Annotated in this window: 50 protein-coding genes and 1 pseudogene; 27 read left to right on the top strand and 24 right to left on the bottom strand. The window is 75.7% G+C overall.

Translation table 11 applies throughout. The features are described from left to right. Positions 1-1,936, top strand: a 1,936-nt coding sequence (locus IE287_RS21605) for an ATP-binding protein (protein WP_444545981.1), incomplete at its 5' end; no start/stop codon positions are given. 129 nt (positions 1,937-2,065) lie between these two features. Then, the gene (locus IE287_RS21610) at positions 2,066-3,244 is read left to right on the top strand and encodes an acyl-CoA dehydrogenase family protein (protein ID WP_189850785.1); all 1,179 of its coding nucleotides are present in this window, start codon (positions 2,066-2,068) and stop codon (positions 3,242-3,244) included. Positions 3,245-3,282: 38 nt separating this feature from the next. On the opposite strand, the gene IE287_RS21615 is transcribed toward IE287_RS21610, so the two are convergent. Together IE287_RS21615 and ppnP are read right to left on the bottom strand one after the other, a co-directional pair. Further along, positions 3,283-7,497: a bifunctional nitrate reductase/sulfite reductase flavoprotein subunit alpha gene (locus IE287_RS21615; protein WP_189850786.1), complete on the bottom strand. Its 4,215-nt coding sequence runs from the start codon at positions 7,495-7,497 to the stop codon at positions 3,283-3,285. Between the two features lie 151 nt (positions 7,498-7,648). Continuing rightward, positions 7,649-7,930 carry a pyrimidine/purine nucleoside phosphorylase gene (gene ppnP / locus IE287_RS21620; protein WP_189850787.1) on the bottom strand — a complete coding sequence of 94 codons (282 nt, stop codon included), beginning with the start codon at positions 7,928-7,930 and terminating at the stop codon, positions 7,649-7,651. 384 nt (positions 7,931-8,314) lie between these two features. Between ppnP and IE287_RS21625 the strand changes: the two genes are divergently transcribed. The 3 genes from IE287_RS21625 to IE287_RS21635 all read left to right on the top strand — a co-directional run bounded on the left by IE287_RS21625 (position 8,315) and on the right by IE287_RS21635 (position 13,470). Then, a complete protein-coding gene (locus tag IE287_RS21625; RefSeq protein ID WP_189850788.1) occupies positions 8,315-8,902 on the top strand; it encodes a thioredoxin domain-containing protein in 588 nt (195 codons plus the stop codon). A gap of 110 nt (positions 8,903-9,012) precedes the next feature. Next, positions 9,013-11,535: an ATP-dependent Clp protease ATP-binding subunit gene (locus IE287_RS21630; protein WP_189850789.1), complete on the top strand. Its 2,523-nt coding sequence runs from the start codon at positions 9,013-9,015 to the stop codon at positions 11,533-11,535. A 462-nt stretch (positions 11,536-11,997) separates the two neighbouring features. Continuing rightward, positions 11,998-13,470, top strand: coding sequence for a phytoene desaturase family protein (locus IE287_RS21635; protein ID WP_189850790.1), 1,473 nt, complete (start codon positions 11,998-12,000; stop codon positions 13,468-13,470). A 49-nt stretch (positions 13,471-13,519) separates the two neighbouring features. Here the strand turns inward: IE287_RS21635 and IE287_RS21640 are convergent, their stop codons facing one another. Then, positions 13,520-14,401 (bottom strand): LysR family transcriptional regulator, encoded by an 882-nt coding sequence (locus tag IE287_RS21640; RefSeq protein ID WP_189850791.1) that lies wholly within the window; start codon positions 14,399-14,401, stop codon positions 13,520-13,522. Between the two features lie 105 nt (positions 14,402-14,506). Here IE287_RS21640 and IE287_RS21645 point away from each other — a divergent pair, with 105 nt between their 5' ends. Further along, positions 14,507-14,872: a YybH family protein gene (locus IE287_RS21645; protein ID WP_189850792.1), complete on the top strand. Its 366-nt coding sequence runs from the start codon at positions 14,507-14,509 to the stop codon at positions 14,870-14,872. A gap of 37 nt (positions 14,873-14,909) precedes the next feature. Here the strand turns inward: IE287_RS21645 and IE287_RS21650 are convergent. Beyond that, positions 14,910-15,736: pseudogene (locus IE287_RS21650) on the bottom strand (hypothetical protein); the annotation flags it as partial. Then, positions 15,733-16,209 carry a GreA/GreB family elongation factor gene (locus IE287_RS21655; protein WP_189850793.1) on the bottom strand — a complete coding sequence of 159 codons (477 nt, stop codon included), beginning with the start codon at positions 16,207-16,209 and terminating at the stop codon, positions 15,733-15,735. The pseudogene IE287_RS21650 and the gene IE287_RS21655, both read right to left, overlap by 4 nt. Before the next feature lie 214 nt (positions 16,210-16,423). Between IE287_RS21655 and IE287_RS21660 the strand changes: the two genes are divergently transcribed. The 10 genes from IE287_RS21660 (at position 16,424) to IE287_RS21705 (ending at position 28,816) form a co-directional block, all read left to right on the top strand. Further along, positions 16,424-17,932 (top strand): hypothetical protein, encoded by a 1,509-nt coding sequence (locus tag IE287_RS21660; RefSeq protein ID WP_189850794.1) that lies wholly within the window; start codon positions 16,424-16,426, stop codon positions 17,930-17,932. Between the two features lie 230 nt (positions 17,933-18,162). Beyond that, positions 18,163-19,380 (top strand): AAA family ATPase, encoded by a 1,218-nt coding sequence (locus IE287_RS21665; protein WP_189850795.1) that lies wholly within the window; start codon positions 18,163-18,165, stop codon positions 19,378-19,380. Continuing rightward, positions 19,377-20,630 carry a vWA domain-containing protein gene (locus IE287_RS21670; RefSeq protein WP_189850796.1) on the top strand — a complete coding sequence of 418 codons (1,254 nt, stop codon included), beginning with the start codon at positions 19,377-19,379 and terminating at the stop codon, positions 20,628-20,630. Before IE287_RS21665 ends, IE287_RS21670 begins: the two co-directional genes overlap by 4 nt. A 225-nt stretch (positions 20,631-20,855) precedes the next feature. Further along, positions 20,856-21,752: an oxygenase MpaB family protein gene (locus IE287_RS21675; RefSeq protein WP_189850797.1), complete on the top strand. Its 897-nt coding sequence runs from the start codon at positions 20,856-20,858 to the stop codon at positions 21,750-21,752. After that, complete coding sequence (locus IE287_RS21680) at positions 21,734-24,010, top strand: serine/threonine-protein kinase (RefSeq protein WP_189850798.1); 2,277 nt, start codon at positions 21,734-21,736, stop codon at positions 24,008-24,010. Before IE287_RS21675 ends, IE287_RS21680 begins: the two co-directional genes overlap by 19 nt. Positions 24,011-24,035: 25 nt before the next feature. Next, positions 24,036-24,818: a 4'-phosphopantetheinyl transferase family protein gene (locus tag IE287_RS21685; protein ID WP_189850799.1), complete on the top strand. Its 783-nt coding sequence runs from the start codon at positions 24,036-24,038 to the stop codon at positions 24,816-24,818. 162 nt (positions 24,819-24,980) lie between these two features. After that, a complete protein-coding gene (gene tdh / locus IE287_RS21690) occupies positions 24,981-26,015 on the top strand; it encodes an L-threonine 3-dehydrogenase (protein WP_189850800.1) in 1,035 nt (344 codons plus the stop codon). 3 nt (positions 26,016-26,018) lie between these two features. Then, positions 26,019-27,218, top strand: a complete 1,200-nt coding sequence (locus IE287_RS21695) for a glycine C-acetyltransferase (protein ID WP_189850801.1) — start codon at positions 26,019-26,021, stop codon at positions 27,216-27,218. 90 nt (positions 27,219-27,308) lie between these two features. Further along, positions 27,309-28,226 (top strand): LysR family transcriptional regulator, encoded by a 918-nt coding sequence (locus IE287_RS21700; RefSeq protein WP_189850802.1) that lies wholly within the window; start codon positions 27,309-27,311, stop codon positions 28,224-28,226. A 56-nt stretch (positions 28,227-28,282) separates the two neighbouring features. Then, positions 28,283-28,816, top strand: coding sequence for a DUF7822 domain-containing protein (locus tag IE287_RS21705; RefSeq protein WP_189850803.1), 534 nt, complete (start codon positions 28,283-28,285; stop codon positions 28,814-28,816). A 76-nt stretch (positions 28,817-28,892) separates the two neighbouring features. Here IE287_RS21705 and IE287_RS21710 read toward each other — a convergent pair whose 3' ends face one another. Continuing rightward, complete coding sequence (locus IE287_RS21710) at positions 28,893-30,131, bottom strand: MFS transporter (protein WP_189850804.1); 1,239 nt, start codon at positions 30,129-30,131, stop codon at positions 28,893-28,895. 183 nt (positions 30,132-30,314) lie between these two features. On the opposite strand from IE287_RS21710, the gene IE287_RS21715 reads away from it, so the two are divergent. Beyond that, positions 30,315-30,680 (top strand): hypothetical protein, encoded by a 366-nt coding sequence (locus IE287_RS21715; RefSeq protein ID WP_189850805.1) that lies wholly within the window; start codon positions 30,315-30,317, stop codon positions 30,678-30,680. Positions 30,681-30,706: 26 nt separating this feature from the next. Here the strand turns inward: IE287_RS21715 and IE287_RS21720 are convergent, their stop codons facing one another. After that, complete coding sequence (locus IE287_RS21720; RefSeq protein ID WP_189850806.1) at positions 30,707-31,477, bottom strand: hypothetical protein; 771 nt, start codon at positions 31,475-31,477, stop codon at positions 30,707-30,709. 135 nt (positions 31,478-31,612) lie between these two features. Further along, entirely contained in the window at positions 31,613-33,298 is a 1,686-nt protein-coding gene (locus IE287_RS21725; protein WP_229883632.1) for a serine hydrolase domain-containing protein, read from the bottom strand. Positions 33,299-33,479: 181 nt separating this feature from the next. Here IE287_RS21725 and IE287_RS21730 point away from each other — a divergent pair, with 181 nt between their 5' ends. Together IE287_RS21730 and IE287_RS21735 are read left to right on the top strand one after the other, a co-directional pair. After that, a complete protein-coding gene (locus tag IE287_RS21730; protein WP_189850807.1) occupies positions 33,480-34,586 on the top strand; it encodes an NAD(P)H-dependent flavin oxidoreductase in 1,107 nt (368 codons plus the stop codon). After that, complete coding sequence (locus IE287_RS21735; RefSeq protein ID WP_189850808.1) at positions 34,586-36,139, top strand: acyl-CoA synthetase; 1,554 nt, start codon at positions 34,586-34,588, stop codon at positions 36,137-36,139. Before IE287_RS21730 ends, IE287_RS21735 begins: the two co-directional genes overlap by 1 nt. 8 nt (positions 36,140-36,147) lie before the next feature. On the opposite strand, the gene IE287_RS21740 is transcribed toward IE287_RS21735, so the two are convergent. The 8 genes from IE287_RS21740 to IE287_RS21775 are packed head-to-tail and all read right to left on the bottom strand — an operon-like array spanning position 36,148 to position 40,091. Beyond that, a complete protein-coding gene (locus IE287_RS21740) occupies positions 36,148-36,567 on the bottom strand; it encodes a gas vesicle protein K (RefSeq protein WP_189850809.1) in 420 nt (139 codons plus the stop codon). Then, positions 36,564-36,833, bottom strand: coding sequence for a gas vesicle protein (locus IE287_RS21745; RefSeq protein WP_189850810.1), 270 nt, complete (start codon positions 36,831-36,833; stop codon positions 36,564-36,566). Before IE287_RS21745 ends, IE287_RS21740 begins: the two co-directional genes overlap by 4 nt. Further along, on the bottom strand, positions 36,830-37,810 hold the full coding sequence (locus tag IE287_RS21750) for a GvpL/GvpF family gas vesicle protein (protein WP_189850811.1): 981 nt from the start codon (positions 37,808-37,810) through the stop codon (positions 36,830-36,832). Before IE287_RS21750 ends, IE287_RS21745 begins: the two co-directional genes overlap by 4 nt. Further along, entirely contained in the window at positions 37,807-38,232 is a 426-nt protein-coding gene (locus IE287_RS21755) for a gas vesicle protein (protein ID WP_229883633.1), read from the bottom strand. The genes IE287_RS21750 and IE287_RS21755 overlap by 4 nt, the downstream gene beginning before the upstream one ends. Positions 38,233-38,252: 20 nt before the next feature. Continuing rightward, positions 38,253-38,501: a gas vesicle protein GvpG gene (locus IE287_RS21760; RefSeq protein ID WP_189850812.1), complete on the bottom strand. Its 249-nt coding sequence runs from the start codon at positions 38,499-38,501 to the stop codon at positions 38,253-38,255. 38 nt (positions 38,502-38,539) lie between these two features. After that, complete coding sequence (locus IE287_RS21765; protein ID WP_189850813.1) at positions 38,540-39,259, bottom strand: GvpL/GvpF family gas vesicle protein; 720 nt, start codon at positions 39,257-39,259, stop codon at positions 38,540-38,542. Between the two features lie 6 nt (positions 39,260-39,265). Next, on the bottom strand, positions 39,266-39,772 hold the full coding sequence (gvpJ, locus tag IE287_RS21770; protein ID WP_189850814.1) for a gas vesicle protein GvpJ: 507 nt from the start codon (positions 39,770-39,772) through the stop codon (positions 39,266-39,268). A gap of 28 nt (positions 39,773-39,800) precedes the next feature. Further along, positions 39,801-40,091: a gas vesicle protein GvpO gene (locus IE287_RS21775; RefSeq protein WP_189850815.1), complete on the bottom strand. Its 291-nt coding sequence runs from the start codon at positions 40,089-40,091 to the stop codon at positions 39,801-39,803. Positions 40,092-40,268: 177 nt separating this feature from the next. Here IE287_RS21775 and IE287_RS21780 point away from each other — a divergent pair, with 177 nt between their 5' ends. Beyond that, the gene (locus IE287_RS21780) at positions 40,269-41,345 is read left to right on the top strand and encodes a histone protein (RefSeq protein ID WP_189850816.1); all 1,077 of its coding nucleotides are present in this window, start codon (positions 40,269-40,271) and stop codon (positions 41,343-41,345) included. Between the two features lie 3 nt (positions 41,346-41,348). After that, positions 41,349-42,473 carry an SRPBCC family protein gene (locus tag IE287_RS21785; RefSeq protein ID WP_189850817.1) on the top strand — a complete coding sequence of 375 codons (1,125 nt, stop codon included), beginning with the start codon at positions 41,349-41,351 and terminating at the stop codon, positions 42,471-42,473. A gap of 383 nt (positions 42,474-42,856) precedes the next feature. Here the strand turns inward: IE287_RS21785 and IE287_RS21790 are convergent, their stop codons facing one another. Both IE287_RS21790 and IE287_RS21795 read right to left on the bottom strand, forming a co-directional pair. Beyond that, positions 42,857-43,030, bottom strand: coding sequence for a CsbD family protein (locus tag IE287_RS21790; protein WP_189850818.1), 174 nt, complete (start codon positions 43,028-43,030; stop codon positions 42,857-42,859). Between the two features lie 75 nt (positions 43,031-43,105). Beyond that, positions 43,106-43,306 (bottom strand): hypothetical protein, encoded by a 201-nt coding sequence (locus tag IE287_RS21795; RefSeq protein WP_189850819.1) that lies wholly within the window; start codon positions 43,304-43,306, stop codon positions 43,106-43,108. Between the two features lie 418 nt (positions 43,307-43,724). Between IE287_RS21795 and IE287_RS21800 the strand changes: the two genes are divergently transcribed. Together IE287_RS21800 and IE287_RS21805 are read left to right on the top strand one after the other, a co-directional pair. Next, a complete protein-coding gene (locus IE287_RS21800) occupies positions 43,725-44,129 on the top strand; it encodes a MarR family winged helix-turn-helix transcriptional regulator (protein ID WP_189850952.1) in 405 nt (134 codons plus the stop codon). Positions 44,130-44,190: 61 nt separating this feature from the next. Then, the gene (locus IE287_RS21805) at positions 44,191-45,291 is read left to right on the top strand and encodes a calcium:cation antiporter (RefSeq protein ID WP_189850820.1); all 1,101 of its coding nucleotides are present in this window, start codon (positions 44,191-44,193) and stop codon (positions 45,289-45,291) included. Here IE287_RS21805 and IE287_RS21810 read toward each other — a convergent pair. Then, complete coding sequence (locus IE287_RS21810; RefSeq protein ID WP_229883634.1) at positions 45,281-47,713, bottom strand: penicillin acylase family protein; 2,433 nt, start codon at positions 47,711-47,713, stop codon at positions 45,281-45,283. The genes IE287_RS21805 and IE287_RS21810 overlap by 11 nt on opposite strands. 136 nt (positions 47,714-47,849) lie before the next feature. Here IE287_RS21810 and IE287_RS21815 point away from each other — a divergent pair, with 136 nt between their 5' ends. Further along, on the top strand, positions 47,850-49,346 hold the full coding sequence (locus IE287_RS21815; RefSeq protein ID WP_189850822.1) for a fatty acyl-CoA synthetase: 1,497 nt from the start codon (positions 47,850-47,852) through the stop codon (positions 49,344-49,346). Positions 49,347-49,369: 23 nt separating this feature from the next. Here IE287_RS21815 and IE287_RS21820 read toward each other — a convergent pair whose 3' ends face one another. Beyond that, entirely contained in the window at positions 49,370-50,269 is a 900-nt protein-coding gene (locus tag IE287_RS21820; protein WP_189850823.1) for an NAD(P)-dependent oxidoreductase, read from the bottom strand. 120 nt (positions 50,270-50,389) lie between these two features. Here IE287_RS21820 and IE287_RS21825 point away from each other — a divergent pair, with 120 nt between their 5' ends. Next, a complete protein-coding gene (locus tag IE287_RS21825; protein ID WP_189850824.1) occupies positions 50,390-50,746 on the top strand; it encodes a winged helix-turn-helix transcriptional regulator in 357 nt (118 codons plus the stop codon). Between the two features lie 165 nt (positions 50,747-50,911). Here the strand turns inward: IE287_RS21825 and IE287_RS21830 are convergent, their stop codons facing one another. Beyond that, positions 50,912-51,475 (bottom strand): Rv1352/Rv1906c domain-containing protein, encoded by a 564-nt coding sequence (locus IE287_RS21830; protein WP_189850825.1) that lies wholly within the window; start codon positions 51,473-51,475, stop codon positions 50,912-50,914. A 93-nt stretch (positions 51,476-51,568) separates the two neighbouring features. Then, positions 51,569-52,858, bottom strand: coding sequence for a phenylacetate--CoA ligase PaaK (gene paaK / locus IE287_RS21835; RefSeq protein WP_189850826.1), 1,290 nt, complete (start codon positions 52,856-52,858; stop codon positions 51,569-51,571). Between the two features lie 311 nt (positions 52,859-53,169). Here paaK and IE287_RS21840 point away from each other — a divergent pair, with 311 nt between their 5' ends. Together IE287_RS21840 and IE287_RS21845 are read left to right on the top strand one after the other, a co-directional pair. Beyond that, entirely contained in the window at positions 53,170-53,946 is a 777-nt protein-coding gene (locus IE287_RS21840) for a GNAT family N-acetyltransferase (RefSeq protein ID WP_189850827.1), read from the top strand. A 63-nt stretch (positions 53,947-54,009) separates the two neighbouring features. After that, positions 54,010-54,351, top strand: a complete 342-nt coding sequence (locus IE287_RS21845; protein WP_189850828.1) for a DUF5713 family protein — start codon at positions 54,010-54,012, stop codon at positions 54,349-54,351. A gap of 111 nt (positions 54,352-54,462) precedes the next feature. On the opposite strand, the gene IE287_RS21850 is transcribed toward IE287_RS21845, so the two are convergent. Beyond that, entirely contained in the window at positions 54,463-55,026 is a 564-nt protein-coding gene (locus tag IE287_RS21850) for a hypothetical protein (protein ID WP_189850829.1), read from the bottom strand. Positions 55,027-55,305: 279 nt separating this feature from the next. Beyond that, the gene (locus tag IE287_RS21855) at positions 55,306-56,121 is read right to left on the bottom strand and encodes a pentapeptide repeat-containing protein (protein WP_189850830.1); all 816 of its coding nucleotides are present in this window, start codon (positions 56,119-56,121) and stop codon (positions 55,306-55,308) included. Between the last annotated feature and the right edge of the window lie 160 nt (positions 56,122-56,281).

Here is a 56,281-nt window from a genome sequence, read left to right on the forward strand (position 1 = left end):
CGCGGGGCCGGAGGGGGTGGAGGTGCTGGACGTGCTGGGTGCGCTGGTGGACAAGTCGCTGGTGGTGTCGGTGCCGGTGGAGTCGGGGATGCGGTTCCGGTTGCTGGAGACGGTGGCGGAGTACGCGGGGGAGCGGTTGGAGGAGGCGGGGGAGCGGGCGGTGGTGGAGCGGGCCCACCTCGCCCACTACCGCGAACTCGCCCGCACCCGGGACGCCGGCCTCCGGGGGCCGCTCCAGACCGCCACCCTCGCCCTCTTCGAGCGCGAGCACGACAACCTCCGCACCGCCCTGCGGACCGCCGTCGCGGCCGGGGAGGAGCAGGAGGTCCTGTGCCTCGTCCACTCCCTCGCCTGGTTCTGGCAGCTCCGCAACCACCACCACGACTCCCGCGCCTGGTCCGCCGCCGCCGGGCGCTTCGGTCCGGACCCGTTCGGCCCGGGGGCGCCGCCGGCCGCGCCCCTGCCCGGTCGCGTCCACGACGTCCCGCCGCCGTGGACGGGCGAGCGGCTGCGGGAGGCCCGGCGCGGCGTCCGGCTGTACGCGCTCGCCGCCCAGGGCGGGTCGGGCGCCACCGCCGTGGAGCAGGAGGCCGACGTCGTCGGCCGGCTCGCCCCGATCGTCGCCGCCTACCGGCCCGGGCTGCCGCAGCTCTGCCGGCAGCCCGGCACCGTCTGGTTCTTCGCCCGCCTGATGACCGGCGGGCTCACAGGGCTGGGCGAGGTCCTCGCCCTCCTGGTGGAGGCCTGCCGCGCCGACGGCGACCCCTGGGACCTGGCCTTCGCGCTGCTCATGCGGGCCCGGCTCGCCGGCGACGGACCGGAGGAGGCCGCCGAGGCCCTCGCCCTCTTCGAGGACGCCCGGGACGCCTGGGGCATCGCCGAGTCCCTCGCGGCGCGCGGCGAGGCGTACGAGCGCGCCGGGCGGCTCGCCGAGGCCGCCGGGGACTTCGCGCGGGCCGCCGCGGCCGCCGGGGAGGTCGGGGCCCGCTCCCAGGTGCACGTCTTCACCGCCCACCTGGCCGCCGTACGGCTCCGGCTCCGGCCCGCCGACGCGGAGGCGGAGCGGCTGCTCGCCCACGCCGCCGAGGAGGCCGTCCGCTGGGGCGCCGAGGCCACCGGGAACGTGCGGCTGCTGCTTGCCCAGCACTACGCCCACACCGGCCGCACCGGCCTCGCGCAGGAGCAGCTGGGCCGGTGCGAGACCGAGTTCGGCGATCACACCCCGGGCCTGTTCTGGGGGCTCGTCGGCGGCATGCGGGCCTGGGTGGACTGCCTGGACGGCGCCCACGAGCGGGCCCTGGACCGGCTCGACCGAGCCGTCGGCGACCTGGCGGCCCTGGCCCACCTGGTGGCGCCCCGGCTGGTCGTCGCCCAGTTCGCCACCGGCGCGTGGGCGCTCGCCGGACGCGGCCGGCCCGGCGACGCCCGCACCGGCGCCCGGCTCCTCGGTGCGTACGACGCCCACGCCGCCGAGGGCCGGGACGGCGGCTTCCACCCGTACACCCCGCAGACGGAGGAGCTCGTCCGCCGCCGGGCCGAGACCGCCCTGCGGGCCGCGCTGACCCCGGAGGCGTACGCCGGGGAGCACGCGGCGGGCGGGGCGCTCCCGGCGGCGGAGGCGGCCGCGCTGCTGCGGCGGCGGGCGGGGGCCCCGGGCGCCCGGATGCGGGGCGCGGGAGCGGACACGAGAATGGCCAGTGCCGGGACCCACCCGCAGAAGCATGGAGGAGACGGCATGAACGCTGAGCCCGACGAGATGTCCCGGGGGGACGTACCGACCCCCGACCGGTTGCTGCACTCCGGTTCGGAGGGCGAGTTCACGGCGGAGGACGTGGTGCTCGCCTCCGGCCGCGACGTGACGCCGGAGACCCTGGCGTGGGCCGAGCGCAGGATGGCGGAGAAGGGCCGCGCCTCCCTCGACGAACTGCTTCCGTGACCCCGTGAGCGCGGGAACCCGGGACGGCGCCGCAGGAGGCTCCGTCCCGGGCCTTCCACATTTATGGAACACGTTCTACCGTGACGGCCGTCGTGCCGAGGGACGACGACGCCGCCACGGGAGGCCGGGATGCATCTGCAGTACACGCCGGAACAGAACCGCCTGCGCGCCGAGCTGCGGGCCTACTTCGCGGAGCTCGTCCCCGAGGACGTGCACAGCCGGTACGGGGACCCGGCTGCCCAGAAGCGCTTCTACCGCGAGACGATCCGCCGCCTCGGCGCGGACGGCTGGCTCGGCGTCGGCTGGCCCGTCGCGTACGGCGGGCGCGGCCTCACGCCCATGGAGCAGTTCATCTTCTTCGACGAGGCCGCCCAGGCGGGCGTCCCGCTGCCCCTGATGGCGCTGAACACGGTCGGCCCGACGATCATGCAGTTCGGCACCGACGAGCAGAAGGCGTACTTCCTGCCCCGCGTCCTCTCCGGGGAGATCGACTTCGCCATCGGCTACAGCGAGCCCGACGCGGGCACCGACCTCGCGGCCCTGAAGACCCGCGCGGTGCGCGACGGGGACGCGTACGTCGTCAACGGACAGAAGATCTGGACGACCAACGGCGACACCGCCGACTGGGTCTGGCTCGCCGTCCGCACCGACCCGGACGCGGCCCCCCACAAGGGCATCACCATGCTCCTCGTCCCGACCACCGACCCCGGCTACTCGTGCACGCTGATCAACACCCTCGCCTCGCACGACACCACCGCCAGCTACTACGACGACGTCCGCGTCCCCGTCTCGCGCCGCGTCGGCGAGGAGAACAAGGGCTGGCGGCTCATCACCAACCAGCTCAACCACGAGCGCGTCACCCTCGCCGCCCACGGCACCATGGCGATCCGCGCCCTCCACGACGTCCGCCGCTGGGCCGCCGACACGCTCCTGAGCGACGGCCGCCGGGTCGTCGACCTGCCCTGGGTCCGCCGCGCCCTGGCCCGCACCCACACCCGCCTGGACGCGATGAAGCTCCTGAACTGGCAGATGGTGAACGCCGTCCACCACGGCACCCTCACCCCCCAGGACGCCTCCGCCGTCAAGGTCTACGGCTCCGAGGCCCGCCGCGACGCCTACGCGGCCCTGATGGAGGTCGTCGGCGCCGCCGGCGCCCTCAAGGAGGGCTCCCCCGGCGCCGTCCTCCACGGCGAACTCGAACGCGGCTACCGCTCCGCCGTCATCTTCACCTTCGGCGGCGGCAACAACGAGATCCAGCGCGAGATCATCTCCTGGATCGGCCTGGGCATGCCCCGCGTCCGCCGCTGAGCGCCGCCGCCCCGGGGCGGCGGCGCCCCGCGCGCCCGTCAGTAGACGTCGCGGACGTACCGCTTCGCCGCCGCCAGCCGTCGCACGTACGCGTCCGCCTCCTCGTCGCCCATGCGTCCGTGGCGGGCGACGACCTCGCGGAGCGTCCGGTCGACGTCCTTCGCCATGCGGGCCGCGTCCCCGCAGACCGCGAGGTGGGCGCCGTCCCGGAGCCAGGACCACAGGGCGGCGCCGTGCTCGCGCATGCGGTCCTGGACGTACACCTTGGCGCGCTGGTCGCGGGAGAAGGCGGTGTCGAGCCGGTCGAGGTGGCCGGCGGCCCGGTGGGCCTCCAGCTCCTCGCGGTAGTAGAAGTCGGTGGCCTCGCGCTGCTCGCCGAAGAAGAGCCAGTTGCGGCCGGTGTGCCCGCGGGCCAGCCGGTCCTCCAGGAAGCCGACGAAGGGGGCCACGCCGGTCCCCGGGCCGACCATGATCAGCGGGGCGGCGGGGTCGGCGGGCGGCCGGAAGTGCGGGGAGCGCTGCACGAACACCGGGACCGGGCCGTCGTCGGCGTGGTCGGCGAGGTAGGCGGAGCAGACGCCGGTCCGGTCCCGGCCGCGGTCGTTGGAGTAGCGGACCACGGAGACCGTGAGCCGGACCTCGCCCGGGTGGGCGAGGGGGCTGGAGGAGATCGAGTACAGGCGCGGCTGGAGCCGCTTGAGGACGCCGGTCCAGTCGGCGGCGGAGGCGCGCACCGGGTGGGCGCCGATCAGGTCGGCCGCCTGGAGGCCCCAGCTCCACTTGGCGAGCTCGTCCTTGTGCCCGGGCCGGAGCAGCCGCCTGAGCTCCTGGCTGCCGGTGCGCTCGGCGACGAAGCGGAGCAGGTCCGGTGTGATGCGGGCGATGTCGAGGCGGGTCCGCAGGGCCTCGGCCAGGGGCAGCGGGCCGGAGTCCCCCACCGTGACCGGCTCGGCCGGGTCGAGTCCGGTGAGGGCCAGCCATTCGGTGACGAGCGCGGCGCTGTTGGCCGGCCACACCCCGAGCGCGTCGCCCGGCTCGTAGGCGAGTTCGCCGCCCCGGGTGTCGAAGGCGAACTGCCGCACCTCCTTCTGCGAACCCGGCAGGCTCAGCAGCCGGTTGCCGACGAGGAGCGTGGGGAACGGCGAGGCCTTCGTGTACGGGGAGGGGCCGGAGGGCGCGGAGGGCGCGGAGGGGGCCACCGGCGACGGGGCCGCCGCTGCCGGGGGCGTTGCGTGGGCCGGTGCCGGGGCGGTGAGGAGGGGGAGGAGGGCGGTGAGCCAGGCCCCGGAGCTCTCCTCGTGGTCGGGCTCGCAGTCGGTGCGGGGGAGCAGGCGGTCGGCCCCGAGCTCGGACAGCCGGGCGTCCAGGCGCCGGCCGTGCCCGCAGAAGTCGTCGTAACCGGAGTCGCCGAAGGCCAGGACGGAGTACCGGACGCCCGTCAGCGGCGCCGCGTCGGGGGAGTTCAGGGCCTGCCAGAAGGCGGCGCCGTTGTCCGGGGCGTCACCGGCGCCGAAGGTGCTGGTCACCACGACGAGGTCCGTGTCGGCGCCGAGGTCCGACGGGTCGACGCCCTCCATCGGGAGGACCGCGGGTTCCCGCCCGGCGGCGGCGAGCCGGGCGGCGGCGGTCGCGGCGAACTCCTCGGCCGTGCCGGTCTGGGAGGCGTACAGGACGAGGAGCCGCCGGGGTGCCGGGTGCCGCTCCGAAGGGCGCCGCTCCGAGGGGTGCGGATCCGAAGGGTGCGGATCCGCCGGGCGCGCGGGGGCGGCCGCGCGGGAGAACAGCCCGGCCAGCACCCCGTCCACCCAGTCGCCGTGCTCGGGGGAGAAGGGCGCGGAGGCGGGCAGGACCGGCACGCGGCCGTCGTCGCCGGCCGTCGACAGGCCGGTCAGGAATCCGGCCAGGTAGCGGCGCTCCGGCTCGGTGAGGGCCGGGGGCGCGAGGTCCTCGACGCCGAACAGCGCGGCGAGCGCCGGCCGGGACGGGGCCGGGGCGGCCGCCGTCGCCGAGGGAGTCGCCGTCCGCTCCCGGGCGGGCCGCCCGCCCGGGGCGGCGAGCGGCACGGGGGCGGCGCTCTTGGCGAGCGTCACCGCGCACGCCTTGAACTCGGGCTGGAAGGAGAGCGGGTCGACGGCGTCGTTGGTGACCGCGTTGACGCTGAGGTACTCGCCGAAGAGGTCGTTCCAGTGGAAGGGCGCGAAGCAGGTGCCGGGCAGGACCCGGTCGGTGACCACGGCCGGGAGCACGGCCCGGCCGCGCCGGGAGGCGATCTCCACCGGGTCGCCCCCGGCGATGCCGAGGGCGGCGGCGTCCTCGGGGTGGACCTCGACGAAGGGACCGGGGTTCAGCCGAGTCAGCTTGGCGACCTTCCCGGTCCTGGTCAGGGTGTGCCACTGGTGCTGGAGGCGCCCGGTGTTGAGGACGAAGGGATACGCGTCGTCGGGGAGTTCGGCGGGCGGCAGGTGCGGCCGGGCGAAGAAGCGGGCCCGGCCGGTCGGGGTGGGGAAGGCGAGGCGCGGCCGGCTGCCGTCCGCACGCTCCAGGAGCGTCTGGCTGACCCCGTCGTTGAGGTAGCGGACCGGGTTGCGGTCGGGGCCGTCGGCGGTGGGGGCCGGCCACTGCACGGGGGTGGCGCGCAGCCGTTCGTACGAGACTCCGCGCAGGTCCCAGCCGGTCTGCGGGTTCCACGCCCGCTTCAGCTCCTCGAAGACCTCCTCGGCGGAGCCGTACGTGAACGCCTCGGCGAAGCCCATCGCGCACGCCACCCTCGCGATGAGCTCCCAGTCGGGCAGGGCCTGGCCGGGCGGGTCGACGACGCCCTGGACCAGGGTGAGGTTCCGCTCTGAGTTGACCATCACCCCGTCCGACTCCGCCCACAGGGTCGCGGGCAGTACGACGTCGGCGTACGCGTTGGTCTCGGTATCGGCGAACACGTCCTGGGTGACGACGAGTTCGGCGGCCTCCAGGGCGGAGACGACCGTCCCGCGGTGGGCGACCGAGGCGACCGGGTTGGTGCAGATGATCCAGCAGGCCTTGATCTCCCCGGCCGCCATCCGCTCGAACATGTCGACGGTGCCCCGTCCGACGTCGGTGCGGAGCGAGCCCGCGGGGATGCCCCACAGCTCCTCGGTGAAGGCGCGGTCGGCGTCGGAGACCACCGAGCGCTGCCCCGGAAGCCCGGGACCCATGTAGCCCATCTCCCGGCCGCCCATGGCGTTGGGCTGGCCGGTGAGCGAGAAGGGCCCGGAGCCCGGCCGGCAGATCGCCCCGGTCGCGAGGTGCAGGTTCACCAGCGCGTTGGTGTTCCAGGTGCCGTGCGTGGACTGGTTGAGCCCCATGGTCCAGCAGCTCGTCCACTCGCCGGCCTCCCCGATCCAGCGCGCGGCCCGCCGGATGTCCTCCTCGGGGATGCCGGTGATCCCGGCGACCTCGGCGGGCGGGTAGTCGGCGAGGAAGGCCGCCGTCTCCTCCCACCCCTCGGTGAACTCGGCGACGAACCCCTCGTCCACGTGCCCGTTCTCGACCAGCAGGTGCAGCAGGCCGTTGAGGAGCGCGAGGTCCGTGCCCGGCCTGATCTGGAGGAAGAGGTCGGCCTTCTCGGCGGTGGCGGTCCGCCGCGGGTCGACGACGATCAGCTTCGCCCCGGCCGCCTTGATCCGCTCCATCATGCGCAGGAAGAGGATCGGATGGCAGTCGGCCATGTTGGAGCCGATCACGAGGAAGACGTCCGCGTGGTCGAAGTCCCGGTACGAACCGGGCGGCCCGTCCGCACCCAGCGACAGCTTGTATCCGGTTCCGGCGGAGGCCATGCACAGGCGGGAGTTGGACTCGATCCGGTTCGTCCGCACGAAGCCCTTGGCCAGCTTGTTCGCCAGGTACTGCGCCTCCAGCGACATCTGCCCGGAGACGTAGAACGACAGGGCGTCGGGGCCGTGCTCGTCGAGGATCGCGCGCAGCCGCCGTGCGACCTCGGCGACGGCGGCGTCGACGTCCGCCGCGACGGGCTCGCCGCCGCGCTCGGCCCGGACCAGTGCCGTCGAGGCCCGGCCGGGGGCGGCCATCATGTCGGCGCTCGTCGCCCCCTTCGTGCACAGCCGCCCCGCGTTCGCCGGGTGGGCCCTGTCCCCGGAGACCTTCGCGACCCGCCGCAGCCCGCCGACGGGGTCGCGCGCCACGTCCAGGACGATGCCGCAGCCGACCCCGCAGTACGAGCAGGCCGTGCGCACGGACCCGGCCTCCGTCTCCGCCGCCACCGGCACCCCTTCCCCTCGACCACCAGGCGGGATCCTCCCGCACCGGCGACGGTAGAAGATCCCGGTTTCCGGATGATCACGCGCTCCGGGCACCGGGGGTTACGCCGCCCGCACCGGGATCCGGGGCGGGCGGTGAGGACGCGCCGAGGGGTCAGCGGTACTCGCAGAGGTACGCGGTGTCCACCGCGACCTCCAGCCGGAACGAGCTGTCGCCCGCGACCTCGAACCGCTCGCCGGCCGCGAAGGTCCGCCAGTCGTCGGCGCCGGGCAGCAGGACCTTCAGGGCGCCGCTGACCACGTGCATGGTCTCCGGGGCGGCGGTGCCGAACTCGTAGGAACCGGGGGCCATGACCCCGATGGTGGCCCGGCCCTCCTCCTGGGAGAAGCCGATCGACTTGACCGTGCCGTCGAAGTACTCGTTGACCGTGAACATGCGCGTCCTCGCGGGAATCGAAGGGATCCGTGGGAAACGGGAGAGGTGTGCCCGTCGCGCGTTCGCTCGCGGCGGGCGGCGCCACCCTAGCCGCGGTGCGGCGGGGACGGACGGCCCTCTCAGTGGGCGGACTCCCCGCCTCCGGCTCCCGCGGCGAGGGCGGCCCGGAGGAGGGTCGGGCGGGAGGGCCGGGGAGGGGCCGGGGGAGGGCCGGGGCGGCTCGGGGGAGGCCTGGGGAGGTCCGGGGAAGGCCGGGGGGAGGGGGAGGGCCGGGGAGGGCCTCCGCGGAACGGCGGCAGGCCGTGCCCGGGCGCCGGGGCGGCCCCCCCGGGGGCGGCGCCGCCAGCGGTCGTGCCGTTCGTCCTGCCGTGTGAAGCTCGTCCCATGAATCCCGCGCATACGACCGGTGCCCACGGCGCCGCTGTGTACTACGGGGACCCCGGCGCCCCGCACGTCCTGCGGGTCTTCCTGGAGCTGCGCGACCCGGGCAGCCGCCGGATGTCCGAGGGCCTGCTCGACACCTTCCGGGAGGGTGCCGACGAGGGGCGCTTCGTCGTCCGCTTCCACTTCGCCGCCTCGATCGACGACATCGCCGGCGGCAGCGGGTCCCGGCGCGCGGTGGCGGCGCTCGGCGCCGCCAGCGACGCGGGGCAGGGCGCGTTCCTGGAGTACCTCGCCGCGCTCCTCGCGGCCCAGCCGTTCCCGCCGGGCGCGGAGGACCGGTTCGCCGATCCGGCCGTCCTGCTCGACGTCGCGGGCGGGGTGGACGGACTGCGGTCCGCGGACTTCGACCGCAAGGTCACCGAGGGCACCTACGTGCCCTGGGCCGGTCAGGTGGTCGCGAACTTCGCCGAGTTCGGCATCCTCGGCACCCCCGTCGTCCGCTACGACGAGGAGGACCTCGCCGTGGGCGGCCCCGACGGCACCCCGGTCATCGGCCCGGCCGGCTTCCTGCGCCGCATCGCCGCCTGAGCCGGGGACGCCGTCCCGCACCCTCCGCGGCCGCCTCCGGGTTCCGTTTGCGGACCGGCGACGGCGGGGTTTGAGTGTGGGGGACCCCCACGCGCTTCAGGAGCACTGACATGTCGATGGCGTTCGGTTCCCCCTTCGGTCCCTCCGACCCGTTCGGCGACCTGCTCAACCGCTTCTTCGGGATGTCGCCGGCCTCGTCGCCGCCGGCGGTCCAGCGGGTCCCCATCGGCCGCCTCCTCACCGAGTCCTCCCACGAGCTGCTCAACACGGCCACCCGCAAGGCCGTCGAGGACGGCACCACCGACCTCGACACCGAGCACCTGCTGTGGGCCGCCACCCGGGTCGAACCCACCCGGCGGCTGCTCGCCCGCGCCGGCGTCGACCCCGACGGGCTCGCCGAGAAGATCGCCGAGGCGCTGCCGCGCGAGTCCGCGGAGCCCTCCGCCGAGCCGGGCCTCACCCCCGCCGCCAAGCGGACCCTCGCGCTCGCCCACGCCACCTCGCAGGCCGCCGGCGTCTCCTACATCGGCCCCGAGCACATCCTCGGCGCGCTCCTCGGCGACGCCGACTCCGGCGCCTCCCGCTTCCTGCCCGCCGAGGACCTCGACGTCTCCGAGCTGCGCGGCGCGACCGACCGGGCGGCGCGCGGCGGCGACACCGCGACGCCCGCCGCGCCCCAGCAGCCCGCCACCACCCTCGACGAGTTCGGCCGCGACCTCACCGAGGAGGCGAGGGCCGGGAGGCTCGACCCCGTCGTCGGCCGCGCCGAGGAGATCGAGCAGACCGTCGAGATCCTCTCCCGCCGGTCCAAGAACAACCCCGTCCTCATCGGCGAGCCCGGCGTCGGCAAGACCGCCATCGTCGAGGGCCTGGCCCAGCGGATCGTGGCCGGCGAGGTCCCCGACACCCTCAAGGGCAAGCGGGTCGTCTCCCTCGACCTGTCCGGCATGGTCGCCGGCGCGCAGTACCGGGGCCAGTTCGAGGAGCGCCTCAAGAAGGTCATCGAGGACGTTCAGAAGTCCCGGGGCGAGATCGTCCTCTTCATCGACGAACTGCACACGGTCGTCGGCGCCGGCGCGAGCGGCGAGAGCTCGATGGACGCCGGCAACATGCTGAAGCCCGCCCTCGCCCGCGGCGAGCTGCACGTCGTCGGCGCGACCACCATCGACGAGTACCGCAGGTACATCGAGAAGGACGCCGCGCTCGAACGCCGCTTCCAGCCCGTCCTCGTCCCCGAACCGACCGTCGAGGAGACCGTCCAGATCCTCGAAGGGCTCCGGGACGCGTACGAGGCCCACCACCAGGTCCGGTTCGCCGACGGCGCCCTCGCCGCGGCGGCCGAGCTCTCCGACCGGTACATCGGCGACCGCTTCCTCCCCGACAAGGCCATCGACCTCATGGACCAGGCCGGCGCCCGGGTACGGCTCCGCAGCGCGGGCCGCTCCACCGAGGTGGTCGGCCGCGAGGACAGGATCGCCAAGCTGCGCCGCGAGAAGGACCAGGCCGTCGCCGCCGAGGAGTTCGAGAAGGCCAAGGAGCTCAAGGAGCAGATCGCGCGGGTCGAGGGCGAACTCGCGGGCATCGAGGAGCGCCGCGAGGGCGTCGTCTCCGTCACCGCCTCCGACATCGCCGACATCGTCTCCCGCCGCACCGGCATCCCCGCCTCCCAGCTCACCACCAGCGAGAAGGAACGCCTCCTCAAGCTGGAGGAGGAGATGCACGCCCGGATCGTCGGCCAGGACGAGGCCGTCACCGCCGTCTCCGAGGCCGTCCGGCGCAACCGCGCCGGCATGGGCGACCCCGACCGGCCCGTCGGCTCCTTCCTCTTCCTCGGCCCCACCGGCGTCGGCAAGACGGAACTCGCCAAGACACTCGCCGAGCTGCTCTTCGGCGACGAGGACCGCATGATCCGCTTCGACATGAGCGAGTTCCAGGAGAAGCACACCGTCGCCCGGCTCGTCGGCGCCCCTCCCGGGTACGTCGGCTACGAGGAGGCCGGCCAGCTCACCGAGAAGGTCCGCCGCCGGCCGTACAGCGTCGTCCTCTTCGACGAGGTCGAGAAGGCCCACCAGGACGTGTTCGGCACCCTGCTCCAGGTCCTCGACGACGGGCGCCTCACCGACGGCCAGGGCCGCACCGTCGACTTCCGCCACTGCGTCGTCATCATGACGTCCAACATCGGCGCCCACCGGATCCTCGCCCACGAGGGCGACGCGGCCGGGCTGAAGGAGGAGCTGATGGAGGACCTGAGGGGCCGCTTCCTGCCCGAGTTCCTCAACCGCATCGACGACATCATCGTCTTCCACAGCCTCACCGAGAAGGACCTCACCGAGATCGTCGAGCACCTCCTCGACCGCAGCAAGCACCGCGTCCACGCCCAGGGCATGACCCTGGAGGTCACCGAGGCCGCGACCAGGCTCCTCGTCGCCCACGGCTACCAGCCCGCGTTCGGCGCCCGCCCGTTGCGCCGCACCATCCAGACCGAACTCGACAACCGGGTCGCCTCGCTCCTCCTCGGCGGCGAGGCGGAGCCCGGCGACACCATCGTCGCGGACGTCGTCGACGACTCCCTCCACTGCACGATCCGCAAGGGCGGACCGGCCGGCGCGGCCGGGGAACCGCCCGCCGCCTGACCTCCGGGCCGTCGGCCCGCCTCGACAGGCGGGGCCGAGGCGGGCCGTCGAAAAGACCTGTCCGACCGTTCCGTCGCATTCCCGGAGAACCGTCCGGGGGCCCGCCGACAGGCACGCCCACCGCAACACGAACACGAAGACGAAGACGGAGGTCGAGCCCGGTGCCGCGGGTGCCCCTCCACCCTCCGCACGCGCGGGCCCGCCGCGCGGCTCGCCGTCGCCGAGCTGCGCGAGGCGGAGGAGGCCGCCGCCGGCGAGCTGTGGCCCGCCGGCACCGATCCGGCCCGGGCCGAGCGCCGCGTCCACCTCCTCCCGGGGCCGCCGGCGTCCTCGCGACGGCGATCGACCTGGTGGCCGGCTGACCGCGGGGACCGCTGGTCCCGGCGGTCGAGGCGACCGGCGCGGTCCGCCGCGACGGGCCCCGGTGTGCGTCCGCGTCCCGCGCCCCGGCAGACTCGCCCCATGAGCCGCACCCGCCCCCGCCCCGCCCGCACCACCGGGTCCACCCCGACCGCCGTCGTCGTCGGCGCGGGCCCCAACGGGCTCGCGGCCGGCGCCCTGCTCGCCGAGGCGGGCGTCGAGGTCACCGTCCTGGAGGCGGCCGGGGAGATCGGCGGCGGCACCCGCACCGACGAGGCGATCCTGCCCGGGCTGCTCCACGACCACTGCTCGGCCGTCCACCCGCTCGCCGTCGCCTCGCCCGCCCTCCGCCACCTGCGCCTCGACCGGTACGGGCTGCGCTGGCTGCTCCCCGAGATCGACTGCGCCCACCCCCTCGACGACGGCACCGCCCCCGCCCTGCACCGCTCGGTCGCCGGGACCGCCGCCGGGCTCGGCGCCGACGGGGCCCGCTACCGGGCGCTCCTCGCCCCGTCGGTACGCCGCTGGGAGGCGCTCTCGGGCGACGTCATGGGACCGCTGCTGCGGGTTCCGGACCACCCGCTGCTGCTGGCCCGCTTCGGCCTGCCGACCGCCCTGCCCGCCGCGGCCCTCGCCCGGCTCTTCCGCACCCCCGGCGCCCGCGCGCTGTGGGCGGGCGTGGCGGCCCACGCGTACCGTCCGCTGACCGAGCCCTTCAGCTCGGCGATCGGGCTCGGCATCCTGACCGCCGGGCACGCGGCCGGCTGGGCCGTCGCCGAGGGCGGCTCGCGGTCGATCGCCGACGCCCTCGCGGCCGCGCTCCGCGCCCGCGGGGGCCGGATCGAGACGGGCGTCAGGGTCACCGACCGGCGGCAGCTGCCGCCGGCCGACCTCACCCTCCTCGACCTCGACCCGGCGCAGGCCGCCGCGATCTACGGCGACCTGCTGCCGGCCCGCACCGCCGCCGCGTACCGCCGCTTCCGGCGCGGCCCCGGCGCCTTCAAGGTCGACCTCGCCGTCGAGGGCGGCGTGCCCTGGCGCGCGGAGGCGGCACGGCGGGCGGGGACGGTCCACCTCGGCGGCCCGCTCGACGAGGTCGTCCGCGCCGAGCGGGACGTGACGGACGGACGGATGCCGGAACGCCCCTTCGTCCTCGTCGGCCAGCAGTACCTTGCCGACCCCTCCCGCTCCGTCGGCGACGTGCACCCCGTCTGGACGTACGCGCACGTGCCGCACGGCTACGACGGCGACGCGACCGGGGCGATCCTGTCCCGCATCGAGCAGTTCGCCCCCGGCGTCCGCGACCGCGTCGTCGGCATGCGGGTGACGCGCCCGGCCGACTTCGCCGCCGCCAACCCCAACTTCGCCGGCGGCGACATCCTCACCGGCGCCAAGACCGTCCCCCAGCTCGTCCTGGGCGCCCGCCCCGCCCTGGACCCCTACGCCACCGGCCTCCCCGGCGTCTACCTCTGCTCCGCCGCCACCCCGCCCGGCCCCGGCGCCCACGGTATGTCGGGCGCGGGCGCCGCCGCGGCGGCCCTCCGCCACCTGGGCGTCCGTCCGCCCTGGCGCTGACCGCCGACCGATCCGCCCGCCCCTCCCGCCGGCGTCCGCGCGGGTCGCGTCACGGCGCCCCGAACGCCCGGCGGGCGTGGGGCAGGAAGGCGCGGACCGCCGGGTGGGGGGCCGGCTTCCAGACGAGGGCGAGGAGGGCGGGGACGTCCACGTCGTCCAGCGGGAGCGCGGTGAGGCGGCCGGCGTAGGCGGTGGCCATCGACGCGCTGAGGACGGCGACGCCGAGGCCGCGCGCCGCGAGGTCGGCGAGGGCGTCGGAGGCACCCGCCTCCAGGGCGATCACCGGGTGGAGGTCCCGTGCGGCGCACGCCCGGTCGAGGACGGCGCGCAGGCCCGTGCCGGGCGGCATGCAGACGAGCGGGTGGGCCGTCAGTTCGCGCAGGCCGAGGCCGCCGCGGTCCGCCAGGGGGTGCCCGGGCGGGACCGCGGCGACCAGGTGCTCGCTGAGGACCGTGAGCGCGTCGAGGCCGGCCGGGGTCTCGGCGGCGGTGCCGACGAGCGCCAGGTCGACCGTGCCCGCGCGGACGGCGTCGGCCAGCCGGTCGGAGCGGTCCTCCTGGAGCCGGACCTCCACCCCGGGGTGGGCCGTGCGGAAGGCGGCCAGGGCGTCGAAGAACGGCGTGAGCGTGCAGCCGGCGACCATGCCGACCGTCAGCCTGCCGCGGACCAGGCCCGTCACCTCGTCCACCGCCCGGCCCACCGCCTCCGCCGAGGCGAGCGCGGCGCGGGCGTGCGCGAGCGCGGCCTCCCCCGCGACGGTGAGCGAGACCGTCCGGGCCGAGCGGTCGAACAGCTCGGCGCCCAGCTCGTGTTCGAGGCGCCGGATCTGCGCGCTGACCCCGGACTGGCTGATGCGGACCCGTTCGGCGGCCCGGGTGAAGTTCCGCTCCTCGGCGACCGCGACGAAGTACTCCAGCTGCCTCAACTCCATGACTCCTGATTCTAGAAGGGAGAAGAACCATCTGTTGGACTTCTGGCCGAGGGGCGGCGAGGGTGGAGACGTCCCGACCGACGCCCCGTACGCAGGAGGAGAACCGTGCCGGAGTACGAGAAGGCCATGCGCCCCGAGGACCTCACCCGTCTCTTCGTCGAGCGCTCCAACGCGGGCGACGCCGCCGGTGTCGCCGCGCTCTACGCCGAGGACGCCGTGCTCGCGTACCCGCCCGGCGAACTCACGGTGGGGCGGGAGGCCATCCGGGTGCTGTGGGCCGGGGTGCTGGCCCGCCGTCCCCGGTTCGAGCCGGAGGAACCGCTTCCCACGCTGGTCAGCGGCGACATCGCCCTCACCTCGACCCCGCCGGGGGACGGCGCCGGCGCCCGCGCGCAGGTCGTGCGGCGGCAGCCGGACGGAAGCTGGCTGCGGGTGCTCGACCAGCCGGAGTTCGTCCCGCCGGCCCGCTGAGCCGCGACCGGGGCGGGAGCCCCCGGGACCACCCCGTACGCCGCCAGGGTTCCCGTACGAACCGGCTCTCCGCGGCGGCGCCCCCCAGACCGTCGGAGATCTCCCCGGCGTCCGGGTGCCGGCCCGCCACCCCGTCGCCCTCGCGGCTCAGCTCGATCGGGCGGGCGTCGGAGGTGCGGGTCCCGCCGGTGACCCGGCACGTCACGATCGAGGTCCACGCCTGCCCGTCGAGCGCCGAGGCGAAGGTCAGGACCGGCAGGACGGCGACGGTGAGCAGCAGGGCCGCCCACTGCTCCGCGCCGGCCGCCCGGCGCGGCCACGGCGGCGGCCGGTAGGCGGGATCGTGCGAGGTGCCGTGCGGGCGGTGCGGCCGCCGCCGCCCGGTCCGGTACTCGACGACCACGCCCTTGCGGAGCGCGTACGCGGTGAGCGCGGTGCCCGGGCCCCACCACGGGCCGAACGGGCAGGCGTCGACGACGCCGCTCGCGAGCGGGTCCAGCACGGTCGTCCCGGCCCGGCGCGGGGTGGTCGCCCGGCCCCTGCCGGACGGCACCGCGCCGCGCGCGGCGAAGACCGCGAAGACCGCGAAGCCGGCCCTGGAGATCACCACGCCCGGCACCGGACCGAGCAGCGGACCGGTGGTCACCATCCCCGGCGGCGCGTCGGGCCGGTGCGAGGGCTCCCTGCCGACGAACACGTCCCGCACCGCGTCCCCGGCCCCGCCGTGTACGCGACCTCGGCCGCGGGCACGGCGAGCGCCGGCGCGAGGAGCACGCCGTGGCCCGGGCCGCCCCTGCGGTCGGCCCGGCGCTCCTCCTCCGGGTCCCGGCCGGTCCCGCCGGAGGTGTGGGTGACCCCGGTCAGGAGCCGCCGCCCGGCGCGCCCACCGAGAGGACGACGGCGGTGGTCCGGCCCAGCGGCGTCGCGTACGCCACGCTGTCGCCGGCCGCGTGGCCGAGCAGCGCCCGGCCGAGCGGGCTCGCGACGGTCACCAGGGACGGATCGTCCGCGTCCGCCAGCTCGCCGAGGTGGACGGTCGACTCCGTGCCGTCGCCGAAGCGCACGCTCACCGTGGAGCCGACGCCGACCGTCCCGGTCGAGGGCGGCGCGGCGGCCGAGCCCTCCCGCAGCCGGCCCTCGATCTCCTCGATCCGCGCGTCCAGCCGCTCCGCCTCCGTGGCCCGCTGCAACTCGTCGGCCCGGTCCGCCCGGTCGCCCGGCTCGTCGGCGTCGCCGAGCGTGGCGGCGACGTCCGCCCGCTCGGCGCGCAGGTCGGACAGCTCGCGGTGCAGCGCCGCGCGTGCGGCGTCGCCGAGGGGCTCGGGTCCAGCGGTCATGACGGCTCCCGTCGTGCGGTGGCGGGGACGAAGGACGACGCTTCCATTCCGACATCACTATGAAAGTCCGTCAAATCGCGCGAAACCTCCCACAGGCCGGGGAAGAGCCGCGGAAAACCCCTGGCGCCCCCCTCGGCGGCGGCGCTACGGTGACCGCGATGATCACTCACTCCTCACACCGTTGGGGGGCCCTCACCGCACACGGTGCGTGCTGATGGGCGCGCCCGTGCGGGAGGACACCCGCCTTTCCCTCTGGCAGCGCGTGCGCACCTACGCCGTGCCGCCCGCCACGATCGAGACCGCCACCGCCCGCCGCCTCGCCGGCGACTGGGCCGGTGCCTGCGCCGCGGCCGGCGTGGACCTCGACCTGACCCCCCGGGCCCTGGCCCGGACCCACGGCACCGAGCTCGCCGCCCGCGTGCGCGCCGACCTCCGCCGCCTCGCCCCCGACCTGCTCCGCTGGCACCTGCCGCGAACCGCCGAGGACGGCCTGCTCCGCCCCGGACTCACCGTCACCCTGGCCGTCTACGACCGGCACGAGGCCCCCGGCGGCGGGCCGCCGCGCCCCGTCCACCTGGTGGCCCGCACCGCACCCGCCTGGGCCGACGCCGGACAGCGGATCTCCCTCGCCCTCTGGGAGGGCCCGCCCGCCGGCCGGGACCCGCGCGGATGGAGCGCGGACGGCCCCGGCGCTGCCGCCCATCCCCACCCGCACCCCAGCCGGCGCTTCCGGCTCGACCTCCACCGTCACCTGTGGGACGCGACCCGGGCCGGGGAGCTCCGCGGCCGGTCCGGCGCCGACCTGCTGCCCGCCCTCCCGGCCGCGCCCGACGACCCGCCGGGACCCGGATGGGCGGTGCACCGGTGGGCCGCCGAGGCCCGCCTGCTGCTCGCCGCCGACGGCCGGGGCGACGCCCCCGTCCTCGTACGCCTCGGGGCCCGGCGGCGGCTCCTCCTCGCGCCGGACCCGGACGGGACGCTCCGCACCGCGCCGGCGCCGGGACGGGGGCGGGCCGCACCGGGCGCGCCGGGGGACCGGGACGCCCGGTGGCCGGCCGTGCTTCCCGACGCGGCCGTCTGGATCCCGCCCGACCTCGCGCTGCTCCGCGCCGGCCTGGTCACCCCCGACGACCTCCACCCGCTCGTCGCCGCGGCCCTGGTCCCCGGCCACCGGCCGGACCCCGCCGCCCGGCACGCGGCGGCGGACGACGCGGACGCGGTGCGGACGGTGGAGTGCCAGGGGGGCACGCACCGCATCGGCCTCGTCGACGGCGTACTCGCGCCGCTCGACCACGACCCGGCCGAACTCCGCCGCGAGGAGCTCCTCGTCGCCCTCTCCGGCACGCCCCTGCCCTGCCTGCGGGCGATCGACGAGGCGCACCGCAGCCCCACCTGCCTCACCGGCGTCCGCGAGCGCCTCGCCCACGGCGACACGGCCGGCGCGCTCGCCGTCGTCGAGGCCCTGCTCGGCCCCGGCGCCGCCCTGCGCGACGGTCCCCTGCGCGAGGCCCTCGAACGCGCCGCGACCCGCAGGCTCCTGCACGGGCTCTACCGGGCGGGGCTGCGCGCCACCGGCCCCGACGACGTCCCCGAACCCCCGCCCGCCCCCGGGTCCGGCCCGGGCGGCGGCCGCCCCCGGCCACCCCGGGGCCACCGCCGCGCCGCCCGCACGGCCCGCCGCCTCGCCCGCCGAGGCCACCCCCGCCACGCCCACCTCCACTGACCCGTCCCCGCCACGCCCCGAGGCGCGCCGTGCTCCTGGGCGTACCGCCTTCCTGGGCGTACCGCCTTCCGAGGCGCACCCCGCCCCGAAAAGCGCCGCCCCGCCCCGCACCACCCGCCCCGCACCACCCGCGGCGCGCCGCAAAGGCGGCGTGCCCGCCGTCCCCCTCCCGTGCCCGCCGTCCCCCTCCCGTGCCCCGGCACGCCCGCGTCCCCTCCAGGTGATGACCCATGCGCACCCCCGCCCCCGCGAACCCCGCCCCGCTCGACGTCGCCGCCGACCTCCTCGCCCTCCTGGGCGACACCCGCACCGAGCCACGCTCCGACGGCCAGCTGGAGGCGCTGACCCTCGCCGTCGCCGCCGACCTGCCCGTCCTCCTCTGGGGCGAGCCCGGCATCGGCAAGACCGCGGCCCTCACCCGGCTCGCCGAGGAGCTCGACCTGCCGCTGACCACCGTCATCGCCAGCGTCCACGAGCCGACCGACTTCTCCGGGCTGCCCGTCCTCGGCGACGACCCCGCCGTGCGCGGGGTGGCGATGGCGCCGCCGGACTGGGCCGTCCGCCTGGTCCGGGAAGGACGGGGCCTGCTCTTCCTCGACGAGCTGTCCACCGCCCCGCCCGCCGTCCAGGCCGCCCTCCTCCGGCTCGTCCTGGAACGCAGGGTCGGCGCCCTCGTCCTCCCGCCCGGGGTGCGGATCGTGGCCGCCGCCAACCCCCGCGCCTCCGCCGCCGACGGATGGGAGCTGAGCGCCCCGCTCGCCAACCGGTTCGTCCACCTGCGCTGGACCCACGAGCACGAGGTCGTCGTCCGGGGCCTCGGCGGCACCTGGCCCCGCGCGGTCCTGCCCGGCCTCGACCCGGCGCGCCTCCCCGAGGCGGTGGACCGCGCCCGCCGGGCGGTCTGCGGACTGCTCGGCGCGCGGCCGACGCTCGTCCACCGGCTCCCGGGGGAGGAGACCCGCCGGGGCGGGCCCTGGCCCTCGCCCCGCAGCTGGGACATGACGCTGCGGCTCGTCGCCTTCGCCGCCGTCGCCGGCTCCTCCCGCGAGGTCCTCTCCCTCCTCGTCCGGGGCACCGTCGGGGACGGCCCCGGCTTCGAACTCCTCGCCTGGCTGGACCGGATGGACCTCCCCGACCCCGAGGAACTCCTCGCCGACCCGGCCGGATCCGTCCTCCCCGAACGCGGCGACCGGCGCCAGGCCGCGCTCGAAGGCGTCGTGGCCGCCGTCCGCGAACGCCCCTCCCGGGACCGCTGGAACGCCGCCTGGGCCCTGCTCGCCCGCGCCGTCGAGACCGGCCCGCCGGACCTCGTCGTCGTGCCCGCCACCTCGCTCGCCGCGCTCCGGCGCGACGACTGGGACGTGCCCGTGGCCATCGAACGCCTCGCGGGCGCCGTCGATCTCTCCCGTCGCGCGGTCCGGCCGGCCGCCGCGCAGGGACGCCGATGAGCACCCCCGCCGCCGCCCCGGTCCCGCCCGGACAGGCCCTCGACCGCGAGAAGCTCCACACCGCCCGCCTGTACGCCGTCCGCGTCCGGCCCTACCTGGCCACCGCCCTCTTCGCCCTGCGGGTCGTGCCCACCCGGAGCGTCCCCACCATGGGCGTCGACCGGCACTGGCGGATGTACGTCTCCCCGGCCTTCGTCGACCGCACGCCGATGCGGGAGCTCGCCGGCGTCTGGGTCCACGAGGTGGCCCACCTCCTCCGCGACCACCACGGACGCGGCGACCGCCTCGCCCGCGACCTCGGCCGCGACGGCGAGGCCGAACGCCTCCGCGTCAACATCGCCGGCGACTTCGAGATCAACGACGACGTCTACGGCGACGGCCTCCCGCGCCCCGCCGGAGCCCTCCGGCCCGAGATGCTCGACCTGGCCCCCGGGCTGCTGATGGAGGACTACCTCAGGGCGGTGCGCCTCGTGCCCCGTACCCCCGCGATGGCCTGGCTCGACTGCGGAAGCGGTGCCGACGGGCGCGACCGGGCGTGGGAACTCGGCCCCGACGGCGCCGACGGGCTCACCCCCCAGGAGCGCGAAGCCGTCGTGTACCGCGTGGCCCAGGGGATCGACGGGCACCCCGGCACCGCCCCCGCGGGCTGGAGGCGCTGGGCCGAGGAGGTCTGCCACCCGCCCCAGCCCTGGCGCGAGCTCCTCGGCGCGGCCCTCCGCGCCGCCGTCTCCGCGGCCGGGGCGGGCGACGACTACACCTACCGGCGTCCCGCCCGCCGCGCCGCCTCCCTCCCCGGCGTCGTCCTCCCGGGCCTCCGCCGCACCCCGCCGCGCGTCGGCGTCGTCATCGACACCTCCGGCTCCGTCTCCGACACCGAACTCGGCAGCGCCCTCCTGGAGGTCGCCGCGATCACCCGTGCCCTCGGCGGCCGCCGGGACCTCGTCACCGTCATCGCCTGCGACGCCGCCGCCCACACCGCCTCACGCCTCTGCGCCGACGCCGAGATCCCCCTCGTCGGAGGCGGCGGCACCGACCTCCGCGCCGGCTTCTCCCGCGCCCTCCGCCTCAGCCCCCGTCCCGACGTCCTGGTCGTCCTCACCGACGGCCAGACGCCCTGGCCCGCCGCCGCCCCCTCCTGCCGCACCGTCGTCGGCCTCTTCCCCCGCCCGCCCGTCACGCGCCCCGGCGACGAGGAGGACGAGTTCCTGCGCACGCCGCCGGCGTGGGCGAGGACGGTCGAGATCGGATGACGGCCCGTCGCTCCCGGATCCCGGATCCCGAATCCAGGGCCGGGAGGAGACGGTCTTCCGGGTTCGGGACCCGGGGTGTTCGGGACCCGGGGTGTTCGGGAGTTCGGGTGTCCGGGACCCCGGCCCCCGTCGTCCGGGACCCTCGGGACAACCGGTACCGGTGGTTTCGGATCCCGGCCCCGACGGCCGGGGTCCCGTCCGCCCCGCCGCGCGTAGCCTGGCCCCATGAGGCAGGACGCCGATCCCGGGCTCTTCGGGCCCCGCTCCGTGACCTGGCAGCTGCACGGCGACCCGGTGATGTGGATCGCCGGGGTGCGGGCCCTGTACCTCCAGGCCCTGCACCCCGTCGCCGTGCGCGGAGTCATGATCAACAGCAGCTTCCGGGAGGACCCCTGGGGGCGGCTGATGCGCACGGCGGGCTTCGTCGGGACGCTCAGCTACGGGACCCGGGAGGCGGCCGAGGCGGCGGGCGCGCGGGTGCGCCGGATCCACCGCCTCCTCGGCGTGGACGACCCGCGCCTGCTGCTCTGGGTCCACTGCGCCGAGATCGACTCGTACGTCTCCGTCGCCCGCCGCTCGGGACTCCCGCTCACCGGGGAGCCCGCCGACCGCTACGTGGACGAACAGCGCACCTCCGCGCGGCTCGTGGGGCTCGACCCGGCGACCGTGCCGGCCACCGAGCAGGGGCTCGCCGCGTACTTCGACGCCGTCCGCGGGGAGCTCGCCGCCGGCGAGGACGCCCGCGCCGTCCTCGACTTCCTGCGCAGGCCGCCCGTGCCGCCCGCGCTGGCCGCCGGTCGGGCCCTCGTCTGGCGGCGGGTCAGCTCGCTGGCGTACGCCACCCTGCCGGAATGGGCCCACGAGCTCTACGGCAGGCCCGTGCCGCCCGCCGCGACCGTCACCCGGCGCCTCGTCTCCACCGCCCGTCTGCTGCGCCGCGTCCCGGCGACGCTCCGGTGGCGGCTCCCGCCCGGCCACATCCTCCGCGCCATGGAGCGGCTCGGCCCCGCCACCCGGCCCGACCCGTACACACTGTCCGACCGGGCGGCCATACTGGACAGGCCGGAGAGCGTGCACGGAATCGACGGGGGCGACGGCACACGATGGGGGACATCAGACTGATCCAGGGGCGCTACCGCCTGCACGAGGTCATCGGCCGCGGCGGCATGGGCGAGGTGTGGCGCTCCACCGACGAGGCGCTGGGCCGCGGGGTCGCGGTCAAGTGCCTGAAACCGCTGGGCCCGCACCAGGACGCGGGCGTCCAGACCGTGGTGCGCGAGCGGTTCCGCCGCGAGGCGCGGGTCGCGGCCGCGCTCCAGCACCGGGGCATCACCGTCGTCCACGACTTCGGGGAGTACGAGGGAGTGCTCTTCCTCGTCATGGAGCTGCTGGAGGGCCGGAACCTCAGCCAGCTCCTCGCCGCCAACGCGCGCAACCCCCTCCCGGTCCACGAGGTCGTCGACATCGCCGACCAGGTCGCCGACGCCCTCGAGTACACCCACCGGATGGGGATCGTCCACCGCGACCTCAAGCCCGCCAACATCATGCGGCTGCGCGACGGCACGGTGAAGATCTGCGACTTCGGGATAGCGCGCCTCGGCGCCGACATGGGCTTCACCTCGCGGCTCACCGGCACCGGCATCGCCATGGGCACCCCCCACTACATGTCGCCGGAGCAGATCGGCGGCGGCGACATCGACCACCGCAGCGACCTCTACTCTCTCGGCTGCGTCCTGTACGAACTCGCCACCGGGGCGCCGCCGTTCGACCTCGACGACTCCTGGGCGGTGCTCGTCGGCCACCGGGACACCATCCCGAGCCCGCCGCGCGCCCACCGCTCCGAGCTGCCCGACTACTTCGACCGGCTCGTCGTCGACCTGCTCGCCAAAGTGCCCGACCAGCGCCCGCGCGACGCCTCCGACCTGCGCCGCCGGATCGTGGACGGCCGCACGCTCGGCGGCCGGGGACACACCCTGCCGTTCCCCTCCGACCCGCCGGACCCCACCGACGGTGCGGGCGCCGTCCCCGTACCGGAGCACGGCGGCCCGCCCGCCTGGGCCCGGGACGTCACCGGCGGACCGCGTCCGGCCGTGCCCGGCGCGCCCCGTCCCGCCGGCCACGACCCGGCCGCGGCCGTCCTCACCACCGAGTGGACCACCGCCGGGCCGGGCCCGGCGGGCCACGGCGGGGCCGCCCGCCCCACGGCGGACGCCACTCCCGAGCTGCTCGCCGTGCTCGCCGCCCGCCACCGCGCGGGCCTCGGCCTCGGCCGCCTCGGCCGCTGGAACGAGGCGGAGCAGCTGCACCGCTCCGTCGCCGGGGACCGGACCCGGGTCCTCGGGCCGGACCACCCCGACACCCTGGCCAGCACCTACGAGGTCGCCTTCGCCCTGGGACGGCTCGGGCGCACGGCGGAGGCCCTGGAGGCCTTCGAGCGCGTCGCCGAGGCCCGGGCCCGCACCCTGGGCCCCGACCACCCCGACACCCTGGCGGCACGCCAGGAGCGGGCCTACACCCTCGGCCGCCTCGGCCGCCACGCCGAGGCCCACGCGCTGTACGCCGAGGTCCTCGCGGCCCGGGAGCGCACCGCCGGAGCCGACCACCCCGACACCCTGCGGTGCCGCCACAACCTCGCGTACACCCTCGCCCGGCTCGGGCGCCTGGAGGAGTCGTACCGCACCGCCCTGTCGGTCGCCGACACCCGCACCCGGCTGCTCGGCGCCGACCACCCCGACACCCTCGTCACCCGGCACGAACTCGCCCACACCCTGGGGCGCCTGGGCCGTGCCGAGGAGGCCCTCGACCAGTACCGCGCGGTGGCCGAGGGGCGGGCCTCGTCGCTGGGCCCGGACCATCCGGACACCCTCGCGGCCCGCTACGAGACCAGCGCCTGTCTCGGCCGCCTCGGCCGGGCCGCCGACGCCCTCGCCGTCTGCCGGGACCTGGTCGCCGTCCGCACCCGCACCCAGGGTGCCGACGCCCCGGAGACCCTGCGGGTCCGGCACGCCCTCTCCGTCCACCTCGCCCGCCTCGGCCGCTGGCAGGAGGCGCTCGACACCGCCCAGGCGGTGCACGCCGCCCGGCGGCGGGTGCTGGGCCCGGACCACCCCGACACCCTGCGCAGCCGCCGCGAGGCCGCCGTCTTCCTCGGCCGCCTCGGCCGCTGGGAGGAGGCGCTCGCCCCGCTGCGCTCGCTCGCCGAGGCGCGTGGCCGGACCCTGGGCCCGCTCCACCCGGACACCCTCTCCGCCCTCGCCGACCTCACCCACTGCCTCGACCGGCTCGGCCGCCACACCGAGGCCGACGCCGTCCGGCGCGGCGCCGGCGCGCCGTCCGACGGCCCCGGACCCGCCGGGCCGAGCACTCCGGGCCGGCCGTGAAACCGGCCCCGGCCGCGCTGATTTAATGAACGATGTGATCATCGACCCCCTCGGTGCCCCCGCCCCCGCGCCCCGCACGCCCGCCACCGGCCCGGCCCCCGGGCCCGCCCGGGCCGACGTCGACCTGTGGCAGCTCCGCGTGGACCACCTCGCGGAGGATGAGCTCGATCCCTCCGAGCTCGACGCCGAGGAGCGCGTGCGCCTCGCCGGGCCCCTGCGGGTCGCGGACCGCCTCCGGTACGGCGTCGGGCACATCGCGCTGCGCCGTCTCCTCGCGCCCCGCCTGGGCGTCGCGCCCGCCGAGGTCGTCTACCGCCGGGAGCCCTGCCCCGGCTGCGGCGCCCCGCACGGCCGGCCGGCCGTCGAAGGCCCGCCCGGCGCCCCGCACTTCTCCCTCTCGCACAGCGGCGACGTGGTCCTCATCGGCATCGCGGCCCGGACCGTCGGCGTGGACGTCGAGGGCTTCCCCAAGGCCGCCACCGTCCGCGAGGTGACCCCGGCCCTCCACCCGCTGGAACGGGCCGAGATCACCGCCGCCGGGGAGACCCCCGAGGCGTTCGCCCGCGTCTGGAGCCGCAAGGAGGCCTACCTCAAGGGCCTCGGCATCGGCATGGCCCGCTCCCTCGACAAGGACTACCTCGGCGAGCACGACCCCTCCGCCCTCCCCGAGGGGTGGGACGTCCGCAGCGTGCCCACCGCCGACGGACACGCGGCGGCCGTCGCCGTCGCGGGCCCGCTCGGACTCGTCCGTACGAGTTGGCTTCCGGCCTCCTTCGTCACCGCCGGATCCGTCGGCACACCCGCCTGAGCAGCGGCGACGCCCCGGCGTGAAGCTGAACTGCGAGCGCGCTTAAGAAAACCTCGATGGACCGCGAGCCCCCGGTACGGAAGATTCGTTCCCGAGGATCTTGGGCACGCGCGCGTGCCCTGACCCGTACATCACAGGACACGCACGTCGGGAGCCGTGGCATTGAAGGCGTTGGTCAAGCTGAAGGCGGAGCCGGGACTCTGGCTCACGGACGTGCCCGAGCCGGAGACCGGCCCCGGGGACGTACTGATCAAGGTCAAGCGGACCGGGATCTGCGGTACCGACCTGCACATCCGCTCCTGGGACGGCTGGGCCCAGAGGACCATCGCGACGCCGATGACCATCGGCCACGAGTTCGTCGGTGAGGTCGTCTCCGTCGGGCGCGACGTCTCCGACATCGCCGTCGGCGACCTGGTCAGCGGCGAGGGCCACCTCGTCTGCGGCAAGTGCCGCAACTGTCTCGCCGGCCGCCGCCACCTCTGCCGCGCCACCGTCGGCCTCGGCGTCGGCCGCGACGGCGCCTTCGCCGAGTACGTGGCGCTGCCCGCCTCCAACGTGTGGGTGCACCGCGTCCCGGTCGACCTCGACGTCGCCGCGATCTTCGACCCGTTCGGCAACGCCGTCCACACCGCCCTCTCCTTCCCCCTGGTGGGCGAGGACGTCCTGGTGACCGGCGCGGGCCCGATCGGCATCATGGCGGCCGCCGTCGCCAAGCACGCCGGCGCCCGCAACGTCGTCATCACCGACGTCAGCGAGGAGCGCCTCGACCTCGCCCGCAAGACCGGCGTCTCGCTCGCCCTCAACGTGGCCGAGAAGACCATCGCCGACGGCCAGCGCACCCTCGGGCTGAAGGAGGGCTTCGACGTCGGCCTGGAGATGTCCGGCAACCCGCACGCCATGCGCGACATGATCGCCAACATGACCCACGGCGGGAAGATCGCCATGCTCGGCCTGCCGAGCGAGGACTTCGCCGTCGACTGGGCGAAGATCGTCACCTCGATGATCACGGTCAAGGGCATCTACGGCCGCGAGATGTTCGAGACCTGGTACGCCATGTCCGTCCTCCTGGAGGGCGGGCTCGACCTCTCCCCGGTCATCACCGGCCGGTACGACTTCACCGACTACGAGGCGGCCTTCGACGACGCCGCCTCCGGCAAGAGCGGCAAGATCATCCTCGACTGGACTGCGGGAGCCTGACCCATGTTCGATTCCGTACGCGACGACGTCCGCGCCACCCTCGAAGAGATCCGCGCGGCCGGCCTCCACAAGCCCGAGCGCGTCATCGGCACCCCCCAGTCCGCGACCGTCGAGGTCACCGCGGGCGGCCGCCCCGGCGAGGTGCTGAACTTCTGCGCCAACAACTACCTCGGCCTCGCCGACCACCCCGAGGTCGTCGCCGCCGCCCACGCGGCCCTCGACCGCTGGGGCTACGGCATGGCCTCGGTCCGCTTCATCTGCGGCACGCAGGAGGTGCACAAGGAGCTGGAGGCCCGCCTCTCGGCCTTCCTCGGCCAGGAGGACACGATCCTCTACTCCTCCTGCTTCGACGCCAACGGCGGCGTCTTCGAGACCCTCCTCGGCGCCGAGGACGCGGTCGTCTCCGACGCCCTCAACCACGCCTCCATCATCGACGGCATCCGCCTCTCCAAGGCCCGCCGCTTCCGCTACGCCAACCGCGACATGGCCGACCTGGAGCAGCAGCTCAAGGAGGCCACCGAGGGCGGCGCCCGGCGCAAGCTCATCGTCACCGACGGCGTCTTCTCCATGGACGGGTACGTCGCCCCGCTCGCCGACATCTGCGACCTGGCCGAGCGCTACGACGCCATGGTCATGGTCGACGACTCGCACGCCGTCGGCTTCGTCGGCGCCGGCGGCCGCGGCACCCCCGAGCTGCACGGCGTCATGGACCGCGTCGACATCATCACCGGCACCCTCGGCAAGGCCCTCGGCGGCGCCTCCGGCGGCTACGTCGCCGCCCGCGCCGAGATCGTCGCCCTGCTGCGCCAGCGCTCCCGCCCGTACCTCTTCTCCAACACCCTCGCCCCGGTCATCGCCGCCGCCTCCCTCAAGGTCCTCGACCTCCTGGAGTCCGCCGGCGACCTGCGCGACAAGCTCAACGCCAACACCGCGCTCTTCCGCGGCCGCATGACCGAGGAGGGCTTCGACATCCTCCCCGGCGACCACGCCATCGCCCCCGTGATGATCGGCGACGCCGCGGAGGCCGGGAAGATGGCCGAGCTGCTCCTGGAGCGCGGCGTGTACGTGATCGGCTTCTCGTACCCGGTCGTCCCGCAGGGCGCGGCCCGCATCCGGGTCCAGCTCTCGGCGGCCCACTCCACGGAGGACGTGAACCGCGCGGTGGACGCCTTCGTGTCGGCCCGCGAGGAACTCCGCGGCTGACTCCCCGGCCCCGGGAGACCCGGCCCCGCTTTCCGGGCTCCCGGGTCCTCCGGGGCACGAGCCCTGCCCGGGGCCTGGGAGACTGGGCACATGATCGAAGCACGGCGGTTGCACATCCTCCGCGCGGTGGCCGACCACCGCACGGTCACGGCGGCGGCCGCCGCGCTGTACCTCACCCCCTCCGCCGTCTCGCAGCAGCTCGCGGCCCTGGAGCAGGAGACGGGCCACCGGCTCGTCGACCGCAGCGCCAGAGGGGCCCGGCTCACCCCGGCGGGGGAGATCCTCCTCGGCCACGCCAACGCCGTCCTCGCCCAGCTGGAGCGGGCGGAGGCGGCGCTCGCCGCCTACGGCTCGGGCCAGGCGGGCACCGTCACGGTGGCCGCCTTCGCCACCGGCATCGGGCTCGTCGTCGCCCCGGCCATAGCGGACCTCGCGGCCACGGCGCCGGGGATCCGGGTCCGGGTGCGGGACGCCGAAGGGGACGCGAGCCTGCTGATGGTGCTGGACCGGCAGGTGGACGTGGCCGTGGCCGTCGAGTACCGGGGAGCCCCCGGCGAGGACGACGACCGGCTCACCCGGATGCCGCTCTACGCGGAGCCCTTCGACGTCGTGCTCCCGCCCGGCCATCCCCTCGGGGGCGGCGACCGCGTCGCCCTCGCCGACCTCGCCAAGGACGCCTGGATCGGCCAGTCCGCGGGCAACCCCTGCCACGACGTGACCGTTCTGGCCTGCGAGTACGCCGGGTTCGCACCCCGCTTCGAACACGTCTCGGACGACTTCCGGGCCGTCGTCGCGCTCGCCGCCGCCGGCGCGGGGGCGGCACTCGTGCCCCGCTCGGCGCTGCGCGGCACGGACCTCACGGACGTGGTGGTCCGCCCCGTCGAGGGCGCCGCGCCCACCCGCAGGGTCTTCGCGGCCGTACGCAGGGGGGCCGAGGACCACCCCCTCATCGCCCCCGTCCTGACCGCGCTCCGCGCGGCGGCGGCCCCGGGCCCCGGCACGCCCTGAGCCCGGGGAGCCCGGCGGCACAGGCCCTGTCGGTCCCGGTTGCTAGCGTCACCACCATGGCGAACCGTTCCTACCTCTACTCCGCGGACTCGATGCCGAACGAGGCAGAGCTCCCCCGGCGGATCCGATGCGTGTCCGAGCACAGCGGGGACGTCCCCCTCGCGCACAAGCTCATGGCCGGCCGCGGGACGACGGTCGTCCCGTCCATGATCTGGAACCCCCCGATCGGCATCGCCGCGGAGTACGCCGAGGGCGCGGCCCTCCTCCGCCAGCTGCTGCGCGTGGTCGGCGAGGGCCTGGAGGACGACGCGGAGTTCGCCGAGTGCGTCGCCCGGACCACGGCCCACCTGGAGAAGCAGCGGGCCGGGTACGCCGTCCTCGAAACCGGGGAGATCGTCTCGATGACGGGCGACGATCCGGTGGCGAGCGTGCGGCGGCTGGTCTCCGAGGACATCCCCGGCGCCGTCGCCCGGGCCGAGGCGGCGATCGCCGGCCGGGACGACGCCTGGCTGGCCTCGGTCCGGGCCGACTGGCAGCGGCACTTCGCGTCCTTCTACGCCGAGGCGCTCTACTTCTCCTTCCCCGGCTGACGGGACCCGCGGCGCCGACGGGACCCGCGGCGCGGGCCCGGCCCTCCCCGGCCGGGCAGGGCCCGGAAGAGGCGGACTAGCTCCGGAGTGCCGGTTCCCCCGCGTCCGCGCGGAGGGCGCCGCCCCGCAGCAGCAGGGGCGTCGCCAGCAGCAGGACCCCCGCGGCGGCCAGCGCGGTCCGCGGGCCGGTGACGGCGGCGAGGAGGCCCCACAGGGCGGTCGTGGCGGCGATGGACAGGCTCGCGCTCACCGACCAGGCGGCCAGGGTGCGGGAGAGCCTGCCGGGGTCCGTGTGGCGGAGACGGTGGGTGGCGAGGACCGGGTTGAAGACGCCGCAGGACGCCACCAGCCCGAGCTGCACGCCCATCACCACCACCATCCCCGCCGTGCCGGACGGCACGAACGCCAGCCCCAGGGACCAGCAGGAGCGCAGCACGCCGGCCACCCGGAGCACCCTGCCGTCCCCGAAGCGCGCCGCCAGCCGGGGCGCGAGGCGCGAGCCGGCCAGCCCTCCGGCGCAGGGAGCCGCGAAAACGAGCCCGTACTGCCAGGGGGAGAGGCCCAGGTCGCGCAGGAGGAGCACGGCGAGCAGCGGCTCCGAGGCCATGATCAGGCCGTTGACCGCGATGGCGTTGAGGAAGAGCGGGCGCAGCACCGGGTGGCGCAGGATGTGGCGCCAGCCCTCGAAGAGGTCCCCGGCGCGCGTCCGCCCGCCCTCCCGCCGCGCGGGTTCCGGCTCCGTCCCGCCGATCGACCGGATGCCCAGCGCGGAGAGCAGATGGCTGACGGCGTCGGCGAGGATCGTGGTGACGGGCCCGAGGAGCCCGACGGCGGCCCCGCCGAGGGGCGGTCCCGCCATCGAGGCCGTCCAGTTCGTCGCCTCGAAGCGGCTGTTCGCGACGAGGAGGTCCTCCGGCGGCACGAGCCCCTTCAGGAAGGCCCCGCTCGCCGCCCGGAACGCGATGTCCGCCGCCGCCACGACCACCGAGACGACGAGGAGCTGGACGAAGCCCAGCCACCCCAGGAGGTACGAGACGGGCACGCTGGCGAGCGCCCCGAAGCGGACCAGGTCCATCGCGACCATCACGGGCCGCTTCCGCCGGAACTCCACCCAGGGCCCCAGCGGCACCGCGAGCACGGCGCCCACCGCCCGCCCGGTCGCCGCCAGCGCCGCCACCTGGGCCGGGCCCGAGTCGAGGACGACGACCGCGAGCAGCGGGAAGGCGCCGAAACCGAGCCAGGTGCCGTACGTGCTCACCGCGTACGCGGCCCAGAGCCGTCCGAACCCCCGCCCCAGCGCCTTCCGCCCCGCCACGCCCGCACACCGCCCCGTCCGTCCGCACCGGACCCTCCGTCCGGCCGGGCCGTCGACTCTACCTCCGTCCGCGCCGCCCTCCGTCCGCCCGACCCTCCGTCCGTCCGGAACGGCCCCGACCGGACCCGTCTTCGTCCTACGCTTGCGGCGATCACGGCCACGATCGAGACGAGGGGATCCTCCATGCCGTACGAGACCGGTGCGAGGGTGAAGCTGATCAGGGACGTGCAGATCACCGGGGGCGTCCCGGCGACCGGCGGCGGTTCGGCCGGTCCGCTGTTCCTGGGCGCGGGGGCGACGGGCGTCGTCGCGGGTGCGGCGGAGGCCGCCGGAGGAGCGGTCGAGGGCGCGCTGGCGGACTTCGACCGGCGCTTCGCCGCCGGCCGGTTCGACGGGCACACCACGGGGCTGATGGAGGGGATCCGCCGGCAGATCGTCAGCCTGGGGGCGACCGTCCCCGGAGCGGGCGGGGGGATCCGGTACCGGGTGCGTTTCGAGAACGGGTTCGTCCTCGACGGGATCGAGGAGGACGCGCTGGCCCCGGCCTGAGGCCGTCCGGCCCGGGCCGGACGGCCTCAGGCCGGGTAGGTGATCGAACCCGGCGGCGGGCAGGGCAGGAGCGTCGTGCCGGCGCCGGGGCGCGCGGTGAAGGCCCGCGCCTCGGCCGCCCGCTGACGCCGGGCGTCCAGGTCGTCGGCGTCCCACGCGTCGCGCCTGGCCCGGTCGTGGTCCCACGTGCCGTCGACGAGGTCGAGCGCGACATTGCCCGAGCTGCGCTGGAACTCCGCCTTCAGGGCCGCCTGCTGGAGCGCGGTCTGGACGGCGGCGAGCTCGACGCGGGTGGCCAGGACGCCGGCGGTCTGGGGTTCCCGGGTGGGCAGCGGGACCCGGGGCAGGAGCGACACCCCGAAGTCGAGGCGGCCCACGTTGTCGACGCTCGCGGTCCGGGCCTCGCTCGCCATGAGGTTCATCTCCCGGTGCAGCCAGAGGAGCTCGTCGAAGTCGGCCTGGGTGACGCGCATCCGTCCGTACGCGACCCGGAAGCGGGGGTCCGCGTGCAGCGCCCGCCAGGGCGGGGTGTGCAGGGCGACGCAGTCGCTGTAGCCCGCCGTCACCGCGGCGTCGAGGTGGTGGACGGCCTGGTCCGGCAGACCCCGGACGCAGGCCAGGCCGCCGAGGCCCGCGTGGCCGGCGGCGACGAGCCACGCACCGTCGGGGCCCAGCGCCGAGGCGCGCGCGACGACCTCGTGGAGGCCTCCGGCGCCCGCCCCGCCGGGACCGTCGGTCAGGAGCGCGACCAGGGTGTCGTGCAGCCGGACGGTCAGTGCCTCGACGGTGTCGATCATGGATCTCCTCGGGTCTCGGTGGCGGCGTGCGCACGGCCGCGCGGGTGAACCGGCTTGCGGAGGACGGGACTTCGAGCGCCCCCGTGAGCAGGGCGGGCGGACGGGGCGAGTGGTTCCTGCCCGGCCCGCGCCGGATCAGTCCGCCGACGGGCGCCAGCCGTCCGCTGCGAGGCGGGACGCGTCCGCCGCCCGCGCCCCGTCGAAGAGGACCCGGCCCGCGCCGTCCAGGACCCGCATCCCGGTGACGTACACCCCGCGGCCCACGGCGGGGGAGGCGGTGGCGTACCGGAAGCGGAGCCGGACCGGGGCGGCGGGCGGAAGGCCGGCGGTGAGCCGGTGCCAGCGGCGGCCGGACCAGCCGGAGGCGGTGCCGTCCGCGTGGAGGCGGGTCCCCGCGGGGGGTTCGTGCGGGGCGGTGCGGAAGGCGACCGGGCGCCAGGCCGCCGGCCTGCCGGTCGCGGCCTCCAGGACGAGGCGGTCCTCCGGCGCGGTGTCCCACCACAGCAGGCAGTCGAGCCGGGCCGCGCCCGGTCCCGTCGGGGGGAGGGCGAGGACGGCGCCCCCGGGGGCGCGCATGCCGGAGAACCAGGCCGTGGGGCCGGTGCCGGCCGGCGGACGGACCGGGATCGCGCGGGCGAGGCGGTTCGCGGCCGCCACGCGCGGGGCCGAACCGGCGCGCCAGGTGCGGACGGGGTGCACCGCGTTGGCGAGGAGGACCAGGAACGCGCCGGAGTCCGGGGCGAGGACGAGGCTGGTGCCGGTGAAGCCGGTGTGTCCGGCGGTGCGGGGACCGGAGAGCGCGCCCATGTACCAGCGCTGGTCCAGCTCGAAGCCGAGGCCGTGCGCGTGGCCGGGGAAGGCCTGGTTGACGTCGGTGAGGAGGAGGTCGACGGAGGAGGGGGAGAGGACGCGGGCGGAGCCGTACGCGCCGCCGTCGAGGAGCGTGCGGGCGAGGACCGCGAGGTCGCGGGCGCAGGAGAAGACGCCGGCGTGGCCGGCGACGCCGCCCATCGCGTACGCGTTCTCGTCGTGGACCTCGCCCCGCACCATGCCCCGGTCGAGCCGTGCCCAGGGGCGGCGGGCGTCCTCGGTCGCCGCCGTCACGGCCCGCCACGAGGACGGCGGTGCGAACCGGGTGCGGTGCATCCCGAGCGGAGCGGTGATCTCGTCGTGGAGCAGCCTCTCCAGACCGAGACCGGTGATCCGTTCCAGGAGCAGCTGCAGCGCGACGAGGTTGAGGTCCGAGTAGCGGTACGCCGTACCCGGCGGGTCCAGCGGGGCCTCGTCCCACAGCATCCGCAGCCGTCCCGCCCGGTCCGGCGCCTCGTACAGCGGCAGTTCCGCCCGCAGGCCCGAGGTGTGGGCGAGCAGCTGCCCGACGGTGATGCCCTCCTTGCCCGCGCGGCCGAACTCCGGCAGGCGCGCGGCGACCCGCTCCCCGAGCTCCAGCTCGCCCCGCTCGATCCGCCGCACGGCCAGGAGGGAGGTGAAGAGCTTGGTGAGGGAGGCCACGTCGAAGACCGTGTCCGGGGTCATCGGCACCCGCAGCTCCGGCGGGAGCCCGACCGCCGTGTCGCGGACCTCGTCGTACGCGGCCCAGCGCGCCGCCCAGCCGACCGCCCGGTGCAGCGCCACGGTCCGGCCCCGGCCGGCCAGCAGCACGGCGCCCGCGCACCAGGGGTGCGCCGGCGAGGGCCCGAGGAAGGCGCGCACGTCCTCGGCCATCCCCTCCAGCTCCCTCCCGAGCAGGCCGGCCTCCTCCGGCGTGCCCCACCGCAGCCGCGCCCCCGCGTCCGCCCGCCCGCGTCCCGCCTCGTCCATCCGCCGCGCCTCCCGGCACCTCGACCCCGGCCGCGCACCCCGGCCGCATCCGTACGCCCCCACCCTCCCCGACCGGACCCCCGCTCCTCCTCCGGCCCGCACGGGATCCGGCGCCAAAGAATCTGACGCTCCATCAGAAAACCTCTTCCCTCCGTCGCCCCGCTGCGGCATCCTGCCGCCCATGGAGACGGAGCTGAGTCGCACACTGGGGATCGAGCACGCCATCTTCGGCTTCACGCCCTTCCCCGCGGTCGCCGCCGCCCTCAGCCGGGCCGGCTGCTTCGGCGTCCTGGGGGCGGTGCGCTACACCGCCCCGGACGACCTCGCCCGCGACCTCGACTGGATGCAGGCGCACACCGACGGACGGCCCTACGGGCTCGACGTCGTGATGCCCGCCAAGAAGGTCGAGGGCGTCACCGAGGCCGACGTCGAGGCCATGATCCCCCCGGCGCACCGGGAGTACGTCCGGTCGGTCCTCGCCAAGCACGGGGTGCCCGAACTCGCCGAGGGCGAGGCCTCCGGATGGCGGATCACCGGCTGGATGGAGGAGGTCGCCCGCGGCCAGCTCGACGTGGCCTTCGACTACCCGATCAAGCTGCTGGCCAACGCCCTCGGCTCCCCGCCGCCGGACGTCGTCGCCCGCGCGCACGAGCACGGCGTGCTCGTCGCCGCGCTCGCCGGAAGCGCCCGGCACGCCCGCCGTCACGCGGAGGCGGGCATCGACGTCGTCGTCGCCCAGGGGTACGAGGCGGGCGGCCACACCGGGGAGATCGCCTCCATGGTGCTCACGCCGGAGGTCGTGGAGGCCGTCTCGCCGCTCCCGGTGCTCGCCGCCGGCGGCATCGGCAGCGGCGAGCAGATCGCCGCCGGACTCGCCCTCGGCGCCCAGGGGGTGTGGCTCGGGTCGATCTGGCTCACCACGACCGAGGCGGAACTCCACTCGCGCGCCCTGACCGCCAAGCTGCTCGCGGCCGGCTCCGGCGACACCGTCCGGTCCCGCGCGCTGACCGGCAAGCCCGCCCGCCAGCTCCGCACCGAGTGGACCGACGCCTGGGAGGACCCGGCCGGACCCGGCCCCCTGCCCATGCCGCTGCAGGGGCTGCTGGTCGCCGAAGCCGTCTCCCGCATCCAGAAGTACGAGGTCGACCCGCTGCTCGGCACCCCGGTCGGGCAGATCGTCGGCCGGATGAACTCCGAGCGCAGCGTGCGCCAGGTCGTCGACGAGCTCACCCGGGGCTTCGAGAAGGCCGTCGACCGCATCGACCGGATCGCCGGAAGGGGACTGTGATGAGCGACGGGAATCCGAACGGCTTCTGGGCCCAGGCCGCCGCCGACCCCGGCCGCACGGCGCTGGTCGCGCCGGACGGCGAGGAGTGGTCGGCCGGCCGGCTGCTCGCCGCCGCGAACCGGATGGTGCACGCGCTGCGCGCGGCCGGCCTGGAGCGCGGCGACGCCTTCGCGGTCGTCCTGCCCAACGGCGTCGAGTTCTTCACCGCCCATCTCGCCGCCACCCAGGCCGGCTTCTACCTCGTGCCCGTCAACCACCACTTCGTGGGCGCCGAGATCGCCTGGATCGTCGCCGACTCCGGCGCCAAGGTCCTGATCGCGCACGAGCGCTTCGCCGAGGCCGCCGTCGCGGCCGCCGACGGGGCGGGCCTCCCGGCCGGCGGGCGGTACGCGGTCGGGGCGGTGCCCGGCTTCCGCCCGTACGCCGAACTCCTCGACGGGCAGCCCGGGTCGGCGCCCGCCGACCGGACGCTCGGCTGGGTCATGAACTACACCTCGGGGACCACCGGCCGCCCCCGGGGCATCCGCCGGCCGCTCTCCGGACGCCTCCCCGAGGAGTCCCACCTCGGCGGCTTCCTCGGCATCTTCGGCATCCGCCCCTTCGACGCCCACGTGCACCTGGTCTGCTCGCCGCTCTACCACACCGCGGTCCTGCAGTTCGCGGCCGCGGCGCTGCACATCGGGCACCCGCTCGTCCTCATGGACAAGTGGGCGCCGGAGGAGATGCTGCGGCTGATCGACGCGTACGCCTGCACCCACACCCACATGGTCCCCACCCAGTTCCACCGCCTCCTCGCCCTCCCCGAGGAGGTCCGCGCGCGGTACGACGTCTCCTCGATGCGGCACGCCATCCACGGCGCCGCGCCCTGCCCCGAGCACGTCAAGCGGGCGATGATCGCCTGGTGGGGCGGGTGCGTGGAGGAGTACTACGCGGCCAGCGAGGGCGGCGGCGCCTTCGCCACCGCCGAGGAGTGGCTGAAGCGGCCCGGCACGGTCGGCAGGGCCTGGCCGATCAGCGAGCTCGCCGTCCTCGACGACGACGGCACCCCCCTCCCGCCCGGCGAACTGGGCACCGTCTACCTGAAGATGAACACCGGCGGCTTCCGCTACCACAAGGACGAGGCGAAGACCGCCGCCGCCCGGGTCGGGGACTTCTTCACCGTCGGCGACCTCGGCTACCTCGACGAGGACGGCTACCTCTTCCTCCGCGACCGCAAGATCGACATGATCATCTCCGGCGGGGTCAACATCTACCCCGCCGAGATCGAGGCCGCGCTCCTCGCCCACCCCGCCGTCGCCGACGCCGCCGCCTTCGGCGTGCCGCACGCCGACTGGGGCGAGGAGGTGAAGGCGGCCGTCGAGACCGCCGAGGGGTACGAGGAGGGGCCGGCGCTCGCCGAGGAGATCCTGGCCCACTGCGCCGGCCACCTCGCCGGCTTCAAGCGCCCCAGGTCCCTCGACTTCGTCGCCGTCATGCCCCGCGACCCCAACGGCAAGCTCTACAAGCGCCGGCTGCGGGACCCGTACTGGGAGGGACGCGAGCGCCCGGTCTGAGCGGGCCCTCACTCCCGGGGGAGCAGCGGCCCCAGCGGCCCGAGATCGAGGTTGAGGTCCTCCAGGGCGTAGCCGTGCTCGGCGCAGAGGCCGGCCAGGGCGTCGTGGAGGGCCAGCAGGGTCGCCCCCAGCTCCTCCTCCTGCTCCTCGGTGAGGTCTCCGGCGTCCACACGGCGCAGCGCCTGGCGCTCGACGAGCTGCCGCAGGAGCTCGACGAGCGTGAGGACGAGCTTGAGGAGGTCCTCCCCGACGCGCTCCGGATCGGTGGCGACGCGGTGCGCCGGCGGCGTGTGCGCGGGATCCCCGGGAGGCGCCCGGACCAGCCGGAACGCCTGCGCGAGCACGTCCTCCGTGCCACGGGGGCCCGGGGCGGGGTCCGGGCCGGACCCCGCGGGGGGCCGGGGCGCGCGGGGGCCGTCGCCGGTCATGCCGGCCGCCCCTCGGAGTCCTGCCCGGCGGTCTCGTCGCCGACCGAGACGACGAGGGCACGCAGCGAGACGCGGACGAGGTCGATGCCGGCGACGGACAGGACGAGGTCGCCGGCGAGCACCACCCCGCCGCTGAGCAGGCGGTCCAGCAGATCCACCAGGGCTACCTGCCGCTCCGGCAACCGGTCCTCGTACCCGCCGGGGTGCCCGCCGTCGTACGGGAGGTCGTGCCGGTCGTCGTACCGACCCGCGTGCGGGGCGCTCATGACGCTTCCCGCGCGGGGGCCGGTCCCGCCTCATCGGGCCCGTCGCCGGCGGCCGGGTCCGGCCCCGACGGCGGCATGGCGAAGGAGTAGGGCGCCCAGGGGCCCGTGACCTCCACGCGCAGGTCGGGGAAGCGCTCGGCGACCCGGGCGACCGCCGCCCGGAAGGCGTCGGCCCGGGCGTCCGGGACCAGGTAGGAGGCGTTCAGCACGTTCTGCGACGGGCCACTCAGGGGCGAGCGCTGGGGAGCGTGACGGACGTGTTCCGAGGCGTGACGGGCGGCGGCCTCCGAGAGGGCGGCCGCCGCCGGACCCGCCTGCGCGTGGACGGCCTCCCTGGCCTGCCGCTGGGCCCGGCGCCGGTGCAGGTACGCCCGGCCCGGCCCGGCGGGACGCCCTTCCCCGCCGGGGACCGCCGAGTCCGTGGGTGCTGCCGGGGCGGTCCGGGAGACGGCCCCGGCGGGCGGCAGGGAGAGCTTGACGCCGTACTCGGCGTGGGCGCGGAGCGCGGCCAGCCGCCGGGCGAAGGTCTCGTGCCGCTCGGAGAGCGCCCGTCCGGCCCGGTCGCCGTCCTCGTAGACGGTCGCCATCCGGAGGGGCAGGACGGTCCCGCGGGCGGCGACGGCTCCGACCACGTCGTGGTGGGCGCGGGCGACCCGCTCCAGCCACGCGAGGTCCTCGAAGTTCCGGGTGAGGGCGGCCTCGTCGAAGTCGGCGCGCGGCACGGAGCTGACGACGAGGGCCAGCCGGCCGGGTCGCCCGGAGCCGTCGCCGTCCCCGCCGGTCTCGGACAGCAGCTCCACCCGGGCCTCCGCGACGCCCCGCAGCGCGGCGAGACGGTCGCGCAGCGGTGCCGCCGCCTCGACGACCGCGTAGACGTAGACGACGTGCCCGGCGGACCGGTCGTGTGCGACGCGGTCGTCCTGTGCGACGCGGTCGTCCTGTTCGGCGCGTTCGGCGTGTTCTTCGGGGTGGGTCACCGCTCCTCCCCGTGCTCGTGGCGGTCCGCCCCGGTCCGCCCCGCGTCCTCGTCGAAGACCGCGCGCGAGGTGTCCCGGCCGGTGATCCGGTCGTGGCGCAGTTCGTCCAGTTCGGCCCGCAGGCGCCGGTTCTCCCGCTCCAGCGCGCTCCCGGCGTGGCGGGAGGACAGGGACGGGTCGTGCTCCCACCAGTCGATGCCCATCTCCTTCGCCTTGTCCACGGAGGCGACGAGGATGCGGAGCCTGATCGTCAGCAGCTCGATGTCGAGCAGGTTGATGCGGATGTCGCCGGCGATCACGATGCCCTTGTCGAGGACCCGTTCGAGGATGTCGGCGAGACTGGACGGCTCTCCGGAGGCGTACGGCGCGGGGCCGGCGCGTGCGGGGAAGGAGCCGATGCGGCCGGGCAGGGGTTCGGACACGGGGGGCCTCGTTTCGTCGTTCAGGACGTCCGGTGCCGTTGACGCGCCAGCTCCTCCAGCCGGGCGAGGAGGGCGGCCTCGTGCTGGTCGAACGTCTCCTGGTCGATCTCTCCGGTGCGCAGTGCCTCGTTCAGGTCCGCGAGCGCCTGCCGTACGGGGGCGGGGTCGTAGTACTCCCGTTCCGCCTGCGCGAGCGCTTGCCGCGCGACCCAGACGGCGCCCCGCACCGGCTCCAGCGGGAAGGTCAGCAGGCGGCTCAGCAGCCCCATGGTCTCCTCCTCTCCGGGGGAGGGGCGGATCGCGTCCCTCAGCCCACGAAGCTGTACGGCGGCAGCGGACCGGAGAAGCGCAGGGCGGCGCCGTCGCCGAGTTCCCGATCGAGTTCCTCCCGGGTCTCCAGCAGGGCGTCCGCCCGGTCGTCCGGCACCAGCAGGGACAGATTGAGGAAGTCGCGGCCCGTCGGTTCCTGGACGACGCGATCGCGCGCGAACGGTTCCAGGGCGCGGACGAGCGCGTCGGCGGTGGTCTGCTGCCAGGCCTGCACCTGACGGGTCACGAGCTCGCCCAGGGCCAGCGGCAGCCGGGGGTCGGGGTCGCCCGCCCGGATCCGCGCGTCGAGGTCCCGCACTCCCGGCACCTCGTCCAGGGCGCGGCGCAGCAGCGGCTCCTCGTCGTCCTGGGTGGCCCGCACGTGGAACTCGGCGCAGTCCCGCAGCCGCTCCAGGGCGGAGAGGTACGCCTCGGCACCGGCCTCCAGCGCCTCGCGCACCGTGTCCTCGTCGGGGGCGAGGTGGCCGAACCGCAGCGGCAGGACGGCTCCGGCGGCCATGAGGCGCTCCTGCACCGCCTGGTGCGCGAGGAGGTCCCGCCGGGCGGGCCGGACCTCCTCCGAGACGTCGCCGACCACAGCGGCGACGGGCCCGGCGGTGACGGTGCGGGGCGGGGACGAGCCCGGTCCGACGCCCTCCAGACCGTCGAGGTCGTGCGAGGGGGACGCGGCGGTGATCGCGTACACGTAGAGGACCACGGGAGCTCACTCCCTCTCCCTGCGCGCCGGGCGCCGGGCGGCGGGGCGGCGGCGCCGGGGGGCGGGCTCCGCCTCCTCCTCCGGCTCCTGCTCCGGCTCCTCGGCTTCCTCGGCCTCTTCCTCCGGCTCCTCCTCGTCCTCGTCGTCGCGGGAGCCGCCCAGGGAGCCGGTCAGGGCTTCGACCGCGCCGCCCACCAGCCCCTTCGTCTTGCCCCGGGAGCCGCCCTCGGTCATGCCCTCGACGACCTCGGGCAGCTGCGCGGGGGCCTTCCTGCCGGATTCCAGGTCGAGCCGGTTGACGGCCTCGGCGAAGCGCAGATAGGTGTCGACGCTCGCGACGACGATGCGGGCGTCGATCTTGAGGATCTCGATGCCGACCAGGGAGACGCGCACGAAGACGTCGATCACCATGCCCCGGTCGAGGATGAGCTCCAGGACGTCGTAGAGATTGCCGCCGCCGGACCCGCCTCCCTCGCGGGCGACACCGCCGCCGCTCTGCGGCATGATCGTCATGACGCCTCCCTTCTCCTGCCTCCGTCGTTCAGTTCGGGCGTTCGGTCGCGCCGCGGTTGTAGCGGCGGACGCGCTCGAAGGAGAGCAGCTCTCCCCGAGCGTCCAGGACGACCTTGTAGCTGCCCATCACGCTCGTGGTGTCCGGGATGCGCTGCAGTTCCACGACCTCGACCCGGGCCTCCCACCCGTCCTCGACGGGCTTGAGCGAGGACACGGAGTCGGGTGCTCTGCCGAGCAGCTGTGCCAGCTGCTCGGCGGCGGAGCGCATCGCCGCCGCGGCGCCCAGGCGCCGCCGCGAACGAGCGGATTCGGCGGCCATTCGCCACCTCCTCGGGGGAGACGGCCTCACTGAAGCGGCGAGTGTCCCGTCGGACGACTTCTATGCGTCCGCGCGGCCCCTCCTCTCGTCTCCGGCCCCGTCTCCGCCGCTTCCATGTGGGTAAAACCGGTGCCCTGGGCAGTCGCGGGGGAAAGCCCCCCGGTGAAGGGACCGGTCATGCAAGACACGACCAAGATCGCGCTCGCCGCCGCGGTGGCGGGCGGTTATGTGCTGGGGCGGGCCAAGAAGGGGCGGCTGGCCTTCTCGGCCGCGACCTACCTGGCCGGCCGTCGCGTCGGACTCGACCCCGGGCAGCTGGTGCGGGAAGGGCTCTCCCGGCTCAAGGACATGCCGCAGTTCGCGGAGCTGGGCGACCAGCTGCGCGGCGAGGCGCTGGACGCCGGACGCCAAGCCCTGAGCGCCGCCGCAGACCGCAAGCTCGCCGACCTCGCCGACGTCCTCCACCACCGGACCCTCGAACTCACGAGCCCGCGCCCGTCCAGGGGCGGGCGCGGCAAGGAGGCCGAGGAGGCCGAGGAGGACGAGGAGGAGCGGTACGAGGACGAGGACGAGGAGCCGTACGAGGACGAGGAGGAGGACGAGGAGGGACAGGAGGACGAGGAGGAGCAGCCCTACGAGGACGAGGCCGAGGAGGAGGACGAGGAGGAACCGGAGGACGAACCCGAGGAGGAGCCGGAAGAGGAGCCGGAAGAGGAGGAGGCCGAGGAGGAACCGGAACGACGCCCGGCCCCGCGCCGGTCCCGCCGCCGGACGGCCCCGGCCGAGGCGGACGACGGTGAGCCGCCCGCCGCGAAGAAGCGCGCGCCCTCGAAGAAGGCTCCGGCCGGGAAGTCCCCGGCGAAGCCGGCCCCCGCGAGGAAGGCGGCGGCGAAGGAGGCCCCCGCGGAGAAGGCTCCCGCGAAGACCGCCGCCAAGAAGACCACGACCAAGAAGACCGCCGCCACGAGGACCCCGGCCGAGAAGCCCCCGGCCAGGAAGACGGCAGCCAAGAAGACGAGCGGCTCGGACTCCGCCCGCAAGCCGGCCGCGAAGAAGTCCGCGCCGAGCCGCAAGCCGGCGGCGAAGAAGTCGGCTCCGGCCCGCAAGCCGGCCGCGAAGAAGTCGGCTCCGGCCCGCAAGCCGGCGGCCAAGAAGACCGCGTCGGCCGGCAAGCCGGCGGCCGAGAAGACCGCGTCGGCGCGGAAGCCGGCCGCCAGGAAGAGCACGGCCCGCAAGCCGTCCTCGCGGAGGTAGGTCATGGACACCTCAGAGAACACCCGCTCCGGCACCCGGAGCCGCTCCGGCTCGGACGGCGCGTCGGGGCTCGACAAGCTGATGGGCGAGTTCTCCCGTTACGCCGCGGCCCAGGCCGACCAGCTGGCCCGGAAGGCGGGCGACAAGCTCGACGGCCTGACGGACCAGCTCTACGACGTCGTCGACAACGGCGGTGACCTCGCCGGTCTCGGCAGCCGCGTCCTCGGCGGCGACTCGCCGCTCAAGGCCGTCGCCGGCCAGGCGCTGGGAAAGGTGAAGGACAAGGTCACCGACGTCGCCTCGCAGGCGCTGGGCAAGGGGAAGGGCCGCAAGAGCGGGGGAGGGAAGGTCGTCAACATCGTGGAGTGGCTCGACGTGGGCCTGCCGCTGCGGACCACCTACGACCACTGGACGCAGTACGAGGAGTTCAGCGGCTTCGCCAAGGGCGTCCGTGACGTCTCGCGCGCCGACGACACGACCACCGACTGGAAGCTGAAGGTCGGTCCGTCCTCCCGCAGCTGGAAGGCGACGGTGCAGGAGCAGGTCCCGGACGAGCGGATCGTCTGGAGCTCCGAAGGCGCGAAGGGCACCACGCGCGGCTGCGTGAGCTTCCACGAGCTGGCCCCCTCGCTGACCAGGATCGTCGTGGTCGTCGAGTACCACCCCGCCGGGCTCTTCGAGAAGACCGGCAACATCTGGCGCGCCCAGGGCCGCCGTCTGCGCCTGGACCTGAAGCACTTCCTCCGGCACGTGGCCCTGAGCACCGACGAGCCCGACGGCTGGCGGGGCGAGATCCGGGACGGAGAGGTCGTAAGGACCCACGAGGAAGCCCTCGAAGAGGAAGAGGCGGAAGAGGCCGAAGAGGCGGAGGGGGACGGCGAGGGCGGCGAGACGGCAGAGGACTACGAGGACGAGGCGGAGGCCGAGGAGGACGAGGGCGGCTACGAAGGGGCCGGAGGCGCGGAGGAGGACGAAGAGGAGGAAGGCGCGGAGGACGAAGAGGAGGAAGGCGCGGAGGACGAGCAGGGCTACGGGGAGGGCGAGGGGGAGGAGACCGAGGACGAGGACTACGAGGAGGGCGAGGAAGAGGCGGAGGAGGAGCCCGCCCCCGCCCGCCGCAGGCGCTGAGGCGCCGGACGGGCGAGGACGGAGCACGCGCCGGGCCCCGTGGCCGCACCGCCGGCGCCGGTGCGGACGGGGCTTCCGGCGCGGTCGCGGCCCGGGGGCGGGATGCGCGGGCGGGGTGCGCGGGAACGGCGTGCGCGGGAGCGGGACCTCCTCTGCCGTGACGCGCACGACCTCGGCCGTGACGCGTACGACTGCGCCCTCTCCCGTGTTCGTGCTGCCCCGCCCGTCGAGCCCGTCCCCGGGTGCGTCCGGCGCGGAGGGAAGGAGGCGGCAGGCCCGTGGGAGGCGGGTTCAGGGAGCGGGCGGGGCCGGGGCGGGTGCGGACAGGGCGAGCCCCGGGACGACGGGAGGGAGCCCGTCGGCCCGGGGCGTGGCGGACGCGGTCAGTGCCGCAGGGTGTCCTTCGCCTTCTCGCCGGTCTGCCGGGCCTGCGCGGCCACCTGCTCGGCCTTGCCCTTCATCTCCAGCGACTCGTTGCCCACGGTCTTGCCCGTGGTCTCCTTGGCCTTGCCCTTCGCGGCCTTCGCCATGTTCTTGGCCTTCTTGCCGGCGGCCATGTCCCTCACCTCGGAACGCTCTCGTCGAAGTGTCGTGGTGCTTCCGGTCTCCGCGTGTACCCCGGATCCGCCGGGTCACGCACCCGGCCGGATCCTGCGGGGCGTCACGGCCCGGAATCGGGTGCGGACCGCGTGGCGCAGCAGCGTCTTCGCGCTCCACAGGGTGGCCCGGGCGCCCCAGAGGGCGAGGCGGCCCTCGGCGCGCCGGGTCACTCCGGCGGGTGTCCAGCGGCGCAGCGCCCGGCGGCGCGGGCGCCGTCCGAAAGCGGGCGTCACGGGTCTCTCCGCCCGGGTGTCCGGTCGGGGAGGAGGCGCGTGCGGTCGTTCATGGGGACCCCTTTCCGCGAGGACGGGTCCGGTGTCCTTCCGTCTGCGCGGCCGGCGCGATTCCAAACATGGGGTCCCGTCCGGACCCCTCCGTCGCCCTGGAGGACCGGCTGCGGCCGGTCCTCCAGGGCGACGTGCTCCTCCAGGACGGCGGCCGGGCGGCGCGGCCCCGGTGCGCCTGTCGGGCGGGCGGCGATCGCCCCGCGCCCGGTCGACACCCCGCACCCTCCGGTAGCATCGATCACGACAGATCTCTTTGCTTTGAAAGCAAAATCAAAACGGAGGGTGCGGGGTGCCGACCGAGCGCGAGGGGAGCGGGGCCGCCGGACCGGACGTCGACGACGCCGTCCGTACGCTGCTGCTGCTCATGCCCCGGATGGTGGGGCGCGTCAAGCGCATCAAGGTGCCGGAGGAGCTGGCGTCGCTGACACTGGCGCCCCGTCACCTCTCCCTGCTCGCCTATCTCCTCTTCGACGGCCCGCAGAGCGTCAACGAACTGGCCGCGCGGCTGGGCGTCGCCCCCACCACCGTCAGCCTGATGGTGGGGGACCTCTCGAAGAAGGGGATCCTGGACCGGCACGAGGACCCGGCCGACCGCAGGCGCAAGATCGTGTCGATCGCCGAGGACCGGAGAGGGGCCATCGACGGCTGGCTCGGCCGCAGCGCCGGTGCCTGGCGGGCGGCCCTCGCCCCGCTGGGACCCGCCGAACGGCGGATGTTCATCGACACCCTCGCGGCGTACGAGCACGGTCTGGCCGACGCAGAAGAATGACGGAAACGGGCCCCGGTCCTCCCGCGAGGGAACCGGGGCCCCCAAGGGCAGGAAGAAGATGATGAGTACGAGCACGAAGGCGTTGACCCGCGAGTGGACCACGTGGGGGCCGGTGGTGGCCCTGCTTGCGCTGGTCTTCGCCTGGGGGCGGGAGCTACCGGCCCTCGCCGTGGCCCTCGTCGCGCTCGCCCTCGTCGCCGCCGTGCTCGCCGCCGTCCACCACGCCGAGGTCATCGCCCACCGGGTCGGCGAACCCTTCGGCTCGCTCGTCCTCGCCGTCGCCGTCACCGTCATCGAGGTCGGACTGATCGTCAGCCTCATGGCGGGCGGCGGGGAGAAGACCGCCACCTACGCCCGCGACACGGTCTTCGCCGCCGTCATGATCACCTGCAACGGCATCGTCGGCCTCGCGCTCCTGGTCGGCGCGCTGCGCAACCGGGTCGCGGTCTTCAACGCCGAGGGCTCCGGCGGCGCGCTCGCCACCGTCTGCACCCTCGCCACCATGACCCTGGTGCTCCCCACCTTCACCACCAGCCACCCGGGCCCCGAGTTCTCCGGTGCCCAGCTCGCCTTCGCCGCCATCGCCTCCCTCGGTCTGTACGGCGTCTTCGTCGCCGTGCAGACCGTCCGGCACCGCGACTACTTCCTCCCCGTCCCCATCGAGGGCAAGGAGTGCTCGGAGGAGGAGCACGCCGAGCCGCCGACCAAGGCCGTCACCCTCGCCAGCCTCGGCCTCCTCCTGGTCGCCCTCGTCGCCGTCGTCGGCAACGCCAAGGTGATCTCCCCGACCATCGAGGACGGCGTCCAGTCCGCCGGCCTGCCCAAGGCCGTCGTCGGTGTCGTCATCGCCCTCATGGTCCTGCTCCCCGAGACGCTCGCCGCCGTGCGCGCCGCCCGCCGCAACCGCGTGCAGACCAGCCTCAACCTCGCCTACGGCTCCGCGATCGCCAGCATCGGCCTGACCATCCCGGCGATCGCGCTCGCCTCCATCTGGCTGTCCGGGCCCCTGGTGCTCGGCCTGGGCCCCCTCCACCTGGTCCTGCTCGCCCTCACCGGTGTGGTGAGCGCCCTGACCGTGGTGCCCGGACGGGCCACGCTCCTCCAGGGCGGCGTCCACCTCGCGATCTTCGCCGCCTTCGTCTTCCTGTCCTTCAGCCCCTGACGACCACGATCCGCAGCGCGGGCGAGCGCAGGATGTCCTTCTCGCAGAACCGGGAGGTCACCCAGCGCTCGTCCGCGTACAGCCGCGTCTGGTCGCTGTGGTGCGGCGAGGCCGGGTTCGAGGACTGGGAGTACGTGAGCAGGGTGCGGGCCACCGGGCAGCGCCCGCCGTCCCAGCCGACCGCCTGGACGTGGCTCGTCCCGTGCGCGACCTCCACGTAGCCGCCGCCCGCCGCGTTCCACACCGGCTCCGTCTTGTTCCAGACGCCCAGGGACTCCGTCCCCCCGCCCACCGGGATCCGCTCCCCGCCCCGCACCACGAACTGGTGGTCCCGCAGCGGCCCGTCCAGCGGGATCCCCGCCGCCCGCAGCTCCGCCACCGCGTCCGCCAGGGCCTTCGCGAAGCCCGCCGACCCCGTCTCGACGCCCCGCGGGGTGCGCACCGGGTCCGCCGCCGAGAACGGCACCCTCCACTGCTGCGCCACCGGCACCGAGCCCGTGAACTTCCTCCAGAAGCGGTCGAAGAGCAGCGCGCCCCGGCTGTCCGAGTCCATCGTGCGGTCCCAGGCGCCCAGCACCCGGCACGCCTCGGGGTCCGACGGCAGCACGCCCGGGCAGGCGGCGACCACGTCCGCCGCGGCCAGACCGGCGGCCGGCACGCGGTTGGCGAACTGCTGCCGCTGGAGGTCGTCCACCGTGAGCCCGCCCCGCGCGGCCATCCCCGCCACGTCCTCGATCCCGCCCCGGGTCCGCAGCGAGCGCGGGGTGCCCAGGGTGCCGAAGACCCGCTCGTACCCGGTCAGCGGCCGCTCCGCGTTGGTCAGCCAGGCGCTGTCGTTGGAGTTCACCGCGTACGGGGCGTCCTTCAGCACCGGCATCCGCGACGGCCCGAAGATCCCCGGCTGCACCGCGTCCGGGTCCGAGCCGAGCGCGCACTCCGTCCGCGAGCCGTCGAGGACGGCGACCCCCGAGGCCGGGTAGACGACCCGGCCGAGCGGCGTGGAGCACCGCTCCGCGAGCTCGTCGGTGATCCGGGGCAGCACCTGCGCCTGGCCGAAGTAGGTGCGCCCCGCCGAGTCGGCGGCCACCGTGTTCACCCACGGCAGGCCCTGGGTGCGGCGCAGCGTCTCGGCGACGTCGGCCGTCGAGCGGGCCCGCGCGAAGCCCAGCGCCGTGTCGGAGCCGCGCAGGTTGGCGGCGTTGGGGTCGTTGAGGGCGTACGCGGTGGTCGCCGTCCACGGCAGCGGCAGGCTCGCGCCGAGGCCGCCGGTCACCGGCCCGTACCGGGTCCACCACTGGGTACGGGTCACCGGCTCGCCGTCCCGGTCCGCCACCGTCACCGTCCGCGCGGTCATCCGCTCGGGCCTGCCGTCCACCAGATAGGCCGTCGGGTCGCCCGGCACCAGCGTCAGCTGGTGGAGGTTCACCGGCACGCCGGTGGCCACCGTGTGGCTCCAGGCGACCTTGTCGTTGAAACCGATGTTGACGACGGTGGTGCCGAGCAGGGAGGCGCCCGAGACGTTCAGCTCCCCGGGGATCGTCTGCTGCGACTGCCAGAACCGGCGGCCGCCCTGCCACGGGTAGTGCGGATTGCCCAGGAGCAGCCCGCGCCCGTTCGCCGTCGTGGCGCCCGAGAAGGCGACCGCGTTGGAGCCCATGGTGGCGTTCTCCGGAGCGAACAGCGCCCGCGCGGCCTCCGCGACGGCCTCCGGCGACGGACCGCCCGGCGCCCCCCGCGCTCCCGACGGCGCGGCCGCGGGTGCGACGGCCGGCGGGCGGGCCGCCGCGATGCCGTCCACCGCCCGCCCCTGCCCGCCGAGCACCGAGACGGCGAAGCCGCGCCGCGCCACGTCCAGGGCCGTCACCGGGCGGACCCACCCGGCGCCCGCGCAGGCCGGGTCGGTGACCCGGTTCTTCCGCAGCCAGGCGTTGTACCCGGCCGCCCACCCGCGCATCAGCTCCTTCAGGTCGCCGCTCGGGCCCGCGGGCGCCGGGGTCCGCAGCAGCGCCTCGACCGTCCCGGCCTCCTTGACGCCCCGGAAGTACAGGTCGCTCGCGAGGTTGGTGGTGGCGGAGGAGAGCGAGCCGTCCGGCGCGCCGGCGGCGCCGAAGTGCCGGGAGCGCTCGCCGTTCACGGTGACGAAGCCGTCCGCGAGGACGCACACCTGGTCGGCGGCCTGCGCCCAGCCGGTCCCGAAGCCCAGGTTCGCGTAGTCCCGGGCGAGGATGTGCGGCACGCCGTACTCGGTGTACCGGATGACGGCGCTCAGCCCGCGGTCGGAGGGCCGGTCCTCCCGGTCCCGTCCGTCCGGACGGGCGGCCGCCGCGCCCGGCAGGAGCCCCGCGGTGACGGCGGCGAGCGACGCGCCCACCAGGGCGAGCCGTCTCCGGGAGCGGCGGGCGAAGAGGGTGCGGACGGGCACGATGCCTCCCCAAGGGCAAGCGGGCGGAGCCGGTCGGGCCATCCAGTCAGCAAGCGACCGCCCTGTCAACATCCCGTTCGGTATCCGAGGCCCCGGACGTGTCCCGCGGCCGTGCCCCCGCACCGAGGATCCAGCCATGGAACGAGGACTCCTCACCCGCACCGTCGACGGCGTGCTCCGCGCGAGCGCCGAGCGCGTCCCCGGCCGGGTCGCCCTGCGGTACGCGGACCGCGCCTGGACCTACGCCGAACTGGACGCCGCCGTCTCCACCGCCGCGGCCGTGCTGCGCCGCGCGCCGGGACTCGTGCCCGGCGCCCGGGTCGCCACGTACGGACACAACTCCGACGCCTACCTGATCGCCTTCCTGGCCTGCGCCCGGGCGGGCCTCGTCCACGTTCCCGTCAACCACCACCTCACCGGCGACGACCTCGCCTACCTCCTGGACCAGTCCGGGAGCTCCCTGGTCCTCGCCGATCCCGGACTCGCCGGCCGGATCCCCGCCGGCGTGCCGGTCCGGGCCCTGCGCGACGCGCCCGGTTCGCTCCTGGACGCGCTCGCGGAGCCGGAGCCGTACGCCTCCGACAGCGATCCCCGCGACCTCGTGCAGCTCCTGTACACCTCCGGCACCACCGCCCTGCCGAAGGGCGCGATGATGACCCACCGTGCCCTCGTCCACGAGTACGCCAGCGCCGTCGAGGCGCTCGACCTCGCCGAGGACGACCGGCCGGTGCACGCCCTGCCGCTGTACCACTCCGCCCAGACGCACGTCTTCCTGCTGCCGTACCTGGCGGTCGGCGCGGAGAGCACCCTCCTCGAAGGACCCGACCCCGAGACCCTGTTCGGCCTCGTCGAGACGGGGCGCGCGGACAGCCTCTTCGCCCCGCCGACCGTGTGGATCGCCCTCGCCCACCACCCCGGCTTCGCCGGACGGGACCTGTCGGCGCTGCGCAAGGCCTACTACGGCGCCTCGATCATGCCGGTGCCCGTCCTGGAGCGGCTGCGCGGCCACCTGCCCGGCCTCGCCTTCTACAACTGCTTCGGCCAGTCCGAGATCGGACCGCTCGCCACCGTCCTCGGCCCCGCCGAGCACGAGGGCCGCCCGGACTCCTGCGGCCGCCCCGTCCGGCACGTCGAGGCGCGGGTCGTCGACGAGGACGGCAAGGACGTCCCCGACGGCACCCCCGGCGAGATCGTCTACCGGTCCCCGCAGCTCTGCGAGGGCTACTGGGCCAAGCCGGAGGAGACCGCCGCCGCCTTCCGCGACGGCTGGTTCCGCTCCGGCGACCTCGCGGTCCGGGACGCCGACGGCTATCTGACGATCGTCGACCGGGTGAAGGACGTCATCAACTCCGGCGGCGTGCTCGTCGCCTCCCGCCAGGTCGAGGACGCCCTCTACACCCATCCGGCGGTCGCCGAGACCGCCGTCATCGGCCTGCCCGACGAGCGCTGGATCGAGGCGGTCACCGCCGTCGTCGTCCCGCGCGCCGAGGTCACCGAGGCCGAACTCCTCGCGCACGCACGGGAGTCCCTCTCCTCCTTCAAGGCCCCCAAGCGCATCGTCTTCACCGACGCCCTGCCCCGCAACGCCAGCGGAAAGATCCTCAAGCGGGAACTGCGCGACCGGTACGCGTGAGGCGGGCGGGGGCCCTGCCCGGCTCAGCGCCGGCGCAGCACCTCCGCGACCCGGGAGAACCCGTCCGCACCGTGGCCGAGCGCCACGGTGCGGACGGCGAGCCCCTCGATCGCGCGCATCACGCCCGAGTCGATGGCGTGCGCCTCCGCCGCGTGCACGACGTGCCCCATCGTGGACACCCCGGACGTCAGCGGGTTGATCGCGCCGGAGTAGGTGCCGTCCTCGACGTCCCCGGCGAACTCCTCGAAGAGCGGCGGCAGGATCCGCGCGATCCCCGCGGCGAACGGCGCCAGTTCGCGCGGCGAGACGCCCTCCGCGTCCGCCAGGGCCAGCGCGTGCACGTATCCGGCCATCGACGTCCAGAAGATGTCGAGGAGCGCGATGTCGTAGGCCGCGGCCCGGCTCACCTCCTCGCCGAGGTGGGTGTGGCTGCCGCCGAGCGCGTCGAGCACCGCCCTGTGCTCCTCGTACACGGCGGCCGGACCGCTGTAGAGGAAGACGCCGCCCGCCGAACCGATCGTGTCGGCCGGCGTCATGATGGCACCGTCGACGTAGGCGATGCCGTGCTCCCCGGCCCAGCCGCCGGTGTCGCGGGCCCGGCCGGGCGTGTCGGCGGAGAGGTTGACCAGGGCGCGGCCCTTGAGCGCGGCCTCCACCGCGTCCTGCCGCAGCACCGCGTCCGTGGCGTCGTAGTTGACCAGGCAGACGACGGTCACCGGGCTCGCGGCGACCGCCTCGGCGGCGCTCGCGGCCACGGCGGCCCCCCGCTCGACGAGGTCGCCCTCCCGGCCGGGCGTACGGTTCCACACGGTGGTGCGCACCCCGGCCGCGAGGAACGCGCCGGCCAGCGCGCGGCCCATCGGACCGAGCCCCAGGACGGTGACGGCGGGCTGCTGCGGGGTGGACTCCGGCTTGACGGACATGCGTGAACTCCTGTGCAGAGAATGCGGATTAAGGTGGGTGTGCGGCCGCTCGCGCGCTTGGCGCCGAGGCATGACGGAGCGGCCGCGGACTCACGGGACGTACGGGGACGGGAGAGGACGATGGCGCGTATCCGCCTCGACGAGGGCGACGGGGCGACCTGCGGCGTGGCCGCGGCGATCTCGGTGATCGACGGCAAGTGGAAGACCACGCTGCTGTGGATGCTCGAATCGGGTCCGCACCGCCCCGGCGAACTGCGCCGGAAGGTGCGCGGGATCAGCGAGAAGGTGCTGACCCAGGCGTTGCGCGAGATGGAGCGGGACGGGCTCGTGCACCGTGAGACGCACGACGTCGTGCCGCCCAAGACCGTCTACTCGCTGACCGAGTCCGGCCTCGCGCTCTCGCTCATGCTGGCCCCGCTCTCCGACTGGGGCCACGGCCACCTCGACCGTCTGGCCGAGGAGCGCGCCGCCTCCTGACCCCCGTCTTCCTCCGTCTCCTCCGTCCCTTCCGTCCCGTGAGGCGCCGTCCTCGTGGACGTCTCCACCTTCTCCCGAGGCGCGGGGGCCGACAAGTACCCACAAAAAAGTGGGTATGGGGCTCTCGGGCGTCTCAGCGGTCTCGGGCGTCTCGGAGGGCGCGGTTCAGCCGATGCGCTTCCAGTCCTGGCAGCCGGTGGACTGGAAGGCCTCGTCACCGGCGAGGACCGTGACGGTGGCCTGCCCCTCGGTGGCCCCGTTGGCGATGATCTCCCCGCTGTCGCCCGTGGTGCCCGCGAGCCGGGCCCAGTAGCACGACGAGCCGGCCGGGCCCGCGCTGCGGTACGTCCCCGGCGTGACCTCCTCGCCCACCAGGAAGGTGCCGTCTCCGGGGATGCCGTCCCGCGTGGCCCCCGCGGGGGTGCGGGTGGCCTCGGGCGTCGTGTCCGTCGTGCCCGCCGCGGACGCCGCCGCCGAAGCCTCGGCGGGCGGTGCGGAGGCGTCCCGCGAGGCGGCGGGCCGGGCGGCCGGAGGATCGGCGGCGTCGCCGCCCCCGCTGCCCACGATGCCGATGAGGACTCCCACCCCGATCCCGCCGAGCGCCGCGAGCGCGTGGGTCAGGACGCTCCGCCGTCCGCCCGCCGCGGGCGGTCCCGGCGCCGGCGCCGAGGACGGATCGCCCCACTGCGGGCCCCGGGGCGGCCCGGAGGGGGCGCTGCGGCTGGTCATGCGTTCAGGGTGCGACCGATCCGCCCCGGGCGCACGCCGAAACGATCGGGCGGGGTGTGCGGCGGCCGGCCGGCGGCGGGTTCCGGTGCGGTGCTACTCCTCGCGCAGGTCGACGATCCGCTTGATCTTGCCCACCGACCGCTCCAGGGTCTCCGGGTCCACGACCTCGACCGCGACCGAGACGCCGATGCCGTCCTTGACGGACCGCGCGATGTCCCGGGCGGCCCGGGCGCGGTCCTCGGGGCCGGCGTCGGCGCGGGCCTCCGCGCGGACGGTCAGGACGTCGAGGCGGCCCTCGCGGGTGAGGCGGAGCTGGAAGTGGGGGGCCACCGCGGGGGTGCGGAGCACGATCTCCTCGATCTGGGTCGGGAAGAGGTTCACCCCGCGCAGGATGATCATGTCGTCGCTGCGGCCCGTGACCTTCTCCATCCGGCGGAACGCGGGCCGCGCGGTGCCCGGCAGGAGGCGGGTCAGGTCCCGGGTGCGGTAGCGGACGACCGGCATGGCCTCCTTGGTGAGCGAGGTGAAGACGAGCTCGCCCTCCTCGCCGTCGGGCAGCACCTCGCCCGTGAGCGGGTCCACGATCTCCGGGTAGAAGTGGTCCTCCCAGATGTGGAGGCCGTCCTTGGTCTCCACGCACTCCTGCGCCACGCCCGGGCCCATCACCTCCGACAGGCCGTATATGTCGACCGCGTCGATCGCGAACCGCTCCTCGATCTCCCGGCGCATGGCCTCCGTCCACGGTTCCGCGCCGAAGACGCCGACCTTGAGGGAGGTCGAGCGCGGGTCGACGCCCTGCCGCTCGAACTCGTCCAGCAGCGTGAGCATGTAACTGGGCGTCACCATGATGATCTCGGGCTCGAAGTCCTGGATCAGCCGCACCTGGCGGGCGGTCATGCCGCCGGAGGCGGGGATCACCGTGCAGCCGAGCCGCTCGGCGCCGTAGTGCGCCCCGAGGCCACCGGTGAAGAGGCCGTACCCGTACGCCACGTGGACCCGGTGGCCGGGGCGGGCACCGGCCGCCCGCAGCGAGCGGGCGACCACGTCGGCCCAGACCTCCAGGTCGCCCTCCGTGTAGCCCACGACCGTCGGCAGGCCGGTGGTGCCGCTGGAGGCGTGGACGCGGCGGATCTCCGACCGGTCGACGGCGAACATCCCGAAGGGGTAGTGGTCGCGCAGGTCCGCCTTGGTGGTGAAGGGGAAGCGCGCCAGGTCGGCCAGGGAGCGGCAGTCGTCGGGGTGCACCCCGGCCGCGTCGAAGGAGCGCCGGTGGAAGTCCACGTGGGCGTACGCGTGCCGCAGCGTGCTCCGCAGCCGCTCCAGCTGGAGCGCCGCCAGCTCCTCGCGCCCGAGCCGTTCGCCGCCGTCCAGCAGTTCCTTCATGCGCCGCCACTCCTCCGCACTCGTCAGGACGCCCCAGGGGAAAACGGACGACCGATCATTCGGTAGATACGTGTGGGGGACAGTAAAACGTTGCCGGGGAGGGGTTTGGCAAGGGGTGGACGCCACCTTTCACCGGCGGGGGCGCGGCCGTCCCGGGAACCGGCCCCTCCGGGCCCGGACCGCCCCCGTGTCCGACGGGCGGCCGTGCCCGCGCGCGGGGAGCCGGGGGCGCTCGTGCGGCGAGCCGGCGCCGCCCGCGCCGGGCCGAAATGGCGTTGCCGCGCCGGGGAAGCCGCCGTTCAATGGCACCGATGAACCTCGCACACCACCTCCTCGACCTGTACGACCGGCAGTTGCGGCGGGAGGCCCGGCCCGACGGGCCCGGCTGCCGCGTCGAGCGCGCCGGCGCCGTCGTCCGCCAGACCGGGCCCGCCCACGCGTGGAACGGCGTCCTCTGGTCCGGTCTCGACGCGCACACCGCCGACGCGGAGATCGCCGCGCAGCTCGCCCACTACCGCGCGGCGGGCGTCCCCTTCGAGTGGAAGCTGTACGGCCACGACGGCCCCGCCGACCTCGGCGCGCGGCTCGTCGCGGCCGGCCTCACCGCCGAGGAGCCGGAGACCGTGCTCGTCGCCGAGGCGGGGGCGCAGGCCGGCGCCGTGGCGCTGCCGCACGGCGTGGAGCTCCGCGAGGTCACCGACGCCGAGGGGGTGCGCCAGGTGGTCGAGGTCCACGAACGGGCCTTCGGCACCGACAGCTCCGACCTCGGCCGCCGCCTCCTGGACCGGCTGGCCGCCGGCCCCGGCACGGTCACCGCCGTCCTCGCCCTCGCCGACGGGGTCCCCGTCAGCGCGGCCCGCCTGGAGCTGTACCCGGGCACCGACTTCGCCGGGCTGTGGGGCGGCGGCACCGTCGAGGAGTGGCGCGGCCGGGGCCTCTACCGCGCGCTCGTGGCCCACCGCGCCCGCGTGGCGGCCGCCCACGGCCACCGGTACGTCCAGGTCGACGCCGCCCCCACCAGCCGCCCCGTCCTCCGGCGCCTCGGCTTCGTCCCGCTCACCACCACCACGCCGTACGTCCACGCCTGACCGGCGTTGTCGGTGCCCCGGTGCATCATCGGGAGGAGAGGACACGCACGGGAGGGGACGGGCATGGCGATCACGAACGAGAAGGTGGGGGAGCGCGCCTTCCTGCGCGGGCTGTACGAGGACGGGTACTTCCCCGACCACGTCGTCGACCAGGGGCGCGAGATCCTGCTCCGCCTCTGCGAGCGCATCGAGGCCGACCGGCCGGCGGACCTGCCGGGGCTGTACGCCCTCACCCACGCGGCGACGGAGGAGTTCAACGCCCTGGAGGCGGAGTTCGAGGCCGCCGGGAGCGAGATCGAGACCGTGGCCCGGGAGGAGATAGGCGGGGACTTCCGGTTCGTCGCCACCGCCTACGGCTTCGCGGACGCGGACCCGGAGGAGCTGATCGCCACCCGCGCGTGGTGAGCCGCGCCGAGCGGTCGGATCCGGAGCGGGGCGGACGTCCGGCCGCGGCGCGCGCCGACGGGGCGGCGGCCGCCGCCCCGGGGCGGGAGGCAGGGGCGGGACCGTCCCGCCTCAGCCCAGTGCGGCCCGACGCGCCTCGATGCGGGCCCGGTGCGCCGGGTACCAGGGTTCGCCCTCGCTCCGTTCGACGACCGCGGCGGCCCGGCGGCGGGCAGAGACCTGACGGATCAGGTCGACGACGGCCCACAGGAACAGCACGGGGAGCAGGACGCGCAGCCAGGTCAGCGGCGCGAGGAGGACCGCCGCCGCGAGCACGGCCGAGACGACGAGGCTGCCGGCCACCAGCATCCGTGAGGCCACCCGCGCCGCCGGGACGGGGTCCTCGGACCCTGCCCCTGCCCCGGCGTCGTCCGGTTCGCCCCACGTGTGGACGGTCGTCTCCCGGGTCAGCGCCCCGCTGCGCAGCAGGATCCACACCCCGGGCGCCAGTACGGACAGCACCGCCACCGTCCGCGCCGCACCGGCGTCCGGCATCCACACCGCGGCCGCGCAGACCGTGGTCAGCAGGAAGTGCGCCCACGGCGGGGTGATCGCCTGGAGCGCCCGCGTCCGCTCGGCGTCGAGCAGCGCGGACAGGGCCTCGGGCGTGGGCCGGGGGGTGGTCGGGTCGTTCATGGTGTTCCTCTGGGGGCACGGGGCCGGAAGGGGGGCTCCGGGCCTGTCCGCCGGATCGGGCCGGACAGTCCCGCGCCGCCGTTCCGCTCCGGCGGGACGGCGACGGATGATCAGACCACGGACGCGGCACAAAGGTTGCGCCCGCGTTCGACCGTCTCCCACCGGGACCGCGCCGACCGTCTCCCGCCGGGACCGCCCCGGCCGGCATCCTCCCTCCCGGTTCCGGTTCCGGTTCCGGTTCCGGTCCCGGTCCCGGTCCCGGGGTGGCCGGGGGTCCGGTCAGGACCTCCAGTGCGCCGGGCGGTCGAAGCCCTGCGGGAGGACGGTGGCGGTGTCGCCGCGGGCCGAGTTCAGCTGGGGCTGGGTGAGGAAGAGGGCGTCCGTCAGGACGGCGCCGGACAGGTCGGCGTCGCGCAGGTCGGCACCGATCAGGTCCGTGAGGGTCAGGTCCGCGCCGGTCAGGTCGGCGGCGATCAGCAGGGCGCCGCGCAGGTCGGTCCCCCGGAGCTTCGCGCCGCGCAGCCGCTTGCCGACGAGGTCGGCGCCCCGCCGGCCGCGCGGCGTGCCGCCGGCCGTGGCGCGGACGAGCTCGCTGGTCCGCAGGAGCAGCGGGTTGACCCCGGCGCGCACCGGGGCGACGTCCAGCTCCTCCAGGTCGGCGGCGGGCAGCGAGGCCAGCTCCTCGACGCGGGCCAGGGCGGTGCGCAGCTCGCCGTGGATCCGGCGCGCGGCGGGCCGCTCCAGGGCCTCGGTGAGGTAGCGGAGCAGCTCGTGGAGCTGGCGCACCACGGGGAAGACCTCGTACATCCGGCGGGCGGTCTCCGGCGCCTCCCGCCAGGACACGCCGCCGAAGGTCACCTGGGAGACCCGCTGGCCGGCGCCGAAGCAGTCGTACACCGTGCAGCCCTGGTAGCCGCTCGGCCGCAGCCGGGTGTGGATGCCGCACCGGAAGTCGTCCCGGAGGTTGCGGCAGGGGTCGCCGGCGGACTTGTCGGCGGCGAAGTCGGCCGACTTGGCGAACGGCAGGGCCACGCAGCACAGGCCGAAGCACTGCGCGCAGTCGCCGCGCAGCGCGGTTTCCCGGGTGTCGGGCACGGTGGAACGGCTCCTTCGCGGCTCGGGGGCGGTCCCCCCACCGTATCGCGGGCCGGTGGGGCGGGCGTCGTCCCGCCGGGCCACCGTCCCGGCGCGCGCCGCGGGCCGTCCCCTTCCCGGCACCCCTTTCCCTCCCGGCGTCCGTCCCCTCCCGCAGCGG

The organism is Streptomyces omiyaensis (assembly GCF_014650895.1).
Taxonomy (GTDB): Bacteria; Actinomycetota; Actinomycetes; order Streptomycetales; family Streptomycetaceae; genus Streptomyces; species Streptomyces omiyaensis.

Excerpts from the sequence above, each read along its gene's own strand:
- IE287_RS21610 (WP_189850785.1), top strand. The coding sequence starts at position 2,066 with ATGCATCTGCAGTACACGCCGGAACAGAACCGCCTGCGCGCCGAGCTG.
- ppnP (WP_189850787.1), bottom strand. The coding sequence starts at position 7,930 with ATGTTCACGGTCAACGAGTACTTCGACGGCACGGTCAAGTCGATCGGC.
- IE287_RS21625 (WP_189850788.1), top strand. The coding sequence starts at position 8,315 with ATGAATCCCGCGCATACGACCGGTGCCCACGGCGCCGCTGTGTACTAC.
- IE287_RS21630 (WP_189850789.1), top strand. The coding sequence starts at position 9,013 with ATGTCGATGGCGTTCGGTTCCCCCTTCGGTCCCTCCGACCCGTTCGGC.
- IE287_RS21635 (WP_189850790.1), top strand. The coding sequence starts at position 11,998 with ATGAGCCGCACCCGCCCCCGCCCCGCCCGCACCACCGGGTCCACCCCG.
- IE287_RS21640 (WP_189850791.1), bottom strand. The coding sequence starts at position 14,401 with ATGGAGTTGAGGCAGCTGGAGTACTTCGTCGCGGTCGCCGAGGAGCGG.
- IE287_RS21655 (WP_189850793.1), bottom strand. The coding sequence starts at position 16,209 with ATGACCGCTGGACCCGAGCCCCTCGGCGACGCCGCACGCGCGGCGCTG.
- IE287_RS21660 (WP_189850794.1), top strand. The coding sequence starts at position 16,424 with ATGGGCGCGCCCGTGCGGGAGGACACCCGCCTTTCCCTCTGGCAGCGC.
- IE287_RS21665 (WP_189850795.1), top strand. The coding sequence starts at position 18,163 with ATGCGCACCCCCGCCCCCGCGAACCCCGCCCCGCTCGACGTCGCCGCC.
- IE287_RS21670 (WP_189850796.1), top strand. The coding sequence starts at position 19,377 with ATGAGCACCCCCGCCGCCGCCCCGGTCCCGCCCGGACAGGCCCTCGAC.
- IE287_RS21675 (WP_189850797.1), top strand. The coding sequence starts at position 20,856 with ATGAGGCAGGACGCCGATCCCGGGCTCTTCGGGCCCCGCTCCGTGACC.
- IE287_RS21680 (WP_189850798.1), top strand. The coding sequence starts at position 21,734 with ATGGGGGACATCAGACTGATCCAGGGGCGCTACCGCCTGCACGAGGTC.
- IE287_RS21685 (WP_189850799.1), top strand. The coding sequence starts at position 24,036 with ATGAACGATGTGATCATCGACCCCCTCGGTGCCCCCGCCCCCGCGCCC.
- IE287_RS21695 (WP_189850801.1), top strand. The coding sequence starts at position 26,019 with ATGTTCGATTCCGTACGCGACGACGTCCGCGCCACCCTCGAAGAGATC.
- IE287_RS21700 (WP_189850802.1), top strand. The coding sequence starts at position 27,309 with ATGATCGAAGCACGGCGGTTGCACATCCTCCGCGCGGTGGCCGACCAC.
- IE287_RS21705 (WP_189850803.1), top strand. The coding sequence starts at position 28,283 with ATGGCGAACCGTTCCTACCTCTACTCCGCGGACTCGATGCCGAACGAG.
- IE287_RS21715 (WP_189850805.1), top strand. The coding sequence starts at position 30,315 with ATGCCGTACGAGACCGGTGCGAGGGTGAAGCTGATCAGGGACGTGCAG.
- IE287_RS21720 (WP_189850806.1), bottom strand. The coding sequence starts at position 31,477 with ATGATCGACACCGTCGAGGCACTGACCGTCCGGCTGCACGACACCCTG.
- IE287_RS21725 (WP_229883632.1), bottom strand. The coding sequence starts at position 33,298 with ATGGACGAGGCGGGACGCGGGCGGGCGGACGCGGGGGCGCGGCTGCGG.
- IE287_RS21730 (WP_189850807.1), top strand. The coding sequence starts at position 33,480 with ATGGAGACGGAGCTGAGTCGCACACTGGGGATCGAGCACGCCATCTTC.
- IE287_RS21735 (WP_189850808.1), top strand. The coding sequence starts at position 34,586 with ATGAGCGACGGGAATCCGAACGGCTTCTGGGCCCAGGCCGCCGCCGAC.
- IE287_RS21740 (WP_189850809.1), bottom strand. The coding sequence starts at position 36,567 with ATGACCGGCGACGGCCCCCGCGCGCCCCGGCCCCCCGCGGGGTCCGGC.
- IE287_RS21745 (WP_189850810.1), bottom strand. The coding sequence starts at position 36,833 with ATGAGCGCCCCGCACGCGGGTCGGTACGACGACCGGCACGACCTCCCG.
- IE287_RS21760 (WP_189850812.1), bottom strand. The coding sequence starts at position 38,501 with ATGGGGCTGCTGAGCCGCCTGCTGACCTTCCCGCTGGAGCCGGTGCGG.
- gvpJ (WP_189850814.1), bottom strand. The coding sequence starts at position 39,772 with ATGACGATCATGCCGCAGAGCGGCGGCGGTGTCGCCCGCGAGGGAGGC.
- IE287_RS21775 (WP_189850815.1), bottom strand. The coding sequence starts at position 40,091 with ATGGCCGCCGAATCCGCTCGTTCGCGGCGGCGCCTGGGCGCCGCGGCG.
- IE287_RS21780 (WP_189850816.1), top strand. The coding sequence starts at position 40,269 with ATGCAAGACACGACCAAGATCGCGCTCGCCGCCGCGGTGGCGGGCGGT.
- IE287_RS21785 (WP_189850817.1), top strand. The coding sequence starts at position 41,349 with ATGGACACCTCAGAGAACACCCGCTCCGGCACCCGGAGCCGCTCCGGC.
- IE287_RS21790 (WP_189850818.1), bottom strand. The coding sequence starts at position 43,030 with ATGGCCGCCGGCAAGAAGGCCAAGAACATGGCGAAGGCCGCGAAGGGC.
- IE287_RS21800 (WP_189850952.1), top strand. The coding sequence starts at position 43,725 with ATGCCCCGGATGGTGGGGCGCGTCAAGCGCATCAAGGTGCCGGAGGAG.
- IE287_RS21805 (WP_189850820.1), top strand. The coding sequence starts at position 44,191 with ATGAGTACGAGCACGAAGGCGTTGACCCGCGAGTGGACCACGTGGGGG.
- IE287_RS21815 (WP_189850822.1), top strand. The coding sequence starts at position 47,850 with ATGGAACGAGGACTCCTCACCCGCACCGTCGACGGCGTGCTCCGCGCG.
- IE287_RS21820 (WP_189850823.1), bottom strand. The coding sequence starts at position 50,269 with ATGTCCGTCAAGCCGGAGTCCACCCCGCAGCAGCCCGCCGTCACCGTC.
- IE287_RS21825 (WP_189850824.1), top strand. The coding sequence starts at position 50,390 with ATGGCGCGTATCCGCCTCGACGAGGGCGACGGGGCGACCTGCGGCGTG.
- IE287_RS21830 (WP_189850825.1), bottom strand. The coding sequence starts at position 51,475 with ATGACCAGCCGCAGCGCCCCCTCCGGGCCGCCCCGGGGCCCGCAGTGG.
- paaK (WP_189850826.1), bottom strand. The coding sequence starts at position 52,858 with ATGAAGGAACTGCTGGACGGCGGCGAACGGCTCGGGCGCGAGGAGCTG.
- IE287_RS21840 (WP_189850827.1), top strand. The coding sequence starts at position 53,170 with ATGAACCTCGCACACCACCTCCTCGACCTGTACGACCGGCAGTTGCGG.
- IE287_RS21845 (WP_189850828.1), top strand. The coding sequence starts at position 54,010 with ATGGCGATCACGAACGAGAAGGTGGGGGAGCGCGCCTTCCTGCGCGGG.
- IE287_RS21850 (WP_189850829.1), bottom strand. The coding sequence starts at position 55,026 with ATGAACGACCCGACCACCCCCCGGCCCACGCCCGAGGCCCTGTCCGCG.